The sequence below is a fragment of the Nocardia sp. NPDC020380 genome, assembly GCF_044386975.1.
Classification (GTDB): Bacteria; Actinomycetota; Actinomycetes; order Mycobacteriales; family Mycobacteriaceae; genus Nocardia.
Genome location: NZ_JBIRVQ010000009.1, coordinates 1 through 57,671 on the forward strand (window position 1 = coordinate 1; position 57,671 = coordinate 57,671).

Consider the following 57,671-nt stretch of genomic DNA (forward strand, 5'->3'; position numbering starts at 1 on the left):
GAGTACGAGTCCCCGAGGACGACCAGTGTGTGACCAGGGCGCTGCGGGGTGTCATCGGCCGCCGCGACAGCGGCCGAACCCTCCAACCCGAGGGCGATCAGGGCAGTGCACACGATCCGGCCCAACTGTGCACTCAGCGAATGACCGGTGACCATCGATGAAACCTGCTTCCCCGACTCAGTACCCGGCCCGCGGTGAGAACCCCGGGTCCGGCAGGGTCGGGGGCGCTTGTTTCGGCGGTTCGGCCTGCCGCGACGGGACAGCAGTGACCGGGGGCTCGGTAGCAGGCGCTGGTATCGCGATCACGCTGGTGGGCGCGGGCGCTTGGGTCTGTGGCGCGGGGACGACCTCACTCGGCGAGGCAATCTCACTCGGTGCGGCCGGGGCCGCGGCGGGACTGGTGGACGGCACGATCACCGACGTCACCGTCGTCGAACTGCTCGGGGCCGGGGACCCCGTGTCCGAGCCTCCGCATCCCGCCGTGGCGAGCACGGCCAATGCACACAGTGCCGACCCCGCGAAGGAGAAACGGCGCACAGATGTGGCGGTCGACTTCGAATTGAATGTGATCATTCGGATCCTAAAACGCCGTGATGACAGGACGATTCATGATCACATGGAAATACGATGGGCCAGACGCGCTGTGCGCCATTACATTACGGGTCTTGCAAGATCACCCGAACATGGTTGACCGGGAATGCCGGTGTGTGGTCAGAGGACTCGATAGCGCAGGTGAGTGACGCGGGTACCGGGGAAGATCTCCGGATCTTCCAGCAGGACCGGGCCATCGGTGCGGCCGATGAGCGGGACCCCGCCGCCCAGCAGCACGGGTGCGATATCGACCCAGAGTTCTTGCAGCAGACCGGCTTCCAGCGCCTGACGGGCCATCTCGCCGCCGTTGACGGCGACCCAGTGGTCACCGGCGATGGTGGCGGCGGTGTCGATCGCGGTCTTGATGCCGTCGGTGACGAAGGTGAACGGCGCGCCGCGATGGGTATCGATCCATTCGTGCGGAACGGTGTGCGTGAGCACCACGATCGGCTTGTTGCACGGATGGCTGCCGCCCCAGCCATCGGTCAGGTCGAACAGGCGGCGCCCCACCACGAAAACACCGACACGGTGGAGGAATTCGGAGAAATAGGCGTGATCAGCGGGGGTCAGGTGGAACGGGACCTCCGGGTGCGTGCTCTGATACTCCACGTCACCGGCGGTGTACCAGGTGAACAGGTGCTCGAACCCCGTCTCCTCCGGGCCGGCGATGAATCCGTCCAGGGAGGTCGTGGCCCCCGCGATCACTTTCGTCATTGCAGGAACTCCTTCAGGGTCGGAACGAACTTCGCCGCATTGACCTGATGGGTCTGACCCGGCAGATCCACGAACTTCGCGCCCGGAATGGCCTGTGCCAGAGCGGCATTGCCATTGCGCATCCACGCCGGGCTCTTGGTGCCCGCGTAGACGGTGGTCGGCGCGCTCACATAGTCGTAGCGACCGGCCGGAATCGGCTTGCCATCGAGGGCATCACCCATGAACCTACCGTCATAGGTCAAGGTGGGAGCCGTCTTCTTCAACTTCGACCAGCCCGGGAACACCGGGAACAGCTCGACCAGCAGCCTCGGCAGCCGGATCCCGCTGTGCATGAAGTACTTGACCGCGGCACCGTTCTTCCCGGCCGCGATCAGATCCCGGATGTGCTGCTGATAGCCCTCCGGGGCGGGCGGGCGTGAATCGTCCACGATCAGCGGGAACTCGTAGAGCCCGATCCGCCGCACCGCCAGCCCCGCCTGCACCGTGGCCAGTGTCACCGCGCATCCGGAAGAGAAGGCGACCAGATCGACCGGTTCCCCGGCCTCGGCCGCCACCGCCTGCAGGTCCTCGACCTCCCGCTGCGGGTCGTAGGGGAGCGTATCGCCGCTCTCCCCACGCGCCCGGCGGTCATAGATGTAGACCGTGAACCGGTCCGAAAGCTGTTCGGCGACCGGCCGGCTCGGGCCCATCTCGCGGTAGCAGAACGCCCCGTCGACCAGCACGACCGCGGGGCCGCTCCCGATCTTCTCGTAGGCGATGGTGGTGCCGTCCTTGGAAACGACTGTTGCAGTGGTCATGGCGTGATTCCTTGTGTCCGGGCGATGGATACCGTCTCACCTCTTGAGACGGCACGGACCCGAAGAAATCATCGCGCTCCGCGAGAAGTCCTGTGCCGGAATTCGATTGCCATGACCGCCGCGATCAGGCGGCCGTTTCGGCGGTGGCGGTCAGGACGGCGCGGCCGAGGATGTGGCCGGCCATGGTGAAGCCGAGGACGGCCGGGGTGGCTTCGGCTGGGACGCCGATGGATTCGACGTCGAGGGCGTGCACCACGACGAAGTAGCGGTGCGGGCCGTGGCCGGCGGGCGGGGCGGCGCCGATGAAGCGGGCATCACGGGTGTCGTTGGGGAGTTGGAAGGCGCCCGCGGGCAGGCCCGAACCGGTGGCGTCGCCGGCGCCCTCGGGGAGTTCGGTGACGGTGGCGGGGATATCGGCTACGGCCCAGTGCCAGAAGCCGGAGCCGGTGGGGGCGTCGGGGTCGTAGACGGTGACGGCGTAACTCTTGGTGCCGGCCGGGGCGTCGTGCCAGGACAGCTGGGGGGAGACGTCCTTGCCGCCGGGGAGGCCGGCGGAGAGCTGCTCGGCGGACCAGGCGCTGCCGTCGGTGACGGTGTCGCTGGTGACGGTGAAGGTGGCTGCTTCGGGGAGGCGGGCGAAGGGGTTGTTGCTGCTCATCGAGTCATGCCTTTCGGGGTTATCGGGGCCGTGCGGGCAACTGCGGTGCCGCACAGGATCGATCATAGGCTTAATAATCGATTATCTGTCAAATAGTCTATGCTGAGGGCATGACGCAGACGGCCGAAACCTCCGCCTCACCGGGCAAACAGATGCTTTCCGAGCAGGTCTATGCCCGGCTGCGGGATGCGATCATGCGCGGGGACTACGCACCCGGAACTGCGCTGAAGCCGCAGGATCTGGCCCGTGAACAGGGCGTGAGCCTGGCTGTGGTGCGTGAGGCGCTGGTGCGGGTGGTCGGGGACGGGCTGGCCGATCGGCTGCACAATCGGGGGTTCGCTGTGCCCGCGTATTCGGATCAGCGCTGGCAGGAGATCGCCGAGGCGCGGCGCACGATCGAACCGGTCATCCTGCGCATGTCCATCGAACGTGGCGATGTCGACTGGGAGGCGCGCGTGCGTGCGGCTCATCATCGCCTGGTTCGCACTCCGGTTTATGAGCCCGAGGAGAGCAAGTACTACAGCGAGGCCTGGTCCGAGGCGCACCGCGGCTTCCATCGGACGCTGCTGGAAGGCTGCGAAAACCCTGTTCTACTGGAGACTTTCGATCGCCTGTGGACGGCGAGCGAACTCACCCGCCGTCTGTCCACGCATCGCAATCCCGGCCGCGACGGCGCCGATGAACACCGTCGCCTGGAAGAAGCGGCGCTGGGCCGCGACGCCGACACCGCTGCCGCGATCCTGGTCCGGCATCTCACCCTCACCGCGGACGGGCTGACCGAGGAGACTTCGACCTAGAAGGCCCGCAATTCGATGCGGGCTCAGTCGTCAGCGCACGTCGAGGAGTTGTTCGAAGAACCCGCCGATCTGGTTTTTGCGGTCGATCAGGTGGATCTCCAGGATCCAATGGCAGGCGCGACCGGTGGGATCGGCGCGGCGCATCGGGGTGTGCGATCCGGCGGCGATATAGGAGGTGACCTCGGATCCGGAGATCTGCTTGTGCGGGAACTCGCCGACGAGATGACCTGCGATCGGGGCGCTGAACTCCCATCCCTGTGCTGTTGCCTGTTCGACGATCCAGGTGTAGAGCTGATCGCCGGTGATGTCGGGGTGGGCCTCGAAGTAATCGCGGCCGCGTTCCCACATGGGTTCGAGTGCATCGCGTACGGCCAGCATCGCGGGGTCGTCACCGAGGACGTAGGTGCGGCCGAAGTCGGCCTCCCACTCGTCGAAGATCGGCCCGAAATCCAGGAAGCAGATGTCGTTTTCGCCGATGACGCGGTCGGGCGGGTTGGAGCTGTAGGGCGCGAGCGTGTTGATGCCCGAACGGACGATGCGCTTGTGCCAGAAGCGGCGGATGCCGAACATCTCATCGGCCAGATCGCGAACCGCATCGCTGACAGCAGCCTCGCCGGCTCCCGCGACGATGATATTCCGCGCGACGACCTCATCGAACAACTTCGAGGCTTTGGCCTCCGCATCGAGCAGCGCTGAAACACGTTCTGACTCGGTAGGTTTCGTCGATTCCACAAAGTCGACCTTAGATCACGTCAGGACCTGAGGTAGCTCGACTCGGGTGAGGCGTTAATGCAGTGCGCCCGCGCGGCGATCTTGTTGTCGACGGAGGGCGGGGGGAATGAAAGCCATTGAGTCGGTCGCGATTCGTGCGATCGGGGTCGTGCTGCTGGCTGTGGGCGCAACAGCATGTTCGGACAGTGGAGGGCATCAGGATCACGCGGTATCGAGTGTTGTTACGTCGCAACCCGTCTCACCGGTAGGCGAATTGCCGCTGTGCGGGGACGTCGATCACGTGGACGAGCATCAGGTGCTGGCGGACTGCCGGTTGCAGAGCATCGACGGGTCGGGACTGGCGTTCTCTGTCCACTACATCCCGAGCTTCGGCCGCTACCCGTGGGTCGATGCCGGCGTGCGGATCGAGGTTTCCGGGCCCGACGGCAGGGTGCGGCAAACGCTGATGCAGACCGGTAATTTCGAAATGGTCGAGCCGCGTCTGGCCGATCTCGCAGGCGACGGGCGTCAGGAACTGATCGTGACGCTCAATCTGACCATCACCGGCAATTCTGACGATCAGGTGTACGTGTCGACCGCCGCTACCAGCGGCAAGTTCGCCCTGGCGGGCAAGGCCGACGGGACGAGGCTCGAGCGCGAAGTCGACGGCCTGCTGATAGATCTGGTCCACATCAGCGCCGGCAGTCACGCCTACAGCGTCTACCGGCTGACAGATACCAAGCTGGAGAACCTGATCGAAATCGAGGACGACCCCGACGCCCACGGGCATCACTGCGACTACGTCGTCCCACCGACCCTCGCCGGGACCGGACTCACGCTGGATCAGGCCCGCACCAGGTACTGCGCCCTCCTGACAGGCAGGTGAGCCCTCGAATACACCCGCGTGCAGTAACCGGGTCGATGTACTCATCTGCGGATGGTCGGCTGGGTCGGAATCCGCAACTTCGGTTGGGAGTGGGAGTGGTGTCCGCAGGGTCGGAACTACGTGGAGATCGTTGCCGCAGGTGTGGAATCAGGGCTGGTCAGGGTGGGTTTTGACACAGGCGTCAATACCGGCCGATCGGGTTTTTCGGGCGTAGGGTCGGGGCATGCGATTGAGCACCCGTAACCAACTGGATGGAACTGTCACTGCGATCACCCTGGGCGAGGCCATGGCTGTGGTCCGCGTTCGGCTCAACGGTGGAGACGAGATGACGTCGTCGATCACGCGTGCGGCTGCCGATGATCTCGGGCTGGCCGAAGGTTCGGCGGTGAAGGTTCTCGTCAAGTCGACCGAGGTCACCCTCGGCGTCGAGTAGGAAACTGCTGTCCGACGCCATGCCTGCCGGGTTCGGTGGGCATGGCGTCGCTCTATTCGTGGGCTCGGTTACCGCGCGGGATGGGTCATTTCGGTTGTGCGCTACCGAGATCCACGACCCGTAGATCGATGAGGTTGTTTCACGTATCGGCCGCGCAGCCGCTCGGCGGTGAGCGCTCCCGGATTCTGCACGGCTCCCGAGATCGTCAATCCACCGGTCGGCGCGGCCTGGGCCACTGTCGAACTCGCCGTCGCGCTCGTCGCTGTCGCAGGAGTCCGATCACCCGCCGACGAGCACGCTGGCAGCGCCACTGCCACCGAGATGGCGACCATTGCTCCCATCAGGCGCCGGCGCGGGTTGGGCATGATCAGGTGGCCTGGCTTACCGAGGACATGTGGAAGTCGGGGATTCGCAAGGGGGGCATGGCGGTTCGGGTGAACCAGTCTTTCCACTCGCGGGGGAGGGTGATTTCGGTGCGGCCGGCTTCGGTGACGCGGCGGAGCAGGTCGAGGGGGCTTTCGTTGAAGCGGAAGTTGTTGACGGCGGCGGTGACTTCGCCGTTCTCGACGAGGTAGACGCCGTCGCGGGTGAGGCCGGTCAGGAGCAGGGTTGCCGGGTCGACTTCGCGGATGTACCAGAGGCAGGTGAGCAGCAGGCCGCGGTCGGTGTTGGCGATGAGGTCGGGCAGGGTCGCGTCGGATCCGCCTGTCATGAGGAGGTTTTCGCCGGGGACGGTGGTGGGAGCGTCGAATTCGGCGGCGGTGGCGCGGGGGTAGACGAGGGATTCGATGACGCCGTCGCGGATCCAGTCGGTGCGCTGGGCGGTGAGGCCGTTGTCGAAGACCGACAGCGATTCCGAGGAGGACGGGGTGGCGACGAAGGGCCGGTACTCGAGACCGGCGGCGCTGGGGTCGGAGTACAGGGTCAGCGGAATGGTGTTGAGTTGCTCGCCGATTCGGGTGCCGCCGGCGCGGGAGAAGGCGGTGTGGCCTTCGTGGGCGCCGCGGCCTTCCATGGTCCAGTTCATGTAGATCATGAGGTCGGCGACCGCGGAGGGCGGGAGCAAGGTTTCGTAGCGGCCGGCGGGCAGGTCGACGCGGCGCTTGGACCAGTCCAGGCGGCGGGCGAGCTCGGCCAGCAGGGCGGGGGTGTCGACATCGGCGAAATCGGTGGTGCCGGTGCCGACCCAAGCGCTGGCCAGGTCCGTGCCCTCGCCACGTTTGCCATTGATTTCGACCGAACCGATCGGTTGGACCCAGCGGCGGCGCAGGCCCGTGGAGGTGCCCAGCCAGGTGGAATGCATCTGATGATGGGCGAAACCATAGAGGCGGTCCGCGCCGTCGAAACCGGCGGCCAGATCGGTTGCCAGCGACTCGAATACGGTGATGTCGGTGGCGCCGGGTTCGCCGTCCCATTCCAGCAGCCGATCGAGGGTGTCGGCGTCGACGGCGTCGGCGAACAGCAGCGGCATGGCATCGCGGGCGGGTTCGGCGGTGCGGGCGGCTTCTTCGCTGGCGCGCACCACCGCTTCGATCTCGGCGGGGTCCACGCTCGTGGAGCTGACGCTGCCGACGCGGGCGGTGTTCGGGCCGTCGCGGAACACCGACACCACGGCCCAGTCGCGTGCGACCGAGGAACCGTTGGTGGTCATGGAGTTTCCGGCCCAGCGCAGGGAGGCCTCGTGCGCGTCGGTGACGATCACCATGGCCTCATCGGCGCGCGAGGCGCGCAGGGCGCGGTCGACGACCTCGGGGGCGGGGAGCACACTCATGATTAGAGTCCCTTCCTCACTGGCCGGCTTCGGCACGGGTATTGAGAATATTGATGCCGCGCACCAGCACCGACGGGCAGCCGTGCGAGACCGCCGCGACCTGACCGGGCTGGGCCTTACCGCAGTTGAACGCGCCGCCGAGCACCCAGGTGGCGGGTCCGCCGACGGCTTCCATGGAGCCCCAGAAGTCGGTGGTGGTGGCCTGGTAGGCGACATCGCGGAGCTGACCGGCCAGCTCGCCGTTGCGGATCCGGAAGAACCGCTGACCGGTGAACTGGAAGTTGTAGCGCTGCATATCGATCGACCACGACTTGTCGCCGACGATGTAGATGCCGTTCTCCACCCGCGAGATCAGCTCGGCGGTGCTGGTGTCGTGTTCGGGATCGGGTTGCAGGGACACATTGGCCATGCGCTGGATCGGCACGTGATGGGCGGAGTCGGCGTAGGAGCAGCCGTTGGAGCGTTCCAGGCCCAGTCGCGGGGCGAAGGAGCGATCGAGTTGGTAGCCGACCAGAATGCCGTCGCGCACCAGATCCCAGCGCTGCCCGGCCACCCCCTCGTCGTCCCAGCCGACCGAGGCCAGCCCGAACGGTTCGGTGCGATCACCGGTTACGTGCATGATCGGGGTGCCGTACTTCAGGGTGCCCAGCTTGTCGGGGGTGGCGAAAGAAGTCCCGGCGTAGGCGGATTCGTAGCCGATGGCGCGGTCGTACTCGGTGGCGTGGCCGATGGATTCGTGAATGGTCAGCCACAGGTTGGTCGGGTCGATGACCAGATCCGCGGGACCCGCCTGCACGGTCGGGGCCTTCACCTTCTCGGCGAGCCATTCCGGGATCTGCGCGAGTTCGCCGGTCCAGTCCCAGGTTCCGTCGGCTCCCGTCACGTACTCCCAGCCGCGACCCGCGGGCGCCGCGACGGTGCGCATGGTTTCGAACACGCCCGCCGACGGGTCGACGGTGATGGCTTCCAGTTCCGGGTGCAGGCGCACCCGCTGCTGGGTGATGCGCGAGCCGAAGCTGTCGGCGTAGAAGGTCTGTTCCTTGACCTGCAGCACCGACGCGGTGACATGGTCGACACCGTCGGCGGCCTCGAGCCGTCCCGAATAGTCCAGCAGCAGTGCCACTTTCTCCGGTGTCGGCACCGCGAAAGGATCGAGGGCATAGGGCGAGACGTATTCGGCGCCGTCGTAGCGCGGCTCGGGCGCCAGCTCCACACGCTCGCGATTGAGCGCGCGCAAGGTGGTGGCGACGGTGACGGCGCGCCGGGCGACCTCGGCGGCGGAATCCGCGGTGAGGTCGGCGTGCGAGGCGAAACCCCAGGTGCCGTTGACGATCACGCGCACCGCGAACCCGAGATCGGTGCTGTCGCGCACCGATTCGACGCGCCCGTCGCGTAAGCGGATGGACTGCTGCAGCAATCGATGCACGCGCAGATCGGCGTACTGGGCCCCGGCTGCCCGCGCCGCGGACAGTGCCGCGTCGGCGAGCGCCGTCAGGGGCAGGGCGCGGAACTCCTCGTCGACGACCTCGGTTGCGATGCTCACCCGCACCACGCTAGAGGCCGACACTCCGGGCTTCAACTACATTCACGCCCGCAAAGAAATTCGCAGTATGCAAACGTGCACACGCTGCAACAATGCACGAAGTGCGCAGACGCACACCATGAAACGCGCGCGACAAGCCCTGGACATGCCACGTTTTGCTGTCCGGATGCCGTACTGTCCGTCCGCGTGCCGCCATCCGCACTCCGCGATCGTAAACGGGAACGCACCCGCCGAGCCATCCTCGAAGCCGCCGTCGACCAGTTCGAGTCCAGAGGCTATGACGCGACCACCGTCGCCGACATAGCCGCTGCCGCCGAAGTCGGCACCCGGACGTTCTTCAACTACTTCGCGTCCAAAGAGGAACTGCTCTTCCCCGAACCCGACGAACGGGTACAGGCGGCCGCCCAGGCCGTCGCCACCCGCCGCCCCGGGGAGCGACCGGTCGAAGTGCTGCTGCGCGCCCTGCGCGCGGCCGGCGACAATCCGGGCGACCACCTCGGCGACACCCTCGCCGCGCGCATAGCCGTACTGCGCGCGCAGGTTTCGCGCACCGTCCCGGCGGTGAGCGGACGCGCGGCCTACGCGCAGCTGGCCTCGCAGCAGGAGATCGCGCGGCATCTGCGGGCGGCCTTCCCCGACGAACTCGACGATGTCGGCGCGGCCGCACTGGTGGGTGCGGTGGTCGGGGCGGTCTCGGGTGCGCTGACGGTGCTGTTCCAGCGTGGCGGGATCGAGGATCCCGACAAGCTGCAGCGCCAGATCCAGGAGACCACCTCGAAAGTGCTGGCGCCGTGGCTGACCGCGCCTGTCGACTCGGCGGGCGAACTCGCCCACGAACCGCAGCGCGAACTCGCCGCGCAGGCCACGCCCGCATACATCGCGCTCGCGGCCGAACCCGAGCTCGAATACATCCCGTTCCCCGAGGGATTCGGGTCCGAGCCCACGCAGGGCTCGGGCTCGGGCCAGCCGCGCGGATCGGGTTCGGAAGAGGCACAAGGACTCGCGGTGGAACCGGAGCGGGAGCTCACGCCGGAAGTCCAGCGCGAGATCGTGTTCGAATCCGCGCGCGAAGCGGTGTCGGAGTCCGTGCGGGAGCCGGGCGCCGAGCCGGCGGGTGAGCGCGGACCCGAGCCCGCCCGCGAGCTCATCTCCGAACGCGCTCGTGAAGCCGCCGCCGAAGGCCCACTACGCGGGGAGTCCGAACCTGCACGCCACATGTCCACGGTCCATCGGCTCGGGCCGGAGGTGCTGCGGCGCATGGGCTCCGAGAACGGACCGCGCTCGCGCGACGACCACGGCTGCCGCCAATCCGAGGACACCCTCGTCTAGTGACCACCTCGCCGGTCCGGCGAAACCCTTGCACCGCGCCCGGATTCCCTCCGGGCGCGGTGGCGTTTCAGGCGAACTGCTGCCAGCCCAGGCGAATCACCATGGCCACGACCACGATCAGCAGCACCGCGCGCACGAACCCCGCGCCGCGCGCGAGCGCCATGCGCGAACCGACCACGGATCCGGCCACATTCAGCACCGCCATGGACAGCCCGAGGGCCCACAGCACGTGACCGGTGCCGGCGAGGAAGACCAGCGAGCCGAAGTTGGAGCCGCAGTTGATGACCTTCGCCATCGCGGCGGCGCGCACGAACTCGGTGCCGAGCAGGGTGGCGAAGGTGATGATGAGGAAGGTCCCGGTGCCGGGGCCGAGGATGCCGTCGTAGCAGCCGATGAGCCCGGCCGCCAAGGCCACCACCAGGATGGTTTTGCGCCGGGTCGGGGGATGGGTCGCCATGGTGACGCCGATGGAGGGGCGCAGTGTCACGAAGATCGCCACGCCGATCAGCACCACCATCACGACCGGGATGAAGTACTTCTTGTCGATCAGCGCCACCGCCGCGGACCCGCACCCCGCCGCCACCGCCGCGATGACCGCGCCGGGAATCAGCACCTTCCAGCGCATCGGGACTTTGCGGGCGAAGGTGACCGCGGCTGCGCTGGTCCCGCAGAAGGCGGAGATCTTGTTGGTGCCCAGCCCGGTCTGCGGCGGCAGCCCCGGTAGTACCAGGAACAGGGCGGGCAGGGTGATCAGGCCACCACCGCCGACCACCGCGTCGACCCAGCCCGCGGCCGCCGCCGCTGTCAGTAGTACCGCCCAGTCCGCCACACTCACGGGTGAACCCAACCAGACCGACAAACACCGGGCAAACCGGATAACTCCCGGCGAGCCCGTAGGGTGGGCATGTGCGCAGGTTCAGTCTGTGGCTGCGTGGCAAGCCGCTCATCACCGATTCCGTGCTGGCGTTGATGCTGCTCGGCATCGACATTCTCGGGGTCGGGGACAGCACGAACAAGGTGCCCTACCTCGTTCTCAGTGTGCTGCTGCCCATTCCGGTGGTGTTCCGGCGCACCCATCCGGTGGCGGCCGCACTGGCCATGGTCGGCTGTTCGATGGTCACCAGCGTGGTGCACGGAGCCGGCGGGGACCATTCGGTGCATCCCGCGCTGCTCGGGCTGGGCATCATGCTCTACACGCTGGTCGCGTATGTGGGCCGTCGCCAGGGACTCTGGTATCTGGGACTGCTGATCCTCGACAGCGGATTATCGGCACTGCTGATCGGCAAACCCGCGCACAGCGATATCGCCTTCACCGCGCTCTACTACGCACTGTGCTGGGCCCTGGCCGAATTCGTCGGCGCCCGCCACGCCTACGACGCCGAGGTCGCCGCCCGCCTGGCCGTCGCCGACTACGACCGCGAACGCCGCGCCCACGACGCCGTGGCCGCCGAACGCACCCGCATCGCCCGCGAACTGCACGATGTCGTCGCGCACGCGGTGAGCGTCATCATCGTGCAAGCCGACGGCGCCCGCTTCGCCCTGCGCCAGGATCCCGCGACCGCCGAACAGGCCCTCACCACCATCGCCGGCACCGGCCGCGACGCCCTGCGCGAACTCCGCCGCACCGTCGAGCTGCTGCGCACCGAGCATGCGCCCGAACAACTTCCGCAGCACGGCACCGCGGGCATCGCCAAAGTCGTGGAGATGATGCGCAATACGGGCCTGCACGTCACCCTCGAACTCACCGGGGAAATCGACAGCGTCACACCCGAAGTCAGCCTCGGCATCCACCGCATCGTGCAGGAATCCCTCACCAATACCCTGCGCCACGCCGGACCCGACCCCTGCGCCGAGGTCCGCGTGACCCGCCGCGACACCGACGTCCTGATCGAAGTGGTCGACTCCGTCGGCGTGCGCGTGGAAATGCCCGCCGTCAACGGCTCCGCACTCTCGAGTTGCCCCGACAAGGACCCCCAGCCGGCACTACTGACCCTGGCCCAGTCGTCACCCGTGGGTGTGGCCCCACCGGCAGCTATCGGCCTGGCCCCGGCCACCCGTATCGTCGGCAGTGGCCTCGGCCTGGTCGGCATGCGTGAACGCATCGCGGTACTCGGCGGCACCCTCGTCGCGGGCCGCCGCCCCGAAGGCGGCTGGGCCGTGCGCGCCACCATCCCCCTCGAGCGCGATGCCGTCGACTAGCCGTGTTCCGTAAGTAGGCGTGGCGGTCACGGTCGGTGGCCGACAATGTGAAATGGCAGGTTTCATCGCGGTTCCTTACCAAAGGAGTGCTATGGCCAAGAATGTCGCCGACGGTATGTGGGAGATGCTGGTCTCGGCCGGTGTGCGACGGTGCTACGGCATTGTCGGGGACGCCCTCAATCCCGTCATCGACGCGTTGCGGCGCAATGGGTCCATCGATTTCGTGCATGTGCGGCATGAGGAGTACGGGGTTTTCGCCGCCGTCGCCGAAGCTACTTTGACCGGGCGGCCGGTGGCGGTGTGTGGGACTGCGGGGCCTGGGACTATGCACCTGATCAACGGGCTGATGGACGCGCGTAAGGAGGGTGCGCCGATCATTGCCATCGCCGGGGATACCAATACCACCGAGATGGACAGTCACACGATCGAGGAGCTGAATCCGTACCGGTTCTTCGAGATTCCGGCCCACTACATCGGGCGCATCGTCAATGCGCAGCAGCTGCACCACGTGGTCGCCAGCGCCGTCACCATCGCATTGGCCGAACGGGGACCGACTGTGATCTCGGTGCCTGGTGATATCGCCGTGCAGGACGCGCCGAAAGAGTCGCTGCGCGTGGCTGTTCCGGCCACCAAGCCCGGCGCGGCGAATGCCGAGGATCTGGCGGCCATGGCCGAGCTGATCAATTCCGCGGGCGCGGTCACCATCTTCGGCGGTGACGGCTGCGCGGAGGCCGGGGATCAGGTGCGTGCCCTCGCGCAGAAACTCAAAGCGCCGGTGGGCTATTCGCTCAAGGGCAAGCAGTGGCTCGAACACGACAACCCCAATGCGGTCGGCATGAACGGCCTGCTCGGTTACGGCGGCTGCTGGAACGCGGCCAACAAATGCGATGTCCTGGTTCTGCTGGGTACCGACTTCCCGTTCACCGAGTTCATGCCCAAGCACAAGGTGAAAGTGATCCAGGTCGACCGCAAGGCGAGCCACCTGGGCCGGCGCATACCCCTGGAGCTGGCCGTTCTCGGCGATGTGGGCGCGACCGTGGACGCATTGCTGCCGCTGGTTGCCGAGCAGAGCGACAGCCATTTCCTCGACAAGCACGTCAAGGAGACCGCGCGCTCACTCGAGCGGCTGCAGCATTACGTGAACATCGGACCGAAGACGAAACCGATTCGGCCCGAATACCTGGCCTCCGTGTTGAACGAGGAAGCAGCCGACGACGCCCTGTTCTTCGCCGATACCGGCACCGCGGTGATCTGGGCCGCGCATTACCTGCAGCTGGGACCGCAGCGCCGGCTCATGGGCTCGTTCTCGTGGGCGTCCATGGCCAATGCGGCACCCAACGCCTTCGGCGCGCAACTCGCCTTCCCGGGGCGGCAGACCATCGCGCTGTGTGGTGACGGCGGTTTCACCATGCTGGGCCTGGGCGACATCCTCACCCAGGTACAGCGCCGCACGCCGGTGGTGCAGGTGGTGCTGAACAACTCCGCCCTGGACTTCGTGCACCTCGAACAGCAGGAAGCAGGGTTCGTGCCGTACGGCACCGACTTCCGCAACCCCGACTTCGCCAAGGTGGCGGAAGCGATGGGTGCCACCGGGATTCGCGTCGAGGACCCCGACGATCTGCAGGACGCGGTCCGCGCGGCGCTGCGGCACCAGGACGGGCCGGTGGTATTGGACGTGGTCGTCGAACCGAACGCGCTGGCCTTGCCTTCGCATGTGCCCTTGCACACGGCAACGGGTTTCGGGCTCGCCCAGCTCAAGATGATCCTGGACGGGGAAGCCGACGAGGTCGCCGACAATGTGGGACGCAACGTGCGACTGCTGTGAGTCGTGCCGCGCCCCACGGTCACTCGATCGACACGGCCGGGGGCGCGGTCACCCGCGCGGCCAGATCCTGGATGCGGGCGCGCAACAGACTGTGCGCCGCATCGTGGTCGCGGCGCGGGTGCCAGAGCAAGGTGACGCGTAAGGGCTTGAGCGGCAACGGCACCGGGCACAAGGCCAAGCCGAGTGGTGCTGCCAGTCCGCGCGCCAGTAGTTCCGGGACGATACCGACCAGGTCACCGTCGGCGACCAGGCGCAGGGCGGTGGTGAAATCCGGTGCCGCCGTGACGACCTGACGCTGCAGTTCCTGCTGTTCGAGGAACCGATCCGCGGCCGTGCGCAGGCGACCGCGCCGAGACACCACGACGTGCTCGAACGCGGCGAAACGCGCCGGGGTGACTTCACCGGAAGTCAGCGGATGGCCGATGCGCACGACCGCCGTATAGGGCGTTCGCGTCAGACCTTCGGAGCGTAGGTCGGTGTACATCGAGGGATTGACGCTGATCGCGACATCGGCGGAGCCGTCACGTAGCTCGGCATCCACGGCGGTGGCACGGCCGTCGGCGAGAAAACGCACCTGCACCGCGGGGTTCTCCTTGCGCAAGAGCGTGAGCAGGTCGGTGCCGTAGCCGGCGATCAGATCCTGAGATGCCAGCACGGTGAAGGTGCGGCTCAGCGTGTCCGGTTCCGCCGGTTCCAGGAGGTCCTGGGCGGCGGCCACCAGTGCGCGGATACGCGGTCGCAAAGCGACGGCCTGTGCGGTGGGTTCCATGCCGCGGCTGGTGCGCAGCAGCAATGGATCGTCGAAGGCGCTGCGCAATCGGCCCAGTGCGCGGCTGACCGCGGGCACCGAGAGGTTCAATTGCCGGGCTGCCCCGGTGACGCTCCCTTCCTCGAGGACGGCATCGAGCACCACCAGCAGGTTGAGGTCGAGGGAGGCGACTTTCACTTTGCGAAAATAGCACTTGCCGATATTTCACTTGTGGCAATAGTTAGGGCAGCCTTACGTTTTGGGCATGACGAACGAGCAGGATCTGAAAGCCCTTGTCGCCCTGGGCGGCTGTGCCCTCGCCGAGGCCGGGCAGGGCGATATGGTGTGGGGCCACCTGGCGGTGCGCGACCCCGAAGACCGTGGCGTGTGGATGAAATCGTCCGGCTGGGGCTTGGAAGAGATCACGCCCGAACGGGTGCTGCTGGTGTCGTGGACCGGCGAACTCCTCGAAGGCGACGGGCGGGTCCACCTCGAATATCCGATCCACACCGAGATCCTGCGTGCTCGCCCCGACGTGCAGGTCAGCCTGCACACGCACTCGGCGGCGGTCAATGCGTTCAGCGCGCTCGGGCAGCCGCTGCGCGCCCTCAGCCACGATGCCGTCCCGTTCGCCGCTCACGGCCTGCCGCGTTTCACCGCCACCGCGAACCTCGTCCGCACTCCCGAATTGGGTCGTGCCCTGGCCGGTGATCTCGGCGCGGCTCGCGCCTGCCTCATGCCCGAGCACGGGTTCGCCGCGGTCGGCGCCGATATTGCGCATGCGGTGATGTACGCGATCTTGCTCGAACGGGCCTGCCGCCTGCAGCTCACCGCCGCCGCGGCGGGGGAACTGCGGTATTGGACCAGTCATGAGGAATGTTTGGAGAAGGATGAAGTGGCCTGGCCCGCGAGTCAGATCGAGGCCGGGTGGCGATACTGGTGCCGGCGGGTCACGGCGCGGCAACCGGTCTGATCGGCGCGAAAGGTAGTGCATGCCATGGCTTTCCGTAAAGGTTCACCGGCCCTCGACATACCGGGCGACATCCCCGTCGAGCGGCGCCTGATCAGCACGATCGCGATCATGGGGGCGTTCTGGGCCACGATGGCCGGCACGACCATCCCCACCCCGCTCTACCCGCTCTACGAACGCGCCTTCGGCTTCGGCGCCCTGGCCGTGACCGTGATCTTCGGGGTGTACGCACTGGCCGTCGTCGCCGGGCTGCTGTCCCTCGGCGGCCTCTCCGATCGGCTCGGACGCCGACCGATAGTCGCCGTCGCCCTGGTCTTGGCCGTCCTCGCCACCGTCGTGTTCCTGCTGGCCGGAGATCTGGCCGAACTCCTGGCGGGCCGCGTGCTGTCGGGTCTGGCCGCGGCCCTCATGACCGGCGCCGCGACCGCCCAGCTGGCCGAACTGGCCGCGCCCGGTGGCCACACCCGGGCCGGGCGGCTGGCCCTGGGCGCGAACATGGGTGGCTTGGCCTCCGGGCCATTGCTCGCGGGCCTGCTCGGTGAATACGCGCCCTGGCCATTGCGATTGAGCTGGTGGGTGATCGGTGCATTGCTGCTGCTCGCACTCGCGACACTCGTCCTCGTGCCGGAAACGCTGCACGCGCGGCGCACGCACTCGATCCATATGCCCGAGGCCGCGTGTCCTGTCTGCCAGAGCCCGGAAACCGGATCTGTCGGTGCGGCGGTGGCGACGGGAACTTCTGTTGAGGCCGTCGCGGCGCGAAAACCAGGGGCGGCGCGGCGGCCGAGTGTGCCGGCAGAGATCAGGGGACCGTTCTGGCGCGCGGCGCTCCTCGCCGGTTCGGGATTCGCGGTACTGGGTGTGCTGACCGCGGTGACCGGGCTGTTCCTGGCGGAGATCGCGCACATCCACAGTCTCGTGGCGACGGCGTCGATCGTGACCGTGGCCTTCGTCTGTATCGGGCTGGGCCAGCTGCTCGAGGGGCGGGTCGAGCGGGTGGCGTCCGTCGTCTCGGGTGCGGGATTGCTGGTCGGCGCGGGTCTGATCGCTATTGCGATGGCGACCGCGGCCTATCCGCCGCTGCTGTGCGCGGCGGTGTCGACCGGGTTGGCTACCGGCATCGCGATCGGCCATGGCATCACGTTGATCAACACCCGGACACCCGCCGCCAGCCGTGGTGGAACCGTGTCGGCTTTCTTCGCGGTTCTGTACATCATGCTGGCTCTGCCGGCCATCGGCGTGGGTGCGCTGATCGGGTCGCTCGGGTTGCGCACCGCGGGCACGGCTTTCGCCGCAGTGGTTGCGGTTCTGGTCGTCGTCGTGGTGGCGACCGCCCGTCCACAGGTGCGGGTGCACTGATCCGATCGACGGACCGATAGGTTTAAAGGGTGCCGATCACCGTTCTCGTAGTCGACGATCAAGAACTCATGCGTGCGGGGTTGAAGATGGTGCTCGGCGCCCACCCCGATATCGATGTGGTGGGCGAGGCCGACAATGGGGCCACCGCGATCACCCGGGCGGTGGAGCTGAAGCCCGATGTGGTGCTCATGGATGTGCGCATGCCGATCACCGACGGAGTGACCGCGACCGCGCGGATCATCGAATCCGGTTGCGGTAGCCGGGTTCTCGTCATGACCACCTTCGACCTCGACGAACACGCGCTCGGCGCGCTGCGGGCGGGGGCCAGCGGGTTCCTGCTCAAGGACACGCCGCCGGAGGATCTGATCTCCGCGATCCGCAGTGTCGCCGCGGGCGATGCGGTGGTCTCGCCGAAGGTGACCAAACGGCTGCTGGACCGGCTCATCGTGGAAGATCCGGCGGCAGGGCGGGATCCGGCGATCCTGGAAGTACTCACCGCACGCGAACGCGAAGTCCTCGAACACATTGCCGCGGGCCGATCCAATGCCGAGATCGCCGGTGTCCTGTTCCTCTCCGAGGCCACCGTGAAAACCCATGTCGGACGCGTACTCACCAAACTCGGGCTGCGCGACCGGGTGCAGGCGGTGGTGCTGGCCTACGAGACCGGGCTGGTGCGCCCGGGCAGCGCCTGAGTTTCTCGGCGGATTCCAAGGTGTGACCCACGGCGCATCGGGAGAAAAAACGGCCCTTCGTGCGTTAGGGGAAGTAGATCGCCGAAAGGATCTGAGATGGCTGCCCTGTTGTTCGTCGCCTACTTCGTCGCCGAGATCGCCACGCTGGTGATCGTCGGCCACTTCATCGGAGTGTTCCCGACGATTCTGCTGCTCCTCGTGGGTTCCGCCGCGGGCCTGATGCTGGTGCGTTCGCAGGGCCGGCGCGTGTTCGAGGGCTTCCGCAAGGCCTCGCGCGGTGAGCTCGAACCCGGCAAGGCCGTGGCCGACGGCGCGCTGGTCGCCGCGGGTGCGGTGCTCATGTTCGTGCCGGGCCTGCTGACCTCGCTGGTCGGCCTGCTGGCACTGACTCCGCCCACCCGTTTCCTGTTGCGCCCGGTCGTGGCCGCGTTCGCGGCGCGGCGGATGGGCCGGGTGGCCACTGCGGTCGGGCCGTTCGGCTACCGCAATGTGGTCATCGACCCCGACGGTGAGGTCATCGACGCGACCGTGGTCAGCGAGTACTACGACGACGGCCAGCAGGGTGGTGCGCACCGCATGATCGACCCGCGCTGAGCCCAGCAAGGCACCACAACTTCACGCACGAACCGCACCGATCGCGAGGCCGGGCACCAGCAGGTGCCCGGCCTCGCGCGTGCCGTGGGCGCGGGATGCGTCACATCGGCGCATTCCGCGGTCGAGGCGATTGGAGCACGGGTGCGGGTGTGCGGCAGACTGGGCAGCCGTGAGTACCCAGTTGCTTGTCGGCGGCCGTATCTACAGTTCGAGTAATCCCGACGCCACGGCGATGGCCGTGAGCGACGGAACCGTGGTGTGGGTCGGGGCCGATCGGGCGGGACGGGCACTGCACCCGGATGCGGAGATCGTGGAACTGGACGGGGCATTCGTGGCGCCCGCCTTCGTCGACCCGCACGTGCACGTGACCGCACTGGGATTGAAGCTCACGGGATTGGATCTGGCGCAGGCACGTTCACTCGCCGAATGCCTGGAGTCGGTGCGCACCTTCGCCACCGCGCACCCCGACGGCGCGATCCTCGGCGACGGCTGGGACGAAACCGCCTGGCCCGAGGGCCGGCCGCCGACACTGGAAGAGATCGACGCCGCCGCGCCCGGGCGGATCGTGTATCTGACTCGCGTGGACGTACATTCGGCGGTCGCCTCCACCGCACTGCTGGATTCGGTCCCCGGCATCACCGAAGCCAGTGGCTTCACCCGCGGCGAACCGTTGCGCGGGGACGCCCATCACCGCGCCCGCCGCGCCGCGCTCGGCGCATTGGATCGTTCGCAGCGCGGCCGTGCCCGGCAGGCCGCGTTGGATTCGGCCGCCGCCCAGGGCATCGCGGCCGTGCACGAATGCGCGGGCCCCGACATCTCCGGGACCACCGATCTGGCTGAGCTGCTGGCCTTCTCACACGGGGTGGAGGTGCGCGCCTACTGGGGTCAGGCCGTGCGCACCGCCGACGAGGCCCGCACCCTGGTGAAGGAACTCGGCGTGCACGCCCTCGGCGGCGACCTGTTCGTCGACGGCGCCATCGGCTCGCACACCGCCTTGCTGCGCGCCCCCTACGCCGACCGCGACACCACCGGCACCGCCTACCTCGACGCCGATGCCATTGCCGCCCACGTGCTCGCCTGCACCGAGGCCGGCATCCAGACCGGCTTCCACGTCATCGGCGATGCCGCCATGGACGCGATCCTCACCGGATTCGAGCGCGCCGTCATCGAATTGGGCGGCCCGGCCATCGCCTCGCGCGGGCACCGCCTCGAACACGCGGAAATGATCGACGCCGACCAGATCGCCAAACTCGCCCAATGGGGCGTGATCGCCAGCATCCAACCGGGTTTCGACGCCGCCTGGGGCGGCCCCGACGGCATGTACGCCACCCGCCTGGGTCCCGAGCGCGCCGCCACCTTGAACCCCTTCTCGGCCATGGCCGCCGCCGGTATCTCCCTGGCCATCGGCTCCGACGCCCCGGTCACCGCCCTGAATCCGTGGGAGGCCATCCGCGCCGCCGCCCACCACCGCACCCCCGGCCACCGCATCTCCCCGCGTGCCGCCTTCGCCGCCGCCACCCGCGGCGCCTGGCGCGCCGGCGGCGTACGTGACGGCGTCGCAGGCACTCTCGTCCCCGGCGCCCCCGCCTCCTACGCCGTCTGGGAAGCCGACGACCTGGTGGTCGCGGCCGCCGCCGACACCGTCCAGCGCTGGTCCACCGACCCGCGTTCCCGCGTCCCCGGCCTCCCGCCCGTGACCCCGGACGCCACCCTGCCCCGCTGCCTGCGCACCATCCACCGTGGGGCCACCATCCATGAAGCCTGAGCCCGACACCCAGAACCCCACCCCCGCAACCCCTTCCGATAGTCCGGGCGCCGATCCCTCGGATGTCCCGGGCGCCGATACGGCCGGCGAACCCGGGGCGCGCTCTGCTGCCGATTCGGATGCGCCCACCACCGCGCCGTCGCATGGCTCGACCGGCGCCGCGAACGGTACGGACGCGACGCATCCGGAATCGCGGAGCGGCGCCGCCCCCTCGAACGGTGTCACCGGTGCCGCCGCAGCGGTGACACCGGTGAGTGGGGTCGAATCGGCTTCTCGGGCAATGGAGCCCGATGCGCCGGATGTCTCGGTGCCGGGCGGTCCCGGTGCTCGGGTTGCCGCGTGGGTTGCCGGACGTCCCGGGCTGGTCCGGCTGCTGGCCGCCGTGGTGGCCGGGCTGTTGTTGTATGCGAGTTTCCCGCCGCGGACCCTGTGGTTTCTGGCGCCGGTCGGGATCGCGATCCTGACGCTGGCGGTGCGTGGAACGCGGCGGCTGCGTGGGGCTTTCGGGGTCGGGTTCGTCGGGGGGATGGCGTTCTTCCTGCCGTTGCTGCCGTGGACCGGGATCTATGTGGGGCCGGTGCCGTGGATCGCGCTGTCCACGGCGTGTGCGGTGTACGTGGGGTTGTTCGGGGTGCTGACGCGGCTGATCGGGCGGCTGGCCTGGTGGCCGTTGTGGGTGGCCACGGCGTGGTCGCTGACCGAGTGGGGGCGCGCGAGTTTCCCGTTCGGGGGATTTCCTTGGGGCAAGCTGGCTTTCGGGCAGGCCGACGGCTGGTATCTGCCGTTCGCGATGCTGGGCGGGGCGCCGTTGGTGAGTTTCGCGGTGGCCGTGACCGGGACGGGGCTCGCGTGGCTCGCGGTGCGGTTGCTGGGGCAGCTGCGCAATCCGGTTGCGGAGACACGGGTGTCGCAGGAGGGTGAAGCCGCTGCGAATAGTCCCAGATGGACGACGTGGCGTCCCACATCGTGGTACCGGATTGTTGCTGCGACAATGCTTGTGGCTATAGTTCCCATTACCGGAGTGATCCTCCGGACCGCGCTGCCCGGCCCGGAGGACGGCAACCGGCCGATCACGGTCGCCGCCATCCAGGGCAGCGTGCCGCGCCTGGGACTGGACTTCAATGCCCAGCGGCGCGCGGTGCTCGACAATCACGTCAAGGAAACCGAGGCCTTGGTCAAGGCCGTCGCGGCGGGACAGTTCCCGCAACCGGATGTGGTTGTCTGGCCGGAGAATTCCTCGGATATCGATCCGATCCGCAACGAAGACGCCTATGACGAGATCACCCAGGCGTCGCGGGATATCAAGGCGCCCATCCTGGTCGGCGCGGTGCTGGTGAACGACGATGGCACCACCACGAATTCGGTCATCGTGTGGAACGGCGAGGACGGTCCGGGCGAGCGGCACGACAAGAAGATCATCCAGCCCTTCGGCGAGTACCTGCCCTATCGCAGCTTCTTCCGTCACTTCTCCGAATACGCCGACCGCGCAGGCTATTTCGTGCCGGGCAAGGGTGACGGCGTGGTGCACGTCGAGCCGGCCGACGGCGGTCCGCGGGTCGCGATCGGCGTGGCGACATGCTACGAGGTTGCTTTCGACCGCGCCTTCGAGCAGTCCATGCGCGCGGGCGCGCAGTTGCTGGCGGTGCCGTCGAACAACGCCACCTTCGGCAAGAGCGAGATGACCTATCAGCAGCTGGCCATGTCGCGGGTGCGCGCGGTGGAGCACGGGCGCGCGGTGGTGGTGTCGGTGACCACGGGCGTGAGCGCGATGATCACCCCGGACGGCACCATCCAGCAGCAGACCCAGCAGTTTGTTCCGGCGGCGCTGGTGGCGAAACTTCCACTGCGCGACAACACGACACTCGCGACGCGGTTAGGTCCCGCGCCCGAGGCATTCTTGTGTATTCTTGCCGCGGCTGCCGCAGTGGTGGCGCTGATCCAGCGCCGGAGACCCGCGCAGCGGTAACACCAGCGATTCGCAGCGAGAGCGCACCGGCAGGTGCGGCGGGTACGTGTGACGAGGGCCGTCCCGCTCCGGCGACCGAAGTTCGCCAGTTCGTAGCTATAGCTTGATGGTTCGCCCCGATATGTCCGAGATCGTGCGGTTCCTTTTTGCGAGTTACGCGACCGTCGCGAGGTTTGCTTTGAAGTAGCTGACCTAAAAACATGCTCCGCCAACGCTGTTCGTTGCGGGCAACTCGAGATCACCACCGATCCGCTCGGCGTGATGCTCCGAATCATAGGGCGTGGATCACGTCCTAAGGCTCGCGCGTGCGCGCGAAAGCCCGACACCAAGGACATGTGGTGATCGCTTTCGGGGCTCGGGGAGTTGCGGCAACAGCGTCAGAACGGAGTGCATTGATGAGTTCATTGGCCACCGACCGTGTCGACCAATGTTCTTCGGGTGAATTCTCGGCTCAACCTTTCGTGCTCTCTGCCGCGCAAACGGCCCTCTGGTACGCCCAGCGCATCCGGCCCGACATCCCCCTCACCATCGCCCAATACGTGGATGTCCACGGCGATCTGGATGCCGGCCGGTTGTTGTACGCCATCGAACGCTTCGGCTCGGAAAGTCAGGTCGGCCACGTCCGCCTGCTCGAGATCGACGGCGTTCCGCACCAGGTGGTCGACCCCACCTGGCGGCCGGGCTGGGCACGGATAGACCTGCGGGACGAAACCGACCCGCGCGCGGCGGCACTGGCCTGGATGAACGATCACGCCAGCTCGCCCATAGATATCGAGCATGATCCGCTCACCATCAATGTGGTGCTGCGGACGGGGGATTCGGACTACATCTGGTATTCGCGCGCCCATCACATCGTCATCGACGGATACGGCGCCATGAACGCGGTCACACGCACCGCGGAGATCTATACGGCACTCGAGGACCGGCACGAACCGGTCGTCTCCCGCGCCACCCCACTGGCCACCATCTACGCCGAGGAGAACCGCTACCGCGAAACCACCCGCTTCGTCGGCGACAGCGACTACTGGAAGCAGCAACTCGCCGGGGTCGGCGAGCCGATCACGCTGTCGGCCAACGGCGCCGCCGCCGGCACCGACGCGAGCCGCCGCTGCGCGACCGCGGTGCTGAGCCAGCAGGCCGACGCCGCGATCCAGGAGGCGTCCAACGCCTTCGGCTCCAACCCCTCCGCGCTGTTCGTGGCCGCCCTGGCCGCCTACGTGCGGGCGGTCACCGGCAATCAGGATGTGGTGCTGAGCCTTCCGGTCTCCGCGCGCACCACCGTGGCCCTGCGCCGTTCGGCGGGTGTGGTGTCGAACGTGGTGCCCATCCGGGTGCAGTTCGGTGCCACCGACACCGTCGCCGATACGGTGCGCGCCATCGAACTGCAGATCACCGGCGCGCTGCGCCATCAGCGCTATCGCAGTGACGACATCCGCCGCGACTGCGGCTACTCCCGGGACGCGCGCGGCTTCTTCGGGCCGATGGTCAATCTCATGCTGTTCCACAGCGAATTGAAGTTCGGCAGCCTGGTCGGTTCGCTCAACGTGCTGTCCACCGGCCCGGTGGAGGATCTGTCGATCAACCTCTACAACGGCGCCGGCAACCGCACCCACATCGATTTCGAGGCCAACCCGCGCCTCTACAGCGATGCCGAATTGTCCATGCATCACGGGCGTTTCCTCGATCACCTGGAACGCTTCGTGACCAGCGCCCCGCAGACGGTGGTCGGCGATCTGCCCGTGCTCACCGACTTCGAGCGCGAACGCGTCCTGTTCGAATGGAATTCGACCCAGGTCGCGCGCCAGGAAGGCACCCTGGCCGGTCTGTTCGCCGACCGCGCCGCCATGTGCCCGAGCCGGGTCGCCCTCGACTTCGAGGGCCACACGCTCACCTACGCCGCCTTCGACGAACGCGCCAATCGGCTGGCGCGCGAACTCATCGCGCGCGGCGCGGGCCCGGACACCCTGGTCGGGCTGGCCATGCGGCGCAGCCTGGACCTGCTGATCGGCATGTACGCCATCGTGAAGGCCGGCGCCGCCTACCTGCCCATCGATCCCGATCACCCGGCCGACCGCATCGAGGCCATCCTCGAGCAGGCGGCACCGCTGTGCGTGCTGACCGCCGCCCGCGACGGGCTCGAACTGCCGGCCACGGCAACCAGATTCGATATCGACACCGCCGACCTGTCCCAGCATCGCGGGCGCCCCGTCGGCGACACCGACCGGCGGGCCCCGCTGCGCGCCGATCACCTCGCCTACGTCATCTTCACCTCCGGCTCCACCGGTAAGCCCAAGGGCGTCGGCGTCACCCACGCCGCCATCGTGAACCGGCTGCGCTGGATGCAGCACGCCTACCCCCTCGACGGCACCGATGTGGTGCTGCAGAAGACCCCCGCCACCTTCGATGTCTCGGTGTGGGAGTTCTTCTGGCCCTTGCAGATCGGCGCACGACTGGTCATCGCGGCGCCCGACGGGCACCGGGACCCGGGCTACCTGGCCCGGATCATCGCCGAGAAGGGCGTCACCACCGCGCATTTCGTGCCGTCCATGCTGTCGGTGTTCCTCACCGACACCGACGTGCGCGGCTGCACCGGCCTGAAGCGGGTGTTCTGCAGCGGTGAAGCGCTGCCCGCGGCCACCGTCACCGAATTCCACGCCGCCCTCGGCGCCGGCGCGGACGCCCCGCAACTGCACAATCTCTACGGCCCCACCGAGGCCGCCGTGGACGTCACCGCCTGGCACTGCCAGCCCGGCGCCGCGGATGTGCCCATCGGCGTACCCATCTGGAACACCCGCACCTACGTACTGGACGCGCGGCTGCGCCCGGTCGCACCCGGTGTGGTGGGTGAGCTGTATCTGGCGGGCGTGCAGCTGGCCCGCGGCTACCTGGGCCGCCCGGCCCTGACCGGGGACCGGTTCGTGGCCAACCCGTTCACCCCCGGCACCCGCATGTACCGCACCGGTGACCTGGTGCGCTGGCGGGCCGGCCGCTCCGGGGTGCTGGAATACCTGGGCCGCAGCGACTTCCAGGTCAAGGTGCGCGGCCTGCGCATCGAACTCGGCGAGATCGAGAACGCCCTGCTCGCCGACGACCGGGTGGCACGCGCGGTGTGCGTGGCCCGCCGCGGCCGCGGCGGCGACGAACTCATCGGCTACGTGGTCGCCGTGCCCGGCGCCACCGCACCGGATCCCGCCGACCTGGCCACCGGACTGCGCCGCGTACTGCCCGGCTACATGGTGCCGTCGGTGCTCATGGTGCTCGACGAACTACCGCTCAGCGCCAATGGCAAAGTCGACCGCAAGGCCCTGCCCGAACCCGGCGCCGCCGCGCGCCGCCCGGCCAAACCGGTCGCCGCACCCAGCAACGAGGTCGAGCAGGCGCTCCTCGCCATCTTCGCCGAAGTCCTGGGCACCGACGAGATCGGCGTACAGGACAGCTTCTTCGACCTGGGCGGCAATTCGCTCACCGCCGCCCGGGCGATCGCGCGGGTCAATGCGGGCCTCGGCGCCGCGTTGACCATCCGCGACCTGTTCGAATCCGCCTCGGTGGCCGAACTCGCCGTGCGCCTGGCCGAACCCAAGACCGAACAGGCCTCACCCAAACTGGTCGCGGGCCCACGGCCGCAGCACATTCCGCTGTCGCTGGCCCAGCAGCGACTGTGGATCCTCAACCGCTTCGCCGAACACGCCGCCGCCTACAACATGTCCCTGGCGGTGGAACTGACCGGGCCACTGGACATCGCGGCCCTGCGCGCCGGGCTGGTCGACGTGCTGGAACGGCACGAGAGCCTGCGCACCACCTTCCCGGACACCCCGGACGGGCCGTGCCAGGTGGTGCATCCGGCCGCGCAGATCCCGCTCACCCTCGAACCCATCGACGCCACCGAGGCCGACGTGCTCGAGCTGGCGGGCGAATTCGCCGGGTACGGCTTCGATCTGCGCAGTCAGTCGCCGGTGCGGGTGGCGCTGTATGCCACCGGGCCCGACAGTCATGTGTTCCTGATGGTGCTGCATCACATCAGTGGCGACGGCTGGTCCATCGCGCCGCTGATCCGCGACATCATGGCCGCGGTCGCGGCCCGCGGCATGGGGGAGGCGCCCGCGTGGGCGCCACTTCCCGTGCAGTACGCGGACTTCGCGCTGTGGCAGCGCGAATTGCTCGGCGACGAAGCCGATCCCGCCAGCGCCCTGTCGCGCCAGCTCGCCTACTGGCGTGCCGCCCTGGCGGATCTGCCCGATCAGCTGGATCTGCCGCTGGATCGCCCACGCCCGCGCCAGCGCTCCACCGAGGGCGGGCGGGTGGAGTTCAGCATCGCCCCCGAGACGCGGCGCCGGCTCGCGGCGGTGGCGGCCGAACGCGGGGTGAGTGCTTTCATGGTGCTGCACGCCGCGCTGGCGGCTCTGCTTGCGCGCCTGTGCAATACGGCCGATATCGCCATCGGCACCCCGATCGCCGGGCGCAGCGATCCCGCGCTCGATGATCTGGTCGGCATGTTCGTCAACACCCTGGTGCTGCGCACCCAGGTGGACCCGGCGGCCGGCTTCGATCGCATGCTCGCCGAGGTCCGCGATATCGACCTCAACGCCTTCGCCAATGCCGACGTCCCGTTCGAGCGGCTGGTCGAGGTGGTCAATCCGGAACGCTCGGCCGCCCGGCACCCGCTGTTCCAGGTCATGCTGTCCTACGACAACAGCCCGGAACTGCGCATCGAACTGCCCGGCGTGCGCAGCGCGGTGCTGCCGCTGGCCGCGGACGTGGCCAAGTTCGACCTGCAGCTCACCGTGCACGAGCCGTCCGGGCCAGGCGCGGAGAACGCCGGGCTGACCGCCGAATTCGGTTACGCCGGTGACGTTTTCGACCACTCCACGGTGGAGGCCATCGCCCGGCGCTTCGGGGCGATCCTGGCCGCCGCGGTGGCCGATCCGTCCGTGCCGGTGGGTGATCTGCCCATCCTGGATCAGCGGGAGACCGCGAAGCTGGTGCCCATCATGGGTTCCCCGGCCGAGCCCTCCAGCACGCTGGCCCGCCTGCTGACCGACACCGCAGAACGCGTCCCGGACGCCATCGCGGTGCGCTACCTCGGCACCGACACCACCTACCGCGAACTCGACGAGCGCTCGAACCGCCTGGCGCGGGTGCTCATCGACCACGGCGCCGGCCCCGAAGTGGTGGTGGCCGTCGCGCTGCCGCGCAGCCTGGAGAGCATCCTCGCGGTGTGGTCGGTCGCGAAAACCGGTGCGGCGTACGTGCCCATCGATCCCGACTACCCGGCCGACCGCATCGCGCACATGCTGGGCGATTCGGGGGCCATGCTCGGCATCACCAATGCCGAATGCCACGCCGATATGCCGGACTGGCCGCGCAATCGCGGCCGGCACCGCAAGACCTACGTGGACTGGCTGCTGCTCGGCTCCGAGGAACTCGCGCAGGAGAGCGCACAGTTCCCCGACACCCCGGTCACCGACCGCGACCGGCATCACCCGCTGCGCACCGGCGGCCCGGCCTATCTGATCTACACCTCCGGGTCCACCGGCAAGCCCAAGGCCGTGGTGGTCACCAATGCGGGCCTGGCCTCGCTGGCACACGAGCAGATGCATCTGTTCAAGGTCACCGATTCGGCACGCACCCTGCACTTCTCGTCACCGAGCTTCGACGCCTCGGTGCTGGAACTGCTGCTCGGGTTCGCGGCCGGGGCCACCATCGTCGTGGTGCCCGCGGGCATCTACGGCGGGATGGAACTCGCGGCCGTGCTGCGTGAGGAACGGGTGACACACGCCTTCGTCACCCCCGCCGCGCTGGGCACCGTGCCCACCGAGGACCTGCCGGAGCTGGAAGCGGTCATCGTCGGCGGTGAGGCCTGCCCCGAAGAGCTGGTGCGCATTTGGACCGAGCCGCACGAGGATCGGCCCGCCCGCCACATGCACAACATGTACGGCCCGTCGGAGGCGACCGTCGCCGCCACCGCCACCGGGCCGATGGTGGCCGGGCAACCGGTACCGATCGGGCTGCCGGTGCGCGGTATGCGGTTGTTCGTGCTCGACGGCCGCCTGCACCCGGTGCCGCCGGGTGTCGCCGGTGAGCTGTACCTGTCGGGTCCTGGTCTGGCGCGCGGCTACCTGGGCCGCAATGGCCTGACCGCGCAACGCTTCCCGGCCAACCCGCACGGGCGCAAGGGCGAGCGCATGTACCGCACCGGTGACCTGGTGGTCGCCGACGGTGTGGGCCAGCTGCGGTTCCTGGGACGTGCCGACGACCAGATCAAGATCCGTGGCTTCCGTATCGAACTGCGCGAGATCGATCACGTGCTGCGCTCGCATCCGGGTGTCGGCAACGCGCTCACCGTGGTGTACGACGACGAGCGCGGAATCCCGCGCCTGGTCTCCTATCTCACCGCCGAGCCGCACACCGTGCTCGAGGTGGCCGCGATACTGGAGACCGCGCGCGGCCGGCTGCCCGGCTACATGGTGCCCTCGGCGCTGACCGTGCTGGACCACATGCCGGTCACCCCGTCGGGCAAGCTGGACCGCAAAGCGCTGCCCGCACCGGAATTCGTGGCCGCGGCCCCCTCGCGGGCCCCGGAGACCGAACTCGAGCAGCAGGTCGCGCAGGTGTTCGGCGCGGTCCTGGGCACCCCGGTACACGGGGCGGAGGACAACTTCTTCGAGATCGGCGGCAACTCGCTGCTGGCCACCCGGCTCACCGCGGCCCTGCACGCCGAATTCGGGGTCGAACTCCCCGTGCGCGCCATCTTCGAGGTGCCGACCGTGGCCGGTGTGGCCGTGCGGCTGGAGGAAGCGCCCCGGACGCAGCGCGCGGCGCTGGCGGTGCGCACCCCGCGTCCGGAACGCATCCCCCTCTCGCTGCCACAGCAGCGGCTCTGGTTCCTCAATCGATATTCCCCCGAATCCAGTGCCTACAACATCGCATTCGTGCTGCGGATCGACGGCGATCCGGACATCGCGGCACTGCGCGCGGCACTGGCCGACATCGTGGACCGGCACGAGGTGCTGCGCACCGTGTTCCCGGAGGATGAGCAGGGCGCCCACCAGGTGGTCCTCGACACCACCCGCTGCCTGCCCATGCTCGAGCCCGTCGAATCCGACGAACTGGCCGCACACGCCACGCTGCGTTCGCTGGCCCGGCGCGGTTTCGACCTGCCTCGCGAGATCCCGCTGCGAATGGCGTTGCTGCGCACCGGGAAACGCCGTCACCTGCTCGGCATCGTGCTGCATCACATCGCGGCCGACGGCTGGTCGCTGGGCCCGCTGACCCGGGATCTGGCGGTGGCCTACACCGCCCGCACCGGCGGGGTGGCTCCGGCCTGGACGCCGTTGCCGGTGCAGTACGCCGATTTCAGCCTGTGGCAACGCGAATGTCTGGGCGTGGAGGTCGACGAGGACAGCGCCGCCGCCACCCAGCTCGCCTACTGGCGGGCCGCGCTGGCGGATCTGCCCGACGAACTGCCGCTGCCTTATGACCGGCCGCGGCCCGGCGAGCCCACCCAGCGTTCCGGTGCGGTGCGCTTCGAGGTGCCGGAAGCCTTGCAGCGCAGGCTCGCCGAACTGTCCCGTGCACACGGGGTCAGTCTGTTCATGGTGCTGCGTTCCAGCCTGGCGGTGCTGCTGCGGGTGGTGACCGGCGGTCGCGACATCGTCATCGGCACCCCGGTGGCGGGGCGCACCGACACCCGCCTCGACGAGCTGGTCGGCATGTTCGTGAACACGCTGATCCTGCGCTCGGACGTGGACCCGGACCGGCACTTCGCGGAACTGCTGCAGGCCGACCGCGATACCGAACTCGCCGCCATGGCACACGCCGGGGTGCCCTTCGAACGCGTGGTGGAGGAACTCGGCGGCAGCGCGGGCGGCACCCGCCCCCTGCTGCAGGTGGCCTTGACCGTGCAGGACACGCCGTTGCCGGCGCTGCAATTGCCCGGCCTCGGGCTGCGGGCCGAGGAACTCGATATCGCCCTGGCCAAGTTCGATCTCGAACTGCGGGTACTGCCCGGCGCGCACGCCGAGGACCGGGTGTTCGAATTCGTCTACGCGGCCGAGCTTTTCGACCAGTCCACCATCGAAACCCTGGCCGGACGGCTGCTGCGCGTGTTCGAGGCCGTCACCGCCGACCCGCGGGTACGGGTCCGCGATATCGACGCGCGCACCGACACCGAACGCGAACTGTTCACCCCCGCCTGGGGTCCCGCCCCGGAACCGCAGTGCAGCCTGGCCGCCTACTTCGCGGCCACCGCGCACCTCAATGCCGATCGCGCCTTCCTGCGCTTCGACGAGACCGAACTGACCTACCTGCAATCCGACGTCTACTCGAACCGCTTGGCGCGCGCCCTCATCCGGCGCGGCCTCGGCCCGGGCGACCGGGTGGCACTCGGGCTGACCCGGTCGGTGGAATCGGTGCTGGCCGTCCTGGCGGTGGCCAAATCGGGGGCGGCGTTCGTGCCCGTGGATCCCGGCTATCCCGCGGATCGGATGCGGCACATGCTCGTCGACTCCGGCTGCACCGTCGGCATCACCATGACCGCCGACGCCGACCGGCTCTACGCGGCCGCCGGCGAACACGCCGTGGAATGGCTCATGCTCGACGACGCCACCCTCCTGGACGAGCTGGAGGTGCTGGACGACGCGCCGATCACCGACGCCGACCGCACCACCACTCTGTGGACCGCCGACCTGGCGTATGTCATCTACACCTCCGGGTCCACCGGAAAACCCAAGGGCGTGGCCGTCACCCACGGCGGGCTGTCCAACTTCGCCGACGAGATCCGCGATCGCATGCGCGTGGACCGGGATTCACGCACCATGCACTTCTCCTCTCCGAGCTTCGACGCGGCCATCTTCGACCTGCTGCTGGCGGTCGGGTCGGGCGCGACCATGGTCGTGGTCCCGCCCGACATCTACGGCGGCGACGAACTCGCGGCGCTGATGGATCGCGAGCAAGTCAGCCACACCTTCATGACCCCGGCCGCGCTGGCCACCATCGACCGTGAGCACTGGGCGCTGCCGCATCTGCGGGCCGTCATGGTCGGCGGCGAGGCCTGCGGGCCGGAACTGGTGACCCGCTGGGCGCCGGGCCGGCTCATGTACAACGGGTACGGGCCCACCGAGACCACGGTGGTCGTCACCATCGCCGGACCCATGAATCCGGGCGAACCGGTCACCATCGGCACGCTGGTGCGTGGTGCGCGGGCACTGGTCCTCGACGAACGACTGCGGCCGGTACCGGTCGGTGTCCCCGGTGAGCTGTATGTCGGCGGACAGGGCAGCGCGCGTGGCTATTTCGATCGCCGCGGCCTGACCGCCGCCCGGTTCGTCGCCGACCCGTACGGGCCCGAAGGCACGCGCCTGTACCGCACCGGTGACGTGGTGCGCTGGACCGCCGGCGGTGAACTGTTCTATCTGGGACGCAGTGATCACCAGGTCAAGGTGCGTGGTTTCCGCATCGAACTCGGCGAGATCGATGCCGTGCTCACCTCGCATGCCGGAATCCGCTTCGCGCACACCGAGGTCCGCGAGATCGCGGGCACACGCCGCATCGTCTCCTACGTGCTGCCCGCCGATCTGGACGCGGTGATCGACACGGAGGAGCTGCGCGCGCACTGCGCCGAACGCTTGCCCGCGCACATGGTGCCGAGCAGTCTCACCCTGCTGGACCGCATTCCGCTCACCCCGGTCGGCAAGTTCGACCGTGACGCCCTGCCGGCGCCGACGGCGCTGGCCGTGGTGGTCTCACGGGATCCGGAGACCGATACCGAGCGGCTCGTCGCCGAGGTCATGGGCGATCTGGTCGGGCTGGATCAGCTCGGCGCGGACGACAGTTTCTTCGAGATCGGCGGAAACTCGCTGCTCGCCACCCAATTGGTGGCCCGGCTGGCCACCGCCACCGGAGTCCGGCTCGAGGTGCGCGCCGTGTTCGCCGCGCCCACGGTCGCCGGCCTGGCCGCGGCGCTGGACACCGGTTCCGCCTCGGCGGACCTGCGCCCGGAACCACGCAAACGCACTCGCCCGCAACGGATTCCGCTGTCCGCGGCGCAACGGCGACTGTGGTTCCTGGAGCAGTTCAACGCCTCCGGCGAGAACGGCGAGGCGCTGGGCGCCTACAACGTCCCGGTCGCGCTGCGCCTGCGCGGCGACCTGGACGTGCAGGCCCTGCGCGGCGCCCTGTTCGACGTGCAACGCCGGCACGAAACCCTGCGTACCGTCTTCCCCGAGGTGGACGGCGAACCCTGCCAGCAGATCCTCGATCCCGACGAGGCCGCCGTCCCGCTGCCGCTGCGCACCTGCCGCGGCAGCGAGGTGGCCGCCGAGATCCGGCGCGTCACCGGCGCCGGCTTCGACCTCGGGACCATGGTTCCGCTGCGCGCGGCGTTGCTGCAGCTGACCGATGCGGCGGACGACGAGCACATCCTCGTGCTGGTCGTGCACCACATCGCCATGGACGGCTGGTCGCTGCAGCCGCTCGCCGCCGACGTGGCCGCGGCCTACCGCGCCCATGCCGGCGGTGGAGACCCCGAATGGCCCGAACTGCCCATCCAGTACGCCGATTACACGCTCTGGCAACAGGATGTGCTGGGCCGCGAGGACGATCCGGAATCCGTCAGCAGCCGCCAGCTCGACTACTGGCGGCGCGCCCTCGACGGCCTGCCGGAACTCCTCTCCGTCCCCGCCGACCGGCCCCGCCCCCCGGTGCCGACCTACCGCGGCGGGACCGTGGAATGCCGCCTCGACGCCTTCACCCACCGCGAATTGCAGGTGCTGGCAGCCGAACACGGCGTCACCATGTTCATGGTGCTGCACGCGGCACTGGTGGCACTGCTGCACCGGTTGACCGCGGGCGACGACATCGCCGTGGGCACCCCGATCGCCGGGCGCGGGCATCCGGCACTGGATCGCCTGATCGGCATGTTCGTCGGCACCCTGGTGCTGCGCACCAAACTCGACAGCGGCGCCGCCTTCGGCGACCTGCTGCGGGCCGTGCGCGACACCGACCTGGAAGCCTTCGCGCACGCCGACGTACCGTTCGAACGCCTCGTCGAGGTGCTCAATCCGGTGCGCTCACAGGCGCATCACCCGATGTTCCAGGTCATGCTGTCGGTGCAGAACGCACCGGTACGGGTGCTGGAACTGCCGGGCCTGCGCATCGAAGCCGACGACGCCGACCCGGGCATCGCCAAATTCGATCTGCAGTTCACCCTCACCGAATCCTGGACGGCGGCACGCGAACCCGACGGCATCACCGTGTCGGTCAACTACGCCGCCGACCTGTTCGAGGCCCGCACCGCCGAACGGCTCGCCCAGCGTTTCGTGCGACTGCTCGGCGCCGCGGCCGCGAATCCGGCCACCGCCGTGGGTGATCTGGAACTGCTCGACTCCGGGGAATGGTCGGTGCTGGCCCCGGTCCGCGGTACCGAACCCGGCCTGCCCATCACCTTCTCCGAGGTGTTCGAGGCCGCGGCCAACCTCAACCGGCAGGCCATCGCGGTGCGTTCGGCCGGTACCCAGATCTCCTACGACGCCCTCGACCGCTGGACCAACCGGCTCGCCCGGGTGCTCATCGGCTACGGCGTCGGCCCGGAAACCCTGGTGGCCATGGGCATTCCGCGCTCGGCGGAATCGGTGGCGGTGATGCTGGCCATCGCCAAGGCCGGCGCCGCGTTCGTGCCCGTCGACCCGAACTACCCGGAACAGCGCATCAGCCATATGCTGCTGGATTCCGGTGCGGCCGTGGGCATCACGCTGTCGGCCTACCGCGAGCGCATGCCTGACGGCGCGAACTGGACCGTGCTGGACGCGCCCTCGTTCCGGCGGCGGGTCCTCGCCACCACCGACGCGCCCATCTCCGACAGCGAGCGGGTGAGCTCGCTGCGCATGGACAACCCGGCCTACGTCATCTACACCTCCGGATCCACCGGTATCCCCAAGGGTGTGGTGGTCACCCACGGCGGCCTGTCCAACTTCGCGGCCGAGACGGCGCAGCGCTTCGACGTCGGCCCCGGCTGCCGCGTCCTGCACTTCGCCACACCGAGTTTCGACGCGGCCATGCTCGACCTGCTGCTCGCCCTGGGCGGTGCGGCCACGCTGGTCATCACCCCGACCGGGGTGGTCGGCGGGCACGAACTGGGACGGGTGTTCATCGAGGAAGGCATCACGCACGCCTTCATCACCACCTCCGCACTGGGCACCGTCGACCCCACCGGCGTCACCGCACTGCGGCACGTGCTCGTCGGCGGCGAGGCGCTGCCGCCGGACCTGGTCGCCCGCTGGGCGCCGGGCCGTCGCCTCTACAACGTGTACGGACCCACCGAAACCACCATCGTGACGGTGATCTCGCAGCCCATGACCCCGGGCGGGCAGATCACCATCGGCGGGCCCATCCGCGGTGTCGGCGCGACCGTGCTCGACGCACGCCTGCACCCGGCCCCCGCCGGCGTCACCGGGGAACTGCACCTGGCCGGTGCGGCCCTGGCCCGCGGCTACCTGCGCCGGCCCGGGCTCACCGCACAGCGGTTCGTGGCCAACCCGTTCGGCAAACCGGGCGAGCGCATGTACCGCACCGGCGACCTGGTGCGCTGGCTCGAGAAGAGCGGGCGCGCACGCGATCTCGAATACGTCGGCCGCACCGACCACCAGGTCAAGATCCGCGGCTTCCGGATCGAACTCGGCGAGATCGACGCGGCCCTGTCGCGGCACTCGGCGGTGGAATTCGCCACCACCATCGGCCACCGCACCCCGGCCGGATCCACCGCGCTGGTGTCGTATGTGAAGCCGCGCAACGGCACCGCACCCAGCGCGGCCGAACTGACCGCGCACGTCGCCGAACTGGTACCCAACTACATGGTCCCGCAGTCGATCATGCTGCTGGACCGCGTGCCGCTCTCACCGGTCGGCAAACTCGACCGGCGCGCGCTGCCCGAACCGGTGTTCGCCGCCCGCGAGGGCTACCGGGCGCCGGCGAACGCGTGGGAGCAGGCGCTGTGCACCGCCTTCGCCGAGGTCCTGGGCATTGAACAGGTCGGCGCCGACGACGGGTTCTTCGAACTCGGCGGCAACTCACTGCTCGCCACCAAGGTGGTGGCGCACGTGCGGGCGGCCGGCATCGACCTGCCGGTACAGGCCATGTTCGGGGAATCCACCCCGGCCGGCATCGCCCGCCGGCTCGCCGACGCGAACGGTGACGCCGGAGCGGCGCTCGCCGCGGCGCTGCAACCCGTGCTGCCGCTGCGCCCGAACACCGATTCCGGTGTGCCGCCGCTGTTCTGCATCCACCCGGCCATCGGCCTGGCCTGGTGCTTCGCCGGACTGCTGTCCCAGCTGCCGCACGAACGGCCGGTGTACGGGCTGCAGGCCCCGCACGTGGCGGGCGAGGACAGTCACGCCACCATCTCCGCGGCCGCGAAATACTATGTGGCACACCTGAAATCCGTGCAGCCGCACGGTCCCTACCATGTGCTCGGCTGGTCGCTGGGCGGGCTCATCGCCCACGAGGTCGCGGTGCAACTGCAGGACGGCGGCGACGAGGTGGCGCTGCTGGCATTGATGGACAGCTACCAGCTCTCGGATCAGTGGCTCGAACATGCCATTCCGAGCGTCGCGGCCATCATCGCGGAATTCGGCAGCGACCTGCTCGGCGGCGACGCCGACATCGACCCGACCATGAACCTGCACGACGCCGCCGAACTGCTGCGCAGCCGGTCCGGGCCGTTCGCGGCGCTGACCGTCGAGCACATGGAACGGCTCTACACCGGCTACACCAACGGCGCCGCACAGGCGCACGGATTCCGGCCCCGCGTCTTCGACGGCGACCTGCTCTTCTTCACCGCCGCCGAGGACGACATCAACCGCACCGACCCGGACCGCTGCGCGGCGGCCTGGCGGCCGTACGTCACCGGCGTCGTGCACGACCAGCTGGTGCGCTGCACGCACGCCGGCATGACCACACCGGAATCACTGTCCGTCATCGGGCCGGTCCTGCGCGAGCATCTCGCGGCCCTCGCAGATCGAGTGGAGGGGGAGCACCAGTGAGTCTCGCCGTCGAAGTCAAAGGACTGGTCAAGTACTACGGAAAAGTGCGGGTGCTGGACGGGATCGACCTCGAGATCCCGTGCGGCACCGTGATGGGACTGCTCGGGCCCAACGGCGCGGGCAAGACCACCACCGTCCGCATCGTCACCACCCTGCTACGCCCGAGCGCTGGCACGGTCCGCATCGCCGGAGTGGACGTCATCAAGAACCCGGCGCGCGCCCGCCACCGCATCGGACTGTCCGGGCAGTACGCGGCCATCGACGCCAACCTGTCCGGCTTCGAGAACCTGCGCATGGTGGCGCGCCTGTACGGGATGGACCACAAACAAGCCGGCGACCGCGCCGGGGAACTGCTGTCCGTGCTCGGGCTCGAGCATGCGGCCGGACGCCGCGCGGGCACCTATTCCGGCGGTATGGCACGGCGATTGGACCTCGCGGGCGCACTGGTGTGCCGGCCGCCCGTGGTGGTCCTCGACGAGCCGACCACCGGGCTCGACCCGCGCGGGCGCCTCGATATGTGGCGTGTCATCGGCGAACTCGTCGACGACGGCACCACCGTGCTGCTCACCACGCAGTACCTGGAGGAAGCGGATCTGCTCGCGGACCGCATCACCGTCATCGATCGCGGGCGCGTCATCGCCCGCGGCTCGGCCGACGAGCTCAAGACCGCCATCGGCGGCGACAAGCTCACCGTCGTCCTCGCCCCCGGGCAGGATCCGGCACCCGCGCGCGGCATCCTCGCCCAGGTCGGCATCGGCGAACCGCTCTCCGACGGTGACGAACTCACCGTCGTGGTCGGCGACGGCACCCGCACCATGGTCGAGGCGCTGCGCCGGCTCGACGACGCGGGCGTCTGCGTGGTCGACGCCCGCGTGCACCGGCCCAGCCTCGACGACGTATTCCTGTCCCTCACCGGCAAACCCGCGGAGCGCAGGGCGCCCGCCGCAGACAGCGTGAAAGAGGAGATCCTGTCGTGAGCACCGCACCCGTCCAGGCCAGCGAGCCGGCGGCCGCACCACCGAGACCGCAGGTAGCCGGACCGTTCCTGCTGCTGCCCAGGGTCGTTCGCGACAGCGCCATCGTCGCCTACCGGAATCTGCTGACCATCCTGCGGGTACCGACCCTGCTGGTCACCGCCACCATCCAGCCGCTGATGTTCGTGTTCCTGTTCGCCTACATCTTCGGGGCCTCGCTCGGCGGCAGCCAGTACCGCGAATTCCTGCTCGCCGGGATCTTCGCGCAGACAGTCGCTTTCAATGCCGCGTTCACCACCGTCGGGCTGGCCAACGACCTGCACAAGGGCATCATCGACCGGATGCGGACCCTGCCCATGTCGCGGCTGGCCGTGCTCATGGGCCGCACGCTGTCCGACACGGTGGTCAACATTCTCGCGCTGACCGTCATGGCGATCTGCGGCTACATCGTGGGCTGGCGCATCAACGGCGGAATCCTCGATGCCGTGCTGGGTTTCGCGGTGATCCTGCTGTTCGCCTTCGCCATGTCCTGGGTCGGGGCGATTACCGGGCTGCTGTCACCGAGCGTGGAGGTGGCCCAGAGCGCCGGTCTCATCTGGCTGTTCCCGCTGACCTTCATCTCCTCGGCGTTCATCTCGGGGGAGACGCTGCCGGGTCCGTTGCGCACTGTGGCGGAATGGAATCCGATCACCGCCGTCGCCGCCGCGGGCCGCAAGCTGTTCGACAACGGCTCGCCGCCCGGATTCACCGCGGCGAAGGGCTGGCCGGCCGTGCACTGTGTCGAGTATTCGATCTACTGCTCGATGGCCATTCTCGCGATCGCGGTTCCCTTGGCGCTGCTGCAATATCGCAAGGTGGCCAGTCACTGACGGACCGGTAAGAATACAAAGGGTATTCGGGCGGCAGCTCTTCGGGGCTGCCGCCTTTACGTTTTCGAAGTATTTCCGGATTCAGTTATACCGCAGCATGTTCCGGCTCGGCCAGCTCTACCATTGCCGTGGGGACGGTGACAGAAGGAAATGCTATGCAGGTCATACCCGGCGCCAGTGCAATCGGGCGCGGTTTCAATATTCTCGGCACCTACAGCACACGGTCGCTGATGCCGCAGATCATCAATCTAGGTGCGGATACCAGGACTTTCGAATACCCGCCGACCGGCATCACCTATGCGCAGCCGGAGAACACGGGCGCGGTGGAGTATACGAACACCACCGGATCATCCTATGTCTACAACACCGTGGAGCAATTTCAAAGCCACTTCTCACAGAAGGCACAGGCATCGGCGTCGTACGGTGCCTTCAGCGGGCAATTCAATCTGGCCTACTCGAACACCGTGAACACCGACCAGTCTTGTTATTACGGTATATACGAAGCCGATTACACTGCGTGGGAACTCAATCTCAATCACACGTCCACAGAGTGGCTGAATACCGATTTCAAGGACGACCCCGACATCGTCAACCTGCCGACCACCTTCACTCCGGAGAATCAAGAGCAATTCTTCGCCGTATTCCGCAAGTGGGGAACACATCTCGTCGCACAGGTCATCGTCGGCGGCAGTCTCGACTACTACGAAGCCGTGCAGACCTCCTACTCGTCGAACCTGCAAACGGTCAGCGCCAACATCACCCTCGAGTACAAGGCCGTCTTCACCTCCACCAAGGCCGAATCCCAGACCGAATGGGAGCAACTCGGGAAGACCTGGGCCAACAGCCGCACCGTCGTGGTCAACGCCACCGGCGGGGACACCTCACTGCTGAACTCGCTGCAACCCGGCTACATGGACTCCGACGTCGGCGTCATGGAACTGTGGACCTCGGCGGTCATGAAGAACCCCTCGACCATCGAATTCACGCTGTGGCCACTGAATCGGCTGTTCTACGGCAACCAGGCCTTCGCGGTGTCCGAAGCGCTCGACGCCTACACCAACGGCGCCATCCTCACCTACGCCGATACCGATTACACGCCCAACAACGCGCCTGGCGGCGGTCAGGTCAGCACTTCGTGGGGCATCATCGCCAACGGCACTGTGGCCGTGCCGAATCCGCCGGCGGTACCGCCGCCGCCCACCGTCGTGCAGCCCGGTGTGGTCGCACCCGTCGGGGGCTATCAGATCGCGCTCTACGATCCGCTGACCTTCCAAGCGTTCATGGTGCACCTGTATTACCAGACGTACCTGCCCAATTCGCTGCAGCCCGACCGCGGGATCTACCAGACCATGCTCAACGACCTCAACGCCGTCAGCCGGCGCGGATACATCGTGGCGCTGAGCGGGTTCGCCGTCGATCTGCAGAACAGTCCCACCCCCGACTTCAACAACTGGCTCATCAGCGTCGGCTGCACCGGCGCGGCCTGGAAGAAGTTCGTCGGCTACAACCTCAAGGGCGGCTCCGGCTGCTACGTCGTCGTCGGCCGCCAGGGCGCCGCCCCCGGCCAGGCCCTGGAACTCCTCAAAGCCGTCTACTCACCCAGCGACTGGCTGCAGCAGCCCTACGTCTTCAACATCGACTCCTCGGCGATCGGCCTCACCTACGGCCGCACCGCCACCACCCTCACCGACCGTGAAACCCGCGGCTCCCTCCCCGAACCCCACAAGGAAGTCGAGAAGTAGCACCGGTCCACCCGCTACCGGCCGCCCGGGAACAGGCTGCGGGCCTCGGGCACGCGGTGACAGCCTCGGGTATCCCGTGACGCGGTCCCCGGAACCGGCTGCCCCGAACCCGGTTCCCGGGAACCGGACCGGCCCCAACGCGAAGGGTCCCCCCACACGTCGGTGTGGGGGGACCCTTTTGCTTTGCCGTTTACCCGCGGCGACGGTTCTTGATCAACTCCATGCGCTCCTGCAGGAGCTCCTCCAACTCTTCCTTGCTGCGGCGCTCGAGCAGCATGTCCCAGTGGGTGCGCGGCGGCTTGACCTTCTTGGGCTCCTGCGTGGTGCCCTCGAGCAGCACACCCTCCTGGCCGTTACGGCACAGCCAGGTCGGGGGGATCTCGGCGTCGTCGGCGAACGGAACATCGAATTCCTCGCCATTGTCGGTGCGGTACCGTGCCATCCGACGCGGCGCCAGGTCATGGTCACGGTCGGTCTCGTAGCTCACCGCTCCGAGCCGACTGCCCCGGAGTACGCGATCTGCCATGGGTGCGGTCCCTTCTCGCCATTCGGCAACGTTCTACATCAGTGTCGATGCATACCGTCGATCAAGTGTTCAACGTGTATGCGCACGCTTCGGTTCCCGTGGGGAGAACCCGACCATTCTACTCGTTCGGCCGGGTAGCCCTGCGTTCGGCGTGCCCTTGCGCCCGCAACCGGGCGCAAACCGCTAACGTGTCGGACCATGTCGCGACGTGTGCTCTCGGCCTGCCAGTGGTGTGGGAGGGAGATCGCCGAATCCGAGGTGGGACGCCGCCGCCGCTACTGCCGGCAATCGTGCCGCCAGCGTGCTTACGAGCATCGAAACAGCGTGAAGGGCACCGGTATTCCCGAGGACTCGGTCATACTCAGTGCCCAGGAGGTCGCCGACCTGTCGGACCGCTGGTTCTCCGCACGCTGTGCCGCCGAGGACGTGGCGACCGCGGTGTCGGAGGGAGCCGATCACATCGAACTCGCCGAACTCACCGCCATATTGGTGAAACTCACTCGCGACGCCGAACGCCTGCGCTGACCGTGTTCGCATGACGCCCAGGCCCGCGCCCGCCGATTGCGTTGTCGCCCAGCGACTCTGCCGAGCCGGTCGACCACATCGGCGTCGGCCGTGCCGACAGCGTCCGCGGGCGGTTGCGCCCGTGCACGGCATAGACGAGGGTGGCGCCCGCTCCGGTCAGCGTGATCAATGCGCCGAGGGCGGCCAGCGTCGTGCCGTCGGGGTGGGTCAGGGGCTGGGCGCGCAGGGCCTGCCACAGCAGGATGCCGACCAGTCCGGCGTACCCGAGGGCCAGCACCCCGACGAGCCGGGCGCGGGCGCGCTCGTCGCGCAGCCACGGAACCCGCTTGGCGAGCCACAGCAGGGCGAACGACGCCAGGATGAGGACCTGGATGCCGTGCAGGCCCACGAAATGCGGCACGCGCAGGTCGCCGCCGGTGGTGCTCCAGTGCGTGACCGGCAGGCCCGCGCCGCCGTCGCGGATGTCGGGCTGCCCGTGCATGACCGTGTGCCCGGCGCCCAGTGTCACCGGGTGGCCGTAGGCGTCGGTGGTGTGCTGTTCACCGGTGAAGCCCATGGCGTAGCCGAGCGCCATGCCGATCACCGCGATGCCCAGTCCGGCGTGGATGGCGCGGGTGGTGGGGCGGTCGGTGATCTTCTGCCAGGAAAGCACCAGCGCGATAACCAGATTCGCGGCGAACAGGCCCGGCACGCCGCTCATGAAGACCAGCTGGCCGTAGTGGTTCCAGGCATCGGTCTGCTCGTTGAAGTGGCTGAAGGTGCCGCGCGCGGCCTGTACGGCGATGAATCCGACGTCCGCGAGGGCGGTGACCGCGAACAGGCTGCCCATCCACCAGGTGAACCGCTGCCCGCGATGCGGGAACGACAGCAGCCAGGCCAGCGTGATCGTGTAGAGGGCGAAGGCGAAGCCGAACTTGAACGTTTTCAGCCACACCGACTCGTGCAGCAGCATGCGGTCGTCGAAGATCATGGCGCACAGGCTGAATACGGCCAGCGCGGCCATGGCGATGCTGGTGGCCAGCAAGGGGCGGTGTAATGGGTTGCGGGCGTCGGGGACTCGACGCTCGAGGGTGGGTGCGTGGAGCGTGGTCATACCCTGACGCTAGGAATGCGGCCCCGGGCGACACGTCCCTCGCGGGTGCGGTCCGCACGTCATACCCCGGTACGGGGACAGCCCCGGCGGTAGGGGCCGGGGCTGTCCTGGTCGGTGTCTGCGCTTGTGGCACACGGCGTTGTATACGTCTGCGGCACACCGCATCCCACACGCCCCTCATCGGCGCAGGGAAGGCTTCGGGGCTAGTCGGCGGGGATGCCGACGTCCATGCCGCGGCCCGCGAGCCACGGCAGCGGATCGACGGGACCGTTGTCGGGGGTGTGCACCTCGTAGTGCAGGTGCGGTCCGGTGGAGTAGCCGCGGCTGCCGACGGTGGCGATCTCGTCGCCGGCGCGCACCTGCTGGCCGGGCTGCACCAGGATGTCCTGCATGTGCCCGTAGACGCCGATCGTGCCGTCGTCCTGCTGGATACGCACCCACAGCCCGAATCCGGAGGCCGGACCGGCCTCGATCACGGTGCCGTCGGTGACCGCGCGGATCGGGGTGCCGAACCCGTCGCCGAAGTCGATACCGGCGTGCATGGCACCCCAGCGCACCCCGAAGCCGGAGGTGAGGGGACCGGCGACCGGGCGCACGGTCTTGGGCCGTGCCTGCTCGATGTGCAGGTTGTTGAAGAAGTCGAGCACCTGCGGCGGCACGAACTGCGGCATCTGCGCCTCGCGCGGGGTGAAGGCGGTGAAGGTCGCGGGCTGCGCGGCGGAGGCGGCGGCGATGCCGATGAGTTCGCCGTCTGCTTGCTGATCGGCGGCGGCCAGGGCGCACAGGGAGGCGCCGACCAAGGCGGAAACGGCGGCGGCGCGGCCGGCGGCCGTCCGGCCTCGGACGGCCCGGAAGGTTCGAGATAACGGAACGGTTACGGGCATGGATCGAACGTACGGTGTGGCCGGAGTGGGCTCAAAACCCTGTTGCGGCCGTCACAAGGACGCGAAAGCCCAGCTCGCCGGTCACGGCCAGGTAACGACACGCCTGTGATTTCCGGATGACGTCGGCGGAGTCGCCCCTGTGCCGCCTTGACCCCGGCGTGTCGGCGTGGGCAATCTATGTAAGTGCCCGCTAATGGAGTGAGGGTGTTGAGCGCTCTCGCCGACGACACTCGCCGCGCGGTCTTCGAAGCCCTCCCACAAGGACCACGGTCCGTCGGCGAACTCGCCGCAACCGTGGGCGTCACCAGCTCCGCGGTCTCGCAGCACCTGCGAGTGCTGCGCGAGGCCCGCCTGGTCATGGTCCGCCCCGACGGCAATCGCCGCCTCTACTCCCTGGACCCGCGCGGACTGGCCGATGCCCGCGACTACCTCGAACAGTTCTGGCCCAGCGCCCTCGTCGCCTACTCGGCCGCCCTGTCGAGCGCCTATCCCACCCGCCGATAGGTCTGGGCGCGGCGATCCATCCCGGTGCCCGGCCACGGCCGCTTGCGCAGCTGTTTGTCGATGGCATTGAGCACTTCGGGCACACCGATCTTCAACAGGCCCGGATCCGGCGTCGTGGCATCGGGATCACCGGTCTGTCCCGCCCACAGCACGGCGTGGCGGCCGAGCAGATGCGCCGGGGGCCCGCCGAGGCTGGGCGCGGTCGGGCCGAACAGCAGGACCGTGCGGGTGCCGAAAGCCGTTGCCAGATGCGCGACTCCGGTATCGCCCGACACCACCAGGGCCGCCTCGGCCACGGTGGCGGCCAGTTCGATGAGGTTCTGCTGACCCGCGAGGACTCGCGCCGATGAGAGTCCTGCGCGGGCGGCGACACCGAGTGCGATTTCGCGTTCGGTCTCGTCGCCGGTCAGCACGACTTCGCGCCCCTGAACCAGGAGATGCCGGACCACCGCGGCGAAGCGGTCGGGCGGCCAGCGTCGTGCGGGTGCGCCCGCGCCGATGTGCACGACCACGCAGTCGCGGTGGCTGGTGACCGCGACCGGCGGCACCAGGCCCAGGTTGCGGCGATCCGCGGCCATCCCGTCGGATTCGAGCAGGTGGCACCAGCGGTCCACATCGTGCATGTCGGGCTGCCATTCCGGGCCGGCCAGGTCCGGGAAGGCCGGATTACGGTAGGTGAGTATGCGTTCGGGCTGGGTCTTGAGCAGTTCCACCAGGCCCTCGGTGCCGTCCAGATTCACCGCGAGCGCCGGGACTTCCCCGTCCCAGCGCAGGCCCACGGGTTCGGTGATGGGCACCATCTCGTCGACGGAGACGATGAGATCGACGATGGGTTTGAGTCTGGGTGACGCGGCCAAGGTGATGTGGTCGTCGGGCCGGGCCCGCCGCAGCGCGCGCAGCGCGGGTACCGCGGTGAGTAGATCACCCAGCCCGCGTGCACGCAGCACGAGTACAACCGCCACCTGAATTCTCCTAGCCGGCCACACTGCCCACGACGCGACGGCCCTCCGCAGACGGTGACGAAGAGCCATTTCGTCAGGACTACCCGGCCTGCTCTCGGATGAAACTCGGTGACGGCAGCTATCGGAAACCTTTCGGCCTGTTTCACCAGCGAAGTTCTCCGGTACTACCGACTGTCGTTGCAGGCGGGGGATCCACTACGGTGTGCAGTCATGACCTTCGTCTACAACCTCGTGGTCGTGACCCACCTGCTCGGTATGGCGGCGGTGGTCGGCGGCTATGTCGCCTCGCAGCCGCGGGTATCGGAGCTGATGGTGTGGGGCGCTCGCGCGCAGATCCTGACCGGCATCGTGCTGGTCGGCATGGCCGAGTCGATCCACTCGCTCGGCAAGGAAACCAATATGCCGAAGGTCATCACCAAACTGGTTGTGGCCGTGCTCGTCGCGGCCTTCGCCGAAATGGGCCGCGCCGACGCCAAGCGCGGCAAGGCACTGCCGTGGATGACCCACGCCTCGGGCGGGCTGGCCATCCTGAACGTGTTCATCGCCGCCCTGTGGCACTGATCTGCACGGCTCTGGTCTTCTCGTACGGCAGTCCGGCGCGGTAGCGCGAAAGGCGAAGCCGCACAGCATGCATGACGGCATGCGGTGCGGCTTCTGTCGTCTCCGGGCTCAGTGCTGCCCGGCCGGGTCCGGTGACGCCTGCCGGGCGGCGTGGCGGGCAAGGGTTTTCGCGACCTCGGCCGCGACCACCGCATGCCCGGCCATGGTCAGGTGGATGAGATCGGCACTGAGCCAGTCCGCGCGCAACCGGGCCGGGTGATCCCAGAACTCGGTCAGGATCGCGTCGTGTCGGCGGGCCACACGCCGCACGGCCTCGTTGAAATCGGCGAACAGCGGCCGCAGCGGGGCCATCTGGCCGGTGAAGCTGTCGGCGAGAGTGAACAGCGACAGCTGTGCGCCGGTGGCCGCGACCGCATCGCAGAGCGCGTCGAGTTCGGCTTCGACGGTGGCCAGGTCGGTGCCGTGCAGGAACAGATCGTTGCCGCCGCAGCTGATGTGCACCAGATCCGGGTGGAAGGCGAGCAGGTCGGTGAGTTGCCGCTCGCGCACATCGGCGATGACTGCGCCGTTGCGCCCGGTATTGAGGTAGTCGGCGCGCGGGTGGGAGCCGATCAGCCAGCGGGCAATTCGGTCCGCCCACGGCACGGTGGCGTAGCCGGGCCATGGATCACCCGTGCCCGCCGCGGTGGAGTCGCCGATGACGGCGAAGCGCCGCCACGGCACCGCGCGCAACATGGCATGGGCTGCCGAATCGGCGAGGGTGAACGGATCATTCGCCTCGGTACGGTCGGAAAGGCCGGTGCGGGCCGATGTTTCGGCGGTCATGCGGGGGTCTCCTCGGCTCGGGCCGGCAGGACGGCGAGAACGGCTGCGGCGACGGCGATTGCGGCGCAGACCGCGAACAAGGTGTGGAAGGCGTGTAATGGCGCCGTCGGGTTGGCCGCGAATACCGCGGCCAGCACGGCCACCCCGAGCGCGCCGCCGGATTGGCGGGCGGTCACGTTCATGCCCACACCGGCGGCGAAGCGTTGCGGTGGGAGCGATCGCGCCGCGGCGGTACCCAGCACGGTGATCAGCAGTCCGATCCCGCCGCCGCCCAGGATGCCCGCGGGCACCCAGGCCTTCGAGATCGACGGGGTGGCATCCCAGGCGCTGGTGGTCATGTAGAGGGTGGAGGCCGCGAACAGGAGCGCGCCCAGCACGCCGAGCCAGCGCTGCCAGGGAATCGGGGCGCGTCCGGCGAGGACGGCGGTCACCATCGAGGCGACCGCGCCGACGGTCATTGCCGCCGCCGATTTCAGTACCGAGTAGTGCCACATGTTCGCCAGCCACAGCGGCCCGGCCAGCAGCCACGCGAACATGGTGATGCCGAAGACGAATGCGGTCGCGTTCACCAGCGCGTAGCGGTGACTGCGCCACAATCCGACGGCGATGGCCGGGCGCGGATGGGTGCGTGAGCGCCACAGTGCCACCGCCAGTAGAAGGAGGCCGCCGAGTCCGCAGGCCAGGGTGCGCCAGTCGGCCCACCCCCACTGCTGGCCCTGGGTGACGGCCGCGACCACCGTGCCGATTCCGAGCCCGGTGGCGAGCGTGCCCACGGGATCGGGCAATCCGTGCGGCTGGCGCTGATCACCGCGGGCCAGTCGCAGTCCGAAGGCGATGAGCAGCACGGCAATCGGCACATTGATGACGAAGACCGACCGCCAGCCGAACCAGTCCACCAGCGCGCCACCGACCGCGGGACCGACGGTGGCGGCGAATCCGCCCGCCGCGGTCCAGGCGGCCATGGCGACGCCGATGCGTTGTGGCGGGGTGACACTCAGGACCAGTCCGAGCCCGGCGGGGATGAGGAAGGCGGCGGTCTCGCCCTGCAGGAACCGGCCCGCGATGAGCCATGCCGGCCCGGGTGCGAACGCGCACAGCAGGGAGGTGAGCGCGAATCCGGCCAGCGCGGCGAGGAATACGCGTCCGCGTCCGAGCGCGTCGGCGAGTTGCCCGGCCGGGGTGAGCAGTGCGGCGAAGGCGACGGCGTAGCCGCTGACCACCCAGGTGAGGGTGGTGGCCGCGGTGCCGGGGTAGTCGCGGGTGATGGCTGGGAAGGCGATGTTCACCACGGACAGGTCGAGGAAGGAGATGAAGGCCGCGCCGGAGGCGACCAGCAGGGCCAGGCGCGCGGCCCGGGAATCTGCCGCGGTGGCTGCGGGCGGCGGAGCGAGGGGAGGGGTTTGGGGATGCGCGGCATTGTGCCGTGCGGAGACGTCGGTCATGAGAGCGACTTTCGCGGGAGAGTGTCTCGGGAAGTAAAACTGTACGCACGATCGTTCGTATTGTTGAAAAGTACGACCGATCGTGCGTTTATGCAAGAGGTCGGTGCCAAGATGGAGAGGTGACCGAATCCGTGCCCGCCCCCGCACAGCTCGAAGAAAACCCCGCCGAGCAGCAGATATCCGATCAACGCCTGCTCAAAGGCGCCCGCGCGCGAGCCGCCATCGCCCGCCACGCCGCCGACGTCGCCTCCGTCGAAGGGCTCAACGGATTGAGCCTGGGCCGGCTCGCGGTCGATCTGGGCGTGAGCAAATCCGGGGTGGCGACGCTGTTCGGCACCAAGGAGAACCTGCAACTGGCCGCGGTGCAGTCCGCGCGCGAGGTGTTCATCGACCACGTCGTGCGCCCGGCGCTGAGTGAACCCAAGGGCATGCCGCGGCTGCGTGCGATCCTCGAGCACTGGTTCGACTACATCGGCGCGCCCGTCATGCCGGGCGGTTGCTTCCGCGGTCAGTGCGTGACGGAATTCGACAGCCGTCCCGGCCCGGTACGCGATGCGCTGGCCGCCGATCGCGACGACTGGTTCGCGGTGCTGGAGAAGGAGATTCGCCGCGCCCAGGAGCAGGGCTTCCTGACCGGGCACGACCCGCACGCGCTGGCGTTCCAGCTCGAAGCGGTCATCGCGGCCGCGAACAGCGCTGCGCGCATGGATGACACGACTGCCATTCCGACCGCCCGCGCCATCATCGACGGACTGTTCGGCCGGTCAGCGTAATCGCTTCGCGCAGTGCGAGATTGCGCGCGATGCATGAATGCAGCCAGGTCACAGCTGGTTTCACGTGGAGCGAGGCGCGTACATGATCAACGCGACACCCACCAGGCACACCAGCGCGCCGGTGATATCCCAACGGTCCGGGCGGAATCCGTCGAAGGCCATGCCCCACGCCAGCGAGCCCGCCACGAACACGCCACCGTAGGCGGCCAGGATGCGCCCGAAGCCGGCATCGGGTTGCAGGGTGGCGACGAACCCGTAGAGGCCGAGGGCGACCACGCCCGCACCCATCCACGCCCACCCGCGATGTTCGCGCACCCCTTGCCAGATCAGCCAGGCGCCACCGATCTCGAACACGGCGGCCAGCCCGAACAACAAGATCGATCGCAGGACTGTCATAGACGGCAACCCTAAGCGGCGGCCGGAGCACCCGCGCTGCATGGTCCGGCCGGTCGGTATCTCAGTTCTGGTCGCGCACCGGCGCGGTGACCGACTTGGTCGACCCGTCCGAGAAAGTCAGCGTGATCGGCGTCTCCGCACCCGCGCGCAACGGCTGCTTCAGCTCCAGGAACATCAGATGATCCGCACCCGGCGCCAAGGTCGCGGCACCGTGCGCGGGGATGGTGAGGCCACCGGCCTTGGGCCGCATGCTCTTCTGACCACTCGCGTCGGCCACCACCTCGTGGATCTCCACCCGCCCCGCCGCCGGACTGGCCGCGGCCACCAGAGTCACCGGCTGGTTACCGGCATTGGCGAGGGTGCCGAACGCGGCGGACATGCCGGAATCGGCGGCCTTGACCCACTGCTCGGCGAAGGAGACCTGATCGGCCGCCTTACCGGAGGAATCGGACGAGGTCTGGGAGTTGGAGCAGGCCACGGGAAACGTTGCCAGGGTCGAAATGGCTACGGCCGCGCCGAGCTTACGCAGGGTCGGTTCACGCACGGCAAACATGCTACGACGCACCGTCGCAGACGCCGGATTCCGGTGGTGTGACCGGGGTCTCCACAGGATCTTCACAATCGGCGCGAACCATCTCCACGGCCACCTCCTAGTGTCACCAGCATGGAATCGAGCCAGCAGCGCGGCGCCCGGCGCATCCTCGTCGTCGAGGACGAACCGACCATTGCCGAATCGATTGCCGCGCGGCTGCGCGCCGAAGGCTTCACCGTCGACATCGCCCACGACGGGCCCGCCGGCGTCGCCAGCGCCGAGGCCGGCGAACCCGACCTGGTCGTCCTGGACGTGATGCTGCCCGGCTTCGACGGGCTCGAAGTCTGCCGGCGCATCCAGGCCCGCCGCCCGGTCCCGGTACTCATGCTCACCGCCCGCACCGACGAAACCGACGTCCTGGTCGGGCTCGGCGTCGGCGCGGACGACTACCTGACCAAACCGTTCTCCCTACGCGTGCTCACCGCCCGCATCCACGCCCTGCTACGGCGCGTGGAACGCCACGCGGCACCGGGGGCGACCATCATCGTCGGCGACCTGCGCATCGACACCGATCAACGCCGCGTCTGGCGCGCCGACACCGAAACCCAGCTCACCCCACTCGAATTCGAACTCCTGGTGAACCTGGCCCGGCGCCCGCGCACCGTCCTGGCCCGCGACCGGCTGCTCTCGGAGGTCTGGGGGTGGGCCGACGCCTCCGGCACCCGCGCGGTCGACAGCCACATCAAGGCCCTGCGCCGCAAACTCGGCGCCGACCTCATCCGCACCGTGCACGGTGTGGGCTATGCGCTGGAAGCCCGATGAATCCCGGCGACAGCGGCCCGGACCGCGCGCACTCCGAAGGTCCGGAGAACACGCGCTACGCCGGGCGCGCGGGCACGGATGAGGGTCACTCGGGGACGCGTGATGCGAGGAACCCGTTGCGCGCGGCCGGGAATCGGTTCACGGGACGGATGCCGCGGCCACTGGACCGGGTGCCCTCGATCAAGGTGAAGCTGGGCATCCTCATGGTGGGCTCGGGCGCGGTGGCGTTCGGATTCTTCGCCTACCGCATCGGCTGGCTGCCGCAGAAGACCACCATCACCGCCATGCTGATCGCGCTGGTCACCTCGCAGGTGCTGGCACACGGGATGACGATGCCGCTGCGCGAGATGACCGCGGCCGCCAAACGCATGGCGCAGGGCGATTATTCGCATCGGGTCCGCGCCACCTCCCGCGACGAGGTCGGGCAGCTGGCGGCGGCGTTCAATCAGATGGCCGCCGACCTCGCCACGGCCGATCAGCAGCGACGCGATTTCATCGCCAACGTGTCGCACGAACTGCGCACCCCGATCACGGCCTTGGGGGTGGTGCTGGAGAACCTGGTCGACGGTGTCGCACAACCGGATCCGGCCACCCTGCGTACCGCCCTCGCCCAGACCGAGCGTCTGAGTTTGCTGGTCTCCGAACTGCTGGCGCTGTCGAGCGTGGAAGCGGGCGCGGTGGCCCTGGATGTGGAACCGCTTGCGCTGGAACCGCTCCTGAAGGAGGTCGTGGCCGAGGCCGAGGTGATGGCGGCCGCTGTCGACCGCCCGATCCGCTTCAGCATCCATCTCGAGACCCCCGGCCTGCAGGTGCACGCCGACCGTGCCCGCCTGCACCAGGTCCTGCTCAACCTCCTCGACAACGCCACCCGGCACGGGCCCGCGCACGGTGAGGTCCGCATCCACGCCCACGCCTTGCGCGATCAACTCGTCCTCGACGTGGAGGACGACGGCCCCGGCATCCCGCACGCCGAACGCGCCCGTGTCTTCGAACGTTTCACTCGCGGCGGCCGTGCCACCACCGGCGGTACCGGCCTGGGCCTGGCCATCGCGCGTTGGATAGTCGACCTGCACGGCGGCACCATCGCCGTCGCCGATCCGGGCTCCCGCATCCGCATCACCCTCCCGGCGCCCTAACAAGACCCCTCCCACACCCGCAGCTCGGCGCTCCGCGCGCTCCCGGGCCACTGCCGCATACCCTCTGGAGGTTCGCCATGCCCGAGAAACCCGCTCCCGCAACAGACAATCCGCCACCGCACGATCCGGCCACCCACGATGCCGCGACTCCTGCAGAACAGCCTGTGCCCGCATCCGCATCCGCGGCGGGGGCCGGGGCATGGGCGGGTCCCGCGTGGCCGACTGTTCGCGCGATGGGGCTTGCGCCCGCGGCCGCCTCCGCGGTACCGCCGATGCGGCCGATCCCGCGATTCCGTCCACCCCCGCGCCACGTGGTCGTGCCGGTGCACCGTGGCATCGTCCCGGCGGTCGTGGTGGCAGGTCTGGCTGCAGCGGTGCTGATTCCCTTGGATCGGCCCGGTATCGGCTGGTTGCTCACCGGCCTCGTCCTCGCGGCCGTGGTCTATGCCGCGGATCGCGCTGCCCGCCGCGCATTGGTTGCGCAGCACCGTGTCGAGCCCGTCGCGGACGCTGACTCCGCGGAGGAGGAAGTGGCCGAGGAGGAATCGGAGGACATTGCCTCAGATGCCGAGTCCGAAACGGGTGATGAAAGCCGTTCCGGGACTGCCGAATCGACCGACTACGACCTGGAGGAGTGGGCCGATGAGTCCCGGGCGCTGCGCTGGGGGCGATGCTGGTGGACCGTACTGGCCTTGGGCCTGTTGGGGATCGGCACGCTCAGAGCTGCACCTTGGCTGTTCGTGCTGTGCGTGCTCGCGGCAATGATGGCGGGCTCTATGGCGGTAGTAGGGCGACGGTCGGTGTACGGGGTACTGGCCGATGCGGTGGCGGTGACCTGTGCGGCGGTCGTGTCGGTGCCATGGGTGTACCGCGCCGCGACGCAGGTACGCGGGCGGAAAGCGGTGATCGCGCAGCGGGTATGGATGTCGGTGCTGGTCACCGCCGGCCTGCTGCTGGTGTTCGTGCCTTTGCTGGCCGGAGCCGACCCGGTGTTCGAGCGCCTGGTGGCGGGGATGCTGCCGCGCGTGGATGTGGCGTCGGTGGCGCGGTGGGGAATGCTGTTCGGGCTCGGCGCGCTGGGGACCGCGGGGGCGTTGTATCTGCTGGCCGGGCCATTGCCCGCCGCCGATTCCGCGCAGGAGGCGGAAACCGGCGCGAATGGTGTTGCGTGGCTGGGCGACCGGCGCTTGTCGCGGATCGAGTGGGGGATTCCGGTGGGCGCGCTGACCGTCGTGTTCGCGGTATTCGTGGGGACGCAGCTCGCCGTGCTGTTCGGCGGGGACGGATATGTACAGCGGACCGCGGAGCTCACCTATGCGGAGTATGCGCGCAGCGGTTTCTGGCAGTTGTCGGTGGTGAGCATCCTGGCGCTGGCGGTGATCTCGGTGGTGCAGCGGGTGGCGGTGCAGGAGTCGGCGGCGGAAAGGGCGTGGCTGCGGACCGGTTTGGCGGCGGTGAGTGTGCTGACGCTGGTGATCGTGGCCTCGGCCCTGCACCGGATGTGGACCTATCAGCAGGCCTACGGGTTCACCGTCATGCGGCTGCTGGTGGAGGTGTTCGAGTTGTGGATCGGCATGGTCTATGTGCTCGTGCTCGCGAGCCTGGTGACCTTGCGCCGGGGATGGGTGCCGCGCGCGGCCGTCGGCCTGGCCGCGGCGACGTTGCTGGTGGTGGCCGTGATGAATCCCGAAGGGCTGGTGGCCGATCGCAATGTCACCCGCTGGCAGGACGGCAAGAACTTCGACTCGGACTACCTGAGCGGCCTCTCACCCGACATCCTGCCCGCACTCGACCGGCTGCCACGAGCGCAGCGCGACCCGATCGAACAGGCCATTCGCGCTCGCACCGCCGATGATTCGTGGCAGGGCTGGAACCTCTCGCGAGAACGCGCGCGCCGCTGAGCGTTTCAGCCGAAGGCGACCGGTGCCCAGGTACGCCCGGCATCGTGGGTGGCGAGCAGCTGTGTCGCCGGAGTGCCCGACCCGCGGGTGAGCACGGCGAAACCGTCGGCCGCCGAGATGAATCGGCCCGAACGGACATCCCATCCGGGTTCGGGGGCGGTGTAGGCGGTGGTCCACGTGTCCCCGCCGTCGCCGGAAACGAGCAGCTGATCCTCGACACCGACCACGATGTGCGCACTGTCATCGGGAATCAGGACACTGCTGTGCGGAATCGTGGGCGACAGCTGCGCGGTCTCGGTGAAATCGGCGCCGCCGTCGCTGGAGGTGAGCAGCCGCAACCCGGACGCATCATCGCCGTAGGGGCCAGGTCGCCCGCACAGGAGGATCATCCGATTCGGTGAGGAGGCATGCCAGTCGGCAGGCCCGTTGCCCCCGCACGGCAGCTTCCAGTCCTTCCAGACACCGTCGGTGAGGCGGGCGCCGGTCGCACCGCGGTTGTACACCATCACCCAGGCCCGATTGCCCTGGACCTGCAAGTTCCCGGTCGCAACGGGTCCGGTGCCGGTGTCGGCGGGGATATTGGTCTGGGTCCAGGATTCGTCGTCCACCGGCGTGGTGCGCAACCGCACCTGACCGTCGAGCACATCGAGGGCCCGAATGGTGTTGTCGCCGGCCGAGACCGACCAATGCTTCGGGCCCAGGTCGGGTGGCGTGGCATCGTGCCAGGTGGCGCCGTCGTCATGGGTGGCGAACAAGTGCTGATCGGTGGCGACCCACCGGTTCGGTCCATCCGAGTACAGGATGGTCCGGTCGGCGTCCTGGCCGCCGAGCAGCGCTACCGGGTTGTCGACCTGCTGCCAGATGCGCCCGCCGTCGCTGGTGTGCTGTACCGCCACGCACGCCGTACCGGGGCAGGGGAGGTTGCGGCCGGTCACCCAGCCTTCCTCGGCCGTGCTGAAGTAGATCGATTCCGGTTGGAAGCCAACGGGATTCGCCATGATCGCCGAGCTGGGTGCGGTGGATGCCGGCGCGGGAGCCGTGGTCGTGGTCCGTGGCGTGGCGACGGGTGAGGGTTCGTCGGGCCGGATGGTCAGGGACGCCACCAGTGCGGCGGCGGCAACCGGGACACCGATACCCACGACACCGGCCAGGAAGACCGGCTTCGTCCAGAACCCCACCGGCCCGGACTCCCTTCACAGATGTTCGGGCCGATGAGCATGCTCGGCGGGCCCTGCGGCACAACGGGTTCGAGTATGCCCGCTGACCCCGGGATTCACCTACTCGGTGCCGGTCCGCGCGCGGTCGTGCCGTCCAGCCCGGTTGCGCGGTGTCAGCCGTGGGCGCGTTCGCTCGCGAGCAGGGCGGCGGTGCGGCCGATGAGGTCGAAGGGGATCGGATCCTTCAGCGGGAACTTCAGCGTGCCCTTGCCCGCCACGTACGGGGCGATGGCCTGCGCGTATTCGCTGTCCCCGACCGGGACCGGGTAGACGGAGATGTGCTTCTTCCAACCGGCGAAGTACATGACCGCCTTCCCGTCCACCTGCACGGCCGGGATGTCGTAGCTGATGGTTTCGGTGCTGCCGGGCACGGCGGTGCGGACGGCCGAGCGCACGTGTTCGAGCACCGCCTGCGTTTCGGCGGGGAAACCGGTGACGTACTCCTCGACCGATGTCGCTGTCGCCATGCCTGCCACCCTCTCGCGATAGGTTCAGTCGCGCAATCGGTCGAGCAGACCGGTCGCGGTCTCCAGCATCTCGTCCACCGTATCGGTGATGTACATCAGATCGACGAAGAAATCGTCGTATCCGGTCTCGGCGTGCACGGATTCGATGGCCTCGTCGATCCGCGCCGGATCGGTGCCCGCCGCGACATTGACCCGCAGCACGGTGCCGATCGTCCCCGGATCGCGCCCGGCCTGTTCGGCGGCCCGATCGATGATGGCGCGCAGCTTCAGCAACTGCTTGCCCCAGCCGGGCGGGCCGGGCACCGGGACCACCGGCAGCCAGCCGTCGCCGCGCCGGCCGATGCGTTCGAGCCCGGCGGGGTTGAACGCGCCCAGATGGATGGGCGGATGCGGGCGCTGCACCGGCTTGAGTTCGCTGCGGTGTTCGGGAACGGTGACGAACCGGCCCCGATACCCGGCCGGATCGGTGGTCCAGATGGCTTGCAACGCATCCAGGGTCTCGTCCAGGCGCGCGCCGCGATGGGTGAAGGGCACGTCGGCGGCCTCGAACTCCTCGGGCGACCAGCCGATTCCGAAGCCGGCGATCAAACGCCCGCCGCTCACCACGTCGATGGTGGTCAGGGACCGCGCCAGGTGCACCGGGCGGTGCAGGGGCGCGATGAGCACATTGGTGCCGAGCCGGGCGTGTTCGGTCGCGGCGGCGGCAATGCCCAGCAGCACGAACGGGTCGAGCACCGAATTGAATTCGTCCGGAATGGTGCTCTTGCCGCCGTACCCGACCTTCGGGTTCGTCGCGGCGAGGAGTCGTTCCCCGACCCAGAGGCTCTCCGCGCCGGCCTTCTCGACCTCGGCGGCGTAGTAGGCGACCTTCGCGCCGTCGGAGGCCTGCGCACCGTGCTGGGGGAGATTGAAACCTATCTTCATCACTCCGTCTTACCAAACGCGCATAATTTTCCGGTCATGGCGGCATGAACAGGGCGTTTGCGTGAATGGCGGGCATGCTGGCCAGGATGGGCGGGTGGGAGAAGACAAGAATCGCATGCTGCGCGGCGAGCTCTACCGCGACTCCGACGTCGAACTCGTCGCCGAGCGCCGCCACTGCCAAGGACTGCTGGACACCTTCAATGCGACTGCGGCAGGGGAGGATTCGGCCCGCCGCGCCATCCTCGAGGAGCTGCTCGGCGCAATCGGCGAGGGCTCCTGGATCATGCCGCGGTTCCAATGCGACTACGGCTATCTGATCCGCATGGGCCGCAACAGCTTCCTCAACTACGACGCCATCGTGCTGGACTGCGCCCCGGTCACCATCGGCGACGACGTCTCCATCGGCCCGCGCGCGCAACTGCTCACCGCCCTGCATCCGATGGAGGATCACGAACTGCGCCGGCAGCGCTGGGAGACCGCGGCCCCCATCACCATCGGTGACAATGTGTGGCTCGGCGGCGGCGTGATCGTCTGCCCGGGGGTGACGATCGGTTCGAACACGGTGGTCGGCGCGGGCAGCGTCGTCACTCGCAGCCTGCCCGAGAAGGTGTTCGCCGCAGGCAATCCGGCCCGGGTGATCCGCGCCCTCTGAGTCACTGCCCGGACTCCCCGGGCCGATGTCACTGTCCGGGGAGTCCGGCCAATTCGGTGCAGACCCGGCGCAATCGGGTCGCGGTGGCGTCGTCCTGGGCGGCGCGTGAGGGCGCCTTGACCCGGTTGCGCTGGAAGTAGCAGCCGGAGACGGCGGCGATATCGGGATCGGCGGCCAGATAGGTGAGGGTGCGGCCGCCCTCCTCGGGCGAGATCATGAACGCGCGTTTGCCCAGCGCGAGTGCGGGGCGGGCGAACCAGGGTGCGGCGTTCCAGATGTCGGTGGCGACCACGCCGGGGTGGAAGGCATTGGCGGTGACGCCCGTTCCGCTCAGCCGGCGCGAGAGTTCGCGCACGTAGAGGATGTTCGCCAGTTTGGCGCGGCCGTAGGCGCCGTTGGGGCTGTAGCCGTGGCGGAAGCCGAGATCGTCGAAGTCCAGGCTCGCCCCGTAGTGCATGGCCGAGGCGGTGAACAGGACGCGGGCGGGGGAGTCGCGGCGCAGCAGATCCAGCAGCAGTTCGGTGAGCAGGAACCCGGCCAGATGATTGACCGCGAAGGTGGCCTCCACGCCGTCGCCGGTCTCGAGGCGGTGCATGTGGAAGGCGCCCGCATTGTTGGCGAGCACGTCGAGGCGGTCGTAGCTGTCCCGTACGGTGGCGGCGAGTGCGCGCACGGCGGTGAGGGATCCGAGATCGCACTGCAGGGTGTCGACCGGTCCCGCGGCGGTGCGGCACACCAGATCGGCGGCGGCGGAAAGCTTCTCGGGATCGCGTGCCACCATTACCAGCCGATGCCCGTCGGCGGCGAGCTGACGTGCTGCGGCCAAACCGATTCCGGAACTGGCCCCCGTGATCAGCATGGTCTTCATGCCCGGCGAGCATGCCACACCGGCGCCACGCTGTCGCGCCACGGCACCGGTCCGTGTCCGGGTGATAACGAAAGTCTCTGGCGTGCAACGGAATAGCGACTTGTGCGAGCGCACGACCCGGCGCACTCGATTCGTGCACACTGCCGTCTCGACAGCGCGCCCGAAAAACCCGATACTGTCTGAGACAAAGTGTCCGCCTGGTGGCGGGCAGTATCGGCAAAGGAGCCGACCATGGCGCATCCGCACGACCTCCCGGCCTCCGGCCTCCCCGCGCACGGCACGCCACTGCCCCCGGACACCCGCTTCCCCCTCGGACCCGTCATCCACCCGCGCATCCGCATCGACCGCGGCATCGGAATCCGCATGAGCGACGGCACCATCCTCTCCGCCGACATCACCCGCCCCGCCGACCGCCACGGCACCCTCGTGGCCGAACCACTCCCGGCGGTCATCACCATCACCCCCTACAACAAAACCCTCATGACCCGCGCCAACCCGCTCATCAACGCGGTCTCGGCACTGGGGCCACTCGTCTACCGGGTGGTGCCGCCCTCACCGCACGGGCGCGCCGGTGGCCGGGAGATGGTGCGCGCCCTCGGCGGCGGCGCCCTCGAATCCATCCGCGCCAACCGCACCCTCGTCTCCCGCGGCTACATCCACATCGCCGTCGACGTACGCGGCACCGGCACCTCCAC

General features: G+C 68.6%; 46 protein-coding genes (1 of these 46 running past the window's edge). 26 read left to right on the plus strand and 20 right to left on the minus strand.

Going from position 1 to position 57,671, the window contains the following annotated elements; translation table 11 throughout:
• Positions 1-400: 400 nt before the first annotated feature.
• On the plus strand, positions 401-691 hold the full coding sequence (locus ACH438_RS24920) for a hypothetical protein (protein ID WP_397009190.1): 291 nt from the start codon (positions 401-403) through the stop codon (positions 689-691).
• Positions 692-711: 20 nt separating this feature from the next.
• On the opposite strand, the gene ACH438_RS24925 is transcribed toward ACH438_RS24920, so the two are convergent.
• From ACH438_RS24925 to ACH438_RS24935, 3 genes are all read right to left on the minus strand, one after another.
• Positions 712-1,305 carry a dihydrofolate reductase family protein gene (locus tag ACH438_RS24925; RefSeq protein ID WP_397009192.1) on the minus strand — a complete coding sequence of 198 codons (594 nt, stop codon included), beginning with the start codon at positions 1,303-1,305 and terminating at the stop codon, positions 712-714.
• Positions 1,302-2,102, minus strand: a complete 801-nt coding sequence (locus ACH438_RS24930) for an alpha/beta fold hydrolase (RefSeq protein ID WP_397009194.1) — start codon at positions 2,100-2,102, stop codon at positions 1,302-1,304. Before ACH438_RS24930 ends, ACH438_RS24925 begins: the two co-directional genes overlap by 4 nt.
• Before the next feature lie 124 nt (positions 2,103-2,226).
• Positions 2,227-2,760 (minus strand): YbhB/YbcL family Raf kinase inhibitor-like protein, encoded by a 534-nt coding sequence (locus ACH438_RS24935; protein ID WP_397009196.1) that lies wholly within the window; start codon positions 2,758-2,760, stop codon positions 2,227-2,229.
• 110 nt (positions 2,761-2,870) lie between these two features.
• On the opposite strand from ACH438_RS24935, the gene ACH438_RS24940 reads away from it, so the two are divergent.
• Positions 2,871-3,557, plus strand: a complete 687-nt coding sequence (locus ACH438_RS24940) for a GntR family transcriptional regulator (RefSeq protein WP_397009198.1) — start codon at positions 2,871-2,873, stop codon at positions 3,555-3,557.
• Positions 3,558-3,587: 30 nt separating this feature from the next.
• On the opposite strand, the gene ACH438_RS24945 is transcribed toward ACH438_RS24940, so the two are convergent.
• Positions 3,588-4,289: a M24 family metallopeptidase gene (locus ACH438_RS24945; protein WP_397009200.1), complete on the minus strand. Its 702-nt coding sequence runs from the start codon at positions 4,287-4,289 to the stop codon at positions 3,588-3,590.
• Positions 4,290-4,395: 106 nt separating this feature from the next.
• Between ACH438_RS24945 and ACH438_RS24950 the strand changes: the two genes are divergently transcribed.
• Positions 4,396-5,154 (plus strand): hypothetical protein, encoded by a 759-nt coding sequence (locus ACH438_RS24950; RefSeq protein ID WP_397009202.1) that lies wholly within the window; start codon positions 4,396-4,398, stop codon positions 5,152-5,154.
• A gap of 223 nt (positions 5,155-5,377) precedes the next feature.
• On the plus strand, positions 5,378-5,587 hold the full coding sequence (locus ACH438_RS24955) for a molybdopterin-binding protein (RefSeq protein WP_397009204.1): 210 nt from the start codon (positions 5,378-5,380) through the stop codon (positions 5,585-5,587).
• Positions 5,588-5,954: 367 nt separating this feature from the next.
• Here the strand turns inward: ACH438_RS24955 and ACH438_RS24960 are convergent, their stop codons facing one another.
• Entirely contained in the window at positions 5,955-7,352 is a 1,398-nt protein-coding gene (locus ACH438_RS24960; RefSeq protein WP_397009963.1) for a metallopeptidase TldD-related protein, read from the minus strand.
• A gap of 22 nt (positions 7,353-7,374) precedes the next feature.
• The gene (locus ACH438_RS24965) at positions 7,375-8,901 is read right to left on the minus strand and encodes a TldD/PmbA family protein (protein ID WP_397009206.1); all 1,527 of its coding nucleotides are present in this window, start codon (positions 8,899-8,901) and stop codon (positions 7,375-7,377) included.
• A gap of 186 nt (positions 8,902-9,087) precedes the next feature.
• Between ACH438_RS24965 and ACH438_RS24970 the strand changes: the two genes are divergently transcribed.
• On the plus strand, positions 9,088-10,230 hold the full coding sequence (locus ACH438_RS24970; RefSeq protein ID WP_397009208.1) for a TetR/AcrR family transcriptional regulator: 1,143 nt from the start codon (positions 9,088-9,090) through the stop codon (positions 10,228-10,230).
• A gap of 67 nt (positions 10,231-10,297) precedes the next feature.
• Here the strand turns inward: ACH438_RS24970 and ACH438_RS24975 are convergent, their stop codons facing one another.
• The gene (locus ACH438_RS24975; protein WP_397009210.1) at positions 10,298-11,065 is read right to left on the minus strand and encodes a TSUP family transporter; all 768 of its coding nucleotides are present in this window, start codon (positions 11,063-11,065) and stop codon (positions 10,298-10,300) included.
• Between the two features lie 71 nt (positions 11,066-11,136).
• Between ACH438_RS24975 and ACH438_RS24980 the strand changes: the two genes are divergently transcribed.
• Positions 11,137-12,429, plus strand: coding sequence for a sensor histidine kinase (locus ACH438_RS24980; RefSeq protein WP_397009212.1), 1,293 nt, complete (start codon positions 11,137-11,139; stop codon positions 12,427-12,429).
• A gap of 91 nt (positions 12,430-12,520) precedes the next feature.
• The gene (locus ACH438_RS24985; RefSeq protein WP_397009214.1) at positions 12,521-14,254 is read left to right on the plus strand and encodes a thiamine pyrophosphate-dependent enzyme; all 1,734 of its coding nucleotides are present in this window, start codon (positions 12,521-12,523) and stop codon (positions 14,252-14,254) included.
• 19 nt (positions 14,255-14,273) lie between these two features.
• On the opposite strand, the gene ACH438_RS24990 is transcribed toward ACH438_RS24985, so the two are convergent.
• Complete coding sequence (locus ACH438_RS24990) at positions 14,274-15,200, minus strand: LysR family transcriptional regulator (protein WP_397009216.1); 927 nt, start codon at positions 15,198-15,200, stop codon at positions 14,274-14,276.
• A 67-nt stretch (positions 15,201-15,267) separates the two neighbouring features.
• On the opposite strand from ACH438_RS24990, the gene ACH438_RS24995 reads away from it, so the two are divergent.
• The 10 genes from ACH438_RS24995 (at position 15,268) to ACH438_RS25040 (ending at position 39,966) form a co-directional block, all read left to right on the plus strand.
• Positions 15,268-15,975, plus strand: a complete 708-nt coding sequence (locus tag ACH438_RS24995) for a class II aldolase/adducin family protein (protein ID WP_397009218.1) — start codon at positions 15,268-15,270, stop codon at positions 15,973-15,975.
• Positions 15,976-15,999: 24 nt separating this feature from the next.
• A complete protein-coding gene (locus ACH438_RS25000; RefSeq protein ID WP_397009220.1) occupies positions 16,000-17,331 on the plus strand; it encodes an MFS transporter in 1,332 nt (443 codons plus the stop codon).
• 29 nt (positions 17,332-17,360) lie between these two features.
• A complete protein-coding gene (locus ACH438_RS25005; protein WP_397009222.1) occupies positions 17,361-18,023 on the plus strand; it encodes a response regulator in 663 nt (220 codons plus the stop codon).
• A 96-nt stretch (positions 18,024-18,119) separates the two neighbouring features.
• Positions 18,120-18,617, plus strand: coding sequence for an FxsA family protein (locus tag ACH438_RS25010; RefSeq protein WP_397009224.1), 498 nt, complete (start codon positions 18,120-18,122; stop codon positions 18,615-18,617).
• A gap of 169 nt (positions 18,618-18,786) precedes the next feature.
• On the plus strand, positions 18,787-20,382 hold the full coding sequence (locus tag ACH438_RS25015) for an amidohydrolase (protein WP_397009226.1): 1,596 nt from the start codon (positions 18,787-18,789) through the stop codon (positions 20,380-20,382).
• 280 nt (positions 20,383-20,662) lie between these two features.
• Positions 20,663-22,348 (plus strand): apolipoprotein N-acyltransferase, encoded by a 1,686-nt coding sequence (gene lnt, locus ACH438_RS25020; protein WP_397009965.1) that lies wholly within the window; start codon positions 20,663-20,665, stop codon positions 22,346-22,348.
• A 395-nt stretch (positions 22,349-22,743) separates the two neighbouring features.
• Complete coding sequence (locus ACH438_RS25025; protein WP_397009228.1) at positions 22,744-36,381, plus strand: amino acid adenylation domain-containing protein; 13,638 nt, start codon at positions 22,744-22,746, stop codon at positions 36,379-36,381.
• Positions 36,378-37,358, plus strand: coding sequence for an ATP-binding cassette domain-containing protein (locus ACH438_RS25030; RefSeq protein WP_397009230.1), 981 nt, complete (start codon positions 36,378-36,380; stop codon positions 37,356-37,358). Before ACH438_RS25025 ends, ACH438_RS25030 begins: the two co-directional genes overlap by 4 nt.
• Positions 37,359-37,426: 68 nt before the next feature.
• Positions 37,427-38,224: an ABC transporter permease gene (locus ACH438_RS25035; RefSeq protein ID WP_397009967.1), complete on the plus strand. Its 798-nt coding sequence runs from the start codon at positions 37,427-37,429 to the stop codon at positions 38,222-38,224.
• 155 nt (positions 38,225-38,379) lie between these two features.
• Positions 38,380-39,966 (plus strand): MAC/perforin domain-containing protein, encoded by a 1,587-nt coding sequence (locus ACH438_RS25040; RefSeq protein ID WP_397009231.1) that lies wholly within the window; start codon positions 38,380-38,382, stop codon positions 39,964-39,966.
• A gap of 190 nt (positions 39,967-40,156) precedes the next feature.
• On the opposite strand, the gene ACH438_RS25045 is transcribed toward ACH438_RS25040, so the two are convergent.
• A complete protein-coding gene (locus ACH438_RS25045) occupies positions 40,157-40,492 on the minus strand; it encodes an RNA polymerase-binding protein RbpA (RefSeq protein WP_397009233.1) in 336 nt (111 codons plus the stop codon).
• 198 nt (positions 40,493-40,690) lie between these two features.
• On the opposite strand from ACH438_RS25045, the gene ACH438_RS25050 reads away from it, so the two are divergent.
• Complete coding sequence (locus ACH438_RS25050) at positions 40,691-41,017, plus strand: hypothetical protein (protein ID WP_397009235.1); 327 nt, start codon at positions 40,691-40,693, stop codon at positions 41,015-41,017.
• Here the strand turns inward: ACH438_RS25050 and ACH438_RS25055 are convergent.
• Both ACH438_RS25055 and ACH438_RS25060 read right to left on the minus strand, forming a co-directional pair.
• Positions 40,989-42,110 (minus strand): hypothetical protein, encoded by a 1,122-nt coding sequence (locus ACH438_RS25055; RefSeq protein ID WP_397009237.1) that lies wholly within the window; start codon positions 42,108-42,110, stop codon positions 40,989-40,991. The genes ACH438_RS25050 and ACH438_RS25055 overlap by 29 nt on opposite strands.
• Before the next feature lie 203 nt (positions 42,111-42,313).
• Positions 42,314-42,994 carry a M23 family metallopeptidase gene (locus ACH438_RS25060; RefSeq protein WP_397009239.1) on the minus strand — a complete coding sequence of 227 codons (681 nt, stop codon included), beginning with the start codon at positions 42,992-42,994 and terminating at the stop codon, positions 42,314-42,316.
• A gap of 183 nt (positions 42,995-43,177) precedes the next feature.
• Between ACH438_RS25060 and ACH438_RS25065 the strand changes: the two genes are divergently transcribed.
• Entirely contained in the window at positions 43,178-43,498 is a 321-nt protein-coding gene (locus tag ACH438_RS25065; protein WP_397009241.1) for an ArsR/SmtB family transcription factor, read from the plus strand.
• On the opposite strand, the gene ACH438_RS25070 is transcribed toward ACH438_RS25065, so the two are convergent.
• On the minus strand, positions 43,480-44,460 hold the full coding sequence (locus ACH438_RS25070; RefSeq protein WP_397009243.1) for a glycosyltransferase family 9 protein: 981 nt from the start codon (positions 44,458-44,460) through the stop codon (positions 43,480-43,482). The genes ACH438_RS25065 and ACH438_RS25070 overlap by 19 nt on opposite strands.
• Positions 44,461-44,670: 210 nt before the next feature.
• On the opposite strand from ACH438_RS25070, the gene ACH438_RS25075 reads away from it, so the two are divergent.
• The gene (locus tag ACH438_RS25075; RefSeq protein ID WP_397009245.1) at positions 44,671-45,021 is read left to right on the plus strand and encodes a hypothetical protein; all 351 of its coding nucleotides are present in this window, start codon (positions 44,671-44,673) and stop codon (positions 45,019-45,021) included.
• A gap of 108 nt (positions 45,022-45,129) precedes the next feature.
• Here ACH438_RS25075 and ACH438_RS25080 read toward each other — a convergent pair whose 3' ends face one another.
• Positions 45,130-45,846 carry an SGNH/GDSL hydrolase family protein gene (locus tag ACH438_RS25080; protein ID WP_397009247.1) on the minus strand — a complete coding sequence of 239 codons (717 nt, stop codon included), beginning with the start codon at positions 45,844-45,846 and terminating at the stop codon, positions 45,130-45,132.
• Positions 45,843-47,288, minus strand: a complete 1,446-nt coding sequence (locus tag ACH438_RS25085; protein ID WP_397009249.1) for an MFS transporter — start codon at positions 47,286-47,288, stop codon at positions 45,843-45,845. Before ACH438_RS25085 ends, ACH438_RS25080 begins: the two co-directional genes overlap by 4 nt.
• Positions 47,289-47,407: 119 nt before the next feature.
• On the opposite strand from ACH438_RS25085, the gene ACH438_RS25090 reads away from it, so the two are divergent.
• On the plus strand, positions 47,408-48,061 hold the full coding sequence (locus ACH438_RS25090; protein WP_397009251.1) for a TetR/AcrR family transcriptional regulator: 654 nt from the start codon (positions 47,408-47,410) through the stop codon (positions 48,059-48,061).
• Positions 48,062-48,121: 60 nt separating this feature from the next.
• Here the strand turns inward: ACH438_RS25090 and ACH438_RS25095 are convergent, their stop codons facing one another.
• Positions 48,122-48,457: a YnfA family protein gene (locus tag ACH438_RS25095; RefSeq protein WP_397009253.1), complete on the minus strand. Its 336-nt coding sequence runs from the start codon at positions 48,455-48,457 to the stop codon at positions 48,122-48,124.
• A 61-nt stretch (positions 48,458-48,518) separates the two neighbouring features.
• Complete coding sequence (locus ACH438_RS25100) at positions 48,519-49,001, minus strand: copper chaperone PCu(A)C (protein ID WP_397009255.1); 483 nt, start codon at positions 48,999-49,001, stop codon at positions 48,519-48,521.
• Between the two features lie 120 nt (positions 49,002-49,121).
• Here ACH438_RS25100 and ACH438_RS25105 point away from each other — a divergent pair, with 120 nt between their 5' ends.
• The 3 genes from ACH438_RS25105 (at position 49,122) to ACH438_RS25115 (ending at position 52,848) form a co-directional block, all read left to right on the plus strand.
• On the plus strand, positions 49,122-49,811 hold the full coding sequence (locus ACH438_RS25105; protein ID WP_397009257.1) for a response regulator: 690 nt from the start codon (positions 49,122-49,124) through the stop codon (positions 49,809-49,811).
• 149 nt (positions 49,812-49,960) lie between these two features.
• Positions 49,961-50,947, plus strand: coding sequence for an ATP-binding protein (locus ACH438_RS25110; RefSeq protein ID WP_397009969.1), 987 nt, complete (start codon positions 49,961-49,963; stop codon positions 50,945-50,947).
• Between the two features lie 233 nt (positions 50,948-51,180).
• Positions 51,181-52,848, plus strand: coding sequence for a DUF4153 domain-containing protein (locus tag ACH438_RS25115; protein ID WP_397009259.1), 1,668 nt, complete (start codon positions 51,181-51,183; stop codon positions 52,846-52,848).
• Between the two features lie 5 nt (positions 52,849-52,853).
• Here the strand turns inward: ACH438_RS25115 and ACH438_RS25120 are convergent, their stop codons facing one another.
• From ACH438_RS25120 to ACH438_RS25130, 3 genes are all read right to left on the minus strand, one after another.
• On the minus strand, positions 52,854-54,026 hold the full coding sequence (locus tag ACH438_RS25120) for a hypothetical protein (protein ID WP_397009261.1): 1,173 nt from the start codon (positions 54,024-54,026) through the stop codon (positions 52,854-52,856).
• A gap of 152 nt (positions 54,027-54,178) precedes the next feature.
• Positions 54,179-54,532: an iron chaperone gene (locus ACH438_RS25125; protein WP_397009263.1), complete on the minus strand. Its 354-nt coding sequence runs from the start codon at positions 54,530-54,532 to the stop codon at positions 54,179-54,181.
• Between the two features lie 24 nt (positions 54,533-54,556).
• On the minus strand, positions 54,557-55,456 hold the full coding sequence (locus ACH438_RS25130; protein ID WP_397009265.1) for a TIGR03619 family F420-dependent LLM class oxidoreductase: 900 nt from the start codon (positions 55,454-55,456) through the stop codon (positions 54,557-54,559).
• 94 nt (positions 55,457-55,550) lie between these two features.
• Here ACH438_RS25130 and ACH438_RS25135 point away from each other — a divergent pair, with 94 nt between their 5' ends.
• Entirely contained in the window at positions 55,551-56,108 is a 558-nt protein-coding gene (locus ACH438_RS25135; RefSeq protein WP_397009267.1) for a sugar O-acetyltransferase, read from the plus strand.
• 28 nt (positions 56,109-56,136) lie between these two features.
• On the opposite strand, the gene ACH438_RS25140 is transcribed toward ACH438_RS25135, so the two are convergent.
• Positions 56,137-57,018 carry an SDR family NAD(P)-dependent oxidoreductase gene (locus tag ACH438_RS25140; RefSeq protein WP_397009269.1) on the minus strand — a complete coding sequence of 294 codons (882 nt, stop codon included), beginning with the start codon at positions 57,016-57,018 and terminating at the stop codon, positions 56,137-56,139.
• Positions 57,019-57,207: 189 nt separating this feature from the next.
• Here ACH438_RS25140 and ACH438_RS25145 point away from each other — a divergent pair, with 189 nt between their 5' ends.
• Positions 57,208-57,671 carry the beginning of a CocE/NonD family hydrolase gene (locus ACH438_RS25145; RefSeq protein WP_397009271.1) on the plus strand. 1,489 nt of this gene lie beyond the right edge of the window, so only the first 464 of its 1,953 coding nucleotides appear in the window; it begins with the start codon at positions 57,208-57,210; the stop codon falls past the right edge of the window.

Excerpts from the sequence above, each read along its gene's own strand:
- ACH438_RS24925 (WP_397009192.1), bottom strand. The coding sequence starts at position 1,305 with ATGACGAAAGTGATCGCGGGGGCCACGACCTCCCTGGACGGATTCATC.
- ACH438_RS24930 (WP_397009194.1), bottom strand. The coding sequence starts at position 2,102 with ATGACCACTGCAACAGTCGTTTCCAAGGACGGCACCACCATCGCCTAC.
- ACH438_RS24935 (WP_397009196.1), bottom strand. The coding sequence starts at position 2,760 with ATGAGCAGCAACAACCCCTTCGCCCGCCTCCCCGAAGCAGCCACCTTC.
- ACH438_RS24940 (WP_397009198.1), top strand. The coding sequence starts at position 2,871 with ATGACGCAGACGGCCGAAACCTCCGCCTCACCGGGCAAACAGATGCTT.
- ACH438_RS24950 (WP_397009202.1), top strand. The coding sequence starts at position 4,396 with ATGAAAGCCATTGAGTCGGTCGCGATTCGTGCGATCGGGGTCGTGCTG.
- ACH438_RS24955 (WP_397009204.1), top strand. The coding sequence starts at position 5,378 with ATGCGATTGAGCACCCGTAACCAACTGGATGGAACTGTCACTGCGATC.
- ACH438_RS24985 (WP_397009214.1), top strand. The coding sequence starts at position 12,521 with ATGGCCAAGAATGTCGCCGACGGTATGTGGGAGATGCTGGTCTCGGCC.
- ACH438_RS24995 (WP_397009218.1), top strand. The coding sequence starts at position 15,268 with ATGACGAACGAGCAGGATCTGAAAGCCCTTGTCGCCCTGGGCGGCTGT.
- ACH438_RS25000 (WP_397009220.1), top strand. The coding sequence starts at position 16,000 with ATGGCTTTCCGTAAAGGTTCACCGGCCCTCGACATACCGGGCGACATC.
- ACH438_RS25010 (WP_397009224.1), top strand. The coding sequence starts at position 18,120 with ATGGCTGCCCTGTTGTTCGTCGCCTACTTCGTCGCCGAGATCGCCACG.
- lnt (WP_397009965.1), top strand. The coding sequence starts at position 20,663 with ATGGAGCCCGATGCGCCGGATGTCTCGGTGCCGGGCGGTCCCGGTGCT.
- ACH438_RS25025 (WP_397009228.1), top strand. The coding sequence starts at position 22,744 with ATGAGTTCATTGGCCACCGACCGTGTCGACCAATGTTCTTCGGGTGAA.
- ACH438_RS25040 (WP_397009231.1), top strand. The coding sequence starts at position 38,380 with ATGCAGGTCATACCCGGCGCCAGTGCAATCGGGCGCGGTTTCAATATT.
- ACH438_RS25045 (WP_397009233.1), bottom strand. The coding sequence starts at position 40,492 with ATGGCAGATCGCGTACTCCGGGGCAGTCGGCTCGGAGCGGTGAGCTAC.
- ACH438_RS25050 (WP_397009235.1), top strand. The coding sequence starts at position 40,691 with ATGTCGCGACGTGTGCTCTCGGCCTGCCAGTGGTGTGGGAGGGAGATC.
- ACH438_RS25055 (WP_397009237.1), bottom strand. The coding sequence starts at position 42,110 with ATGACCACGCTCCACGCACCCACCCTCGAGCGTCGAGTCCCCGACGCC.
- ACH438_RS25060 (WP_397009239.1), bottom strand. The coding sequence starts at position 42,994 with ATGCCCGTAACCGTTCCGTTATCTCGAACCTTCCGGGCCGTCCGAGGC.
- ACH438_RS25075 (WP_397009245.1), top strand. The coding sequence starts at position 44,671 with ATGACCTTCGTCTACAACCTCGTGGTCGTGACCCACCTGCTCGGTATG.
- ACH438_RS25080 (WP_397009247.1), bottom strand. The coding sequence starts at position 45,846 with ATGACCGCCGAAACATCGGCCCGCACCGGCCTTTCCGACCGTACCGAG.
- ACH438_RS25085 (WP_397009249.1), bottom strand. The coding sequence starts at position 47,288 with ATGACCGACGTCTCCGCACGGCACAATGCCGCGCATCCCCAAACCCCT.
- ACH438_RS25095 (WP_397009253.1), bottom strand. The coding sequence starts at position 48,457 with ATGACAGTCCTGCGATCGATCTTGTTGTTCGGGCTGGCCGCCGTGTTC.
- ACH438_RS25105 (WP_397009257.1), top strand. The coding sequence starts at position 49,122 with ATGGAATCGAGCCAGCAGCGCGGCGCCCGGCGCATCCTCGTCGTCGAG.
- ACH438_RS25110 (WP_397009969.1), top strand. The coding sequence starts at position 49,961 with ATGCCGCGGCCACTGGACCGGGTGCCCTCGATCAAGGTGAAGCTGGGC.
- ACH438_RS25115 (WP_397009259.1), top strand. The coding sequence starts at position 51,181 with ATGGGGCTTGCGCCCGCGGCCGCCTCCGCGGTACCGCCGATGCGGCCG.
- ACH438_RS25125 (WP_397009263.1), bottom strand. The coding sequence starts at position 54,532 with ATGGCGACAGCGACATCGGTCGAGGAGTACGTCACCGGTTTCCCCGCC.
- ACH438_RS25130 (WP_397009265.1), bottom strand. The coding sequence starts at position 55,456 with ATGAAGATAGGTTTCAATCTCCCCCAGCACGGTGCGCAGGCCTCCGAC.